The organism is Hymenobacter latericoloratus, from assembly GCF_014199535.1.
In the GTDB taxonomy this organism is placed as follows: Bacteria; Bacteroidota; Bacteroidia; order Cytophagales; family Hymenobacteraceae; genus Hymenobacter; species Hymenobacter latericoloratus.
Genome location: NZ_JACHNV010000002.1, coordinates 1 through 57,011, shown reverse-complemented (window position 1 = coordinate 57,011; position 57,011 = coordinate 1). Strand labels below are relative to the sequence as shown.

Annotated in this window: 48 protein-coding genes and 1 tRNA gene; 24 read left to right on the top strand and 25 right to left on the bottom strand. The window is 60.8% G+C overall.

The genetic code is table 11. The features are described 5' to 3' along the window. Window positions 1–36: 36 nt before the first annotated feature. The 3 genes from GGU46_RS05900 to GGU46_RS05890 all read left to right on the top strand — a co-directional run bounded on the left by GGU46_RS05900 (window position 37) and on the right by GGU46_RS05890 (window position 7,893). Entirely contained in the window at window positions 37–2,082 is a 2,046-nt protein-coding gene (locus tag GGU46_RS05900; protein WP_183402644.1) for a DUF3857 domain-containing protein, read from the top strand. Next, window positions 2,082–4,046, top strand: a complete 1,965-nt coding sequence (locus GGU46_RS05895) for a DUF3857 domain-containing protein (RefSeq protein ID WP_183402643.1) — start codon at window positions 2,082–2,084, stop codon at window positions 4,044–4,046. Before GGU46_RS05900 ends, GGU46_RS05895 begins: the two co-directional genes overlap by 1 nt. A gap of 274 nt (window positions 4,047–4,320) precedes the next feature. Continuing rightward, the gene (locus GGU46_RS05890) at window positions 4,321–7,893 is read left to right on the top strand and encodes a reprolysin-like metallopeptidase (protein WP_183402642.1); all 3,573 of its coding nucleotides are present in this window, start codon (window positions 4,321–4,323) and stop codon (window positions 7,891–7,893) included. 96 nt (window positions 7,894–7,989) lie between these two features. Here GGU46_RS05890 and GGU46_RS05885 read toward each other — a convergent pair whose 3' ends face one another. From GGU46_RS05885 to GGU46_RS05870, 4 genes are all read right to left on the bottom strand, one after another. Then, window positions 7,990–10,098: a helix-hairpin-helix domain-containing protein gene (locus GGU46_RS05885; RefSeq protein ID WP_183402641.1), complete on the bottom strand. Its 2,109-nt coding sequence runs from the start codon at window positions 10,096–10,098 to the stop codon at window positions 7,990–7,992. After that, window positions 10,095–10,994, bottom strand: a complete 900-nt coding sequence (locus GGU46_RS05880; RefSeq protein ID WP_183402640.1) for a hypothetical protein — start codon at window positions 10,992–10,994, stop codon at window positions 10,095–10,097. The genes GGU46_RS05885 and GGU46_RS05880 overlap by 4 nt, the downstream gene beginning before the upstream one ends. A 133-nt stretch (window positions 10,995–11,127) precedes the next feature. Beyond that, window positions 11,128–12,156, bottom strand: coding sequence for an EthD domain-containing protein (locus tag GGU46_RS05875; protein WP_183402639.1), 1,029 nt, complete (start codon window positions 12,154–12,156; stop codon window positions 11,128–11,130). A 327-nt stretch (window positions 12,157–12,483) separates the two neighbouring features. After that, window positions 12,484–14,775 carry a S46 family peptidase gene (locus tag GGU46_RS05870; RefSeq protein ID WP_183402638.1) on the bottom strand — a complete coding sequence of 764 codons (2,292 nt, stop codon included), beginning with the start codon at window positions 14,773–14,775 and terminating at the stop codon, window positions 12,484–12,486. 145 nt (window positions 14,776–14,920) lie between these two features. Between GGU46_RS05870 and yidD the strand changes: the two genes are divergently transcribed. From yidD to fbaA, 3 genes are all read left to right on the top strand, one after another. Further along, a complete protein-coding gene (gene yidD, locus GGU46_RS05865) occupies window positions 14,921–15,142 on the top strand; it encodes a membrane protein insertion efficiency factor YidD (protein WP_183402637.1) in 222 nt (73 codons plus the stop codon). A gap of 281 nt (window positions 15,143–15,423) precedes the next feature. Next, window positions 15,424–16,317: an SdiA-regulated/phytase-like domain-containing protein gene (locus tag GGU46_RS05860; RefSeq protein ID WP_183402636.1), complete on the top strand. Its 894-nt coding sequence runs from the start codon at window positions 15,424–15,426 to the stop codon at window positions 16,315–16,317. 170 nt (window positions 16,318–16,487) lie between these two features. Beyond that, a complete protein-coding gene (fbaA, locus tag GGU46_RS05855) occupies window positions 16,488–17,576 on the top strand; it encodes a class II fructose-bisphosphate aldolase (protein ID WP_183402635.1) in 1,089 nt (362 codons plus the stop codon). Window positions 17,577–17,720: 144 nt separating this feature from the next. Here fbaA and lgt read toward each other — a convergent pair whose 3' ends face one another. The 6 genes from lgt to GGU46_RS05825 form a co-directional block, all read right to left on the bottom strand. Continuing rightward, a complete protein-coding gene (gene lgt, locus GGU46_RS05850) occupies window positions 17,721–18,716 on the bottom strand; it encodes a prolipoprotein diacylglyceryl transferase (RefSeq protein WP_183402634.1) in 996 nt (331 codons plus the stop codon). 67 nt (window positions 18,717–18,783) lie between these two features. Further along, window positions 18,784–20,025: a hypothetical protein gene (locus tag GGU46_RS05845; RefSeq protein WP_183402633.1), complete on the bottom strand. Its 1,242-nt coding sequence runs from the start codon at window positions 20,023–20,025 to the stop codon at window positions 18,784–18,786. 321 nt (window positions 20,026–20,346) lie between these two features. Further along, window positions 20,347–22,281, bottom strand: a complete 1,935-nt coding sequence (nadE, locus tag GGU46_RS05840; RefSeq protein WP_183402632.1) for an NAD(+) synthase — start codon at window positions 22,279–22,281, stop codon at window positions 20,347–20,349. A gap of 159 nt (window positions 22,282–22,440) precedes the next feature. Beyond that, window positions 22,441–23,190 carry a ribonuclease III gene (gene rnc, locus GGU46_RS05835; protein ID WP_183402631.1) on the bottom strand — a complete coding sequence of 250 codons (750 nt, stop codon included), beginning with the start codon at window positions 23,188–23,190 and terminating at the stop codon, window positions 22,441–22,443. Beyond that, a complete protein-coding gene (fabF, locus tag GGU46_RS05830; protein WP_183402630.1) occupies window positions 23,190–24,443 on the bottom strand; it encodes a beta-ketoacyl-ACP synthase II in 1,254 nt (417 codons plus the stop codon). The genes rnc and fabF overlap by 1 nt, the downstream gene beginning before the upstream one ends. A 149-nt stretch (window positions 24,444–24,592) precedes the next feature. After that, window positions 24,593–24,829, bottom strand: a complete 237-nt coding sequence (locus GGU46_RS05825; protein WP_019948606.1) for an acyl carrier protein — start codon at window positions 24,827–24,829, stop codon at window positions 24,593–24,595. A gap of 162 nt (window positions 24,830–24,991) precedes the next feature. Between GGU46_RS05825 and GGU46_RS05820 the strand changes: the two genes are divergently transcribed. Together GGU46_RS05820 and pyk are read left to right on the top strand one after the other, a co-directional pair. Further along, window positions 24,992–25,420, top strand: coding sequence for an IPExxxVDY family protein (locus GGU46_RS05820; protein ID WP_183402629.1), 429 nt, complete (start codon window positions 24,992–24,994; stop codon window positions 25,418–25,420). Window positions 25,421–25,569: 149 nt separating this feature from the next. Beyond that, window positions 25,570–27,009, top strand: coding sequence for a pyruvate kinase (gene pyk / locus GGU46_RS05815; RefSeq protein ID WP_183402628.1), 1,440 nt, complete (start codon window positions 25,570–25,572; stop codon window positions 27,007–27,009). Between the two features lie 320 nt (window positions 27,010–27,329). On the opposite strand, the gene rpsT is transcribed toward pyk, so the two are convergent. Then, window positions 27,330–27,587 carry a 30S ribosomal protein S20 gene (gene rpsT, locus GGU46_RS05810; protein WP_073287339.1) on the bottom strand — a complete coding sequence of 86 codons (258 nt, stop codon included), beginning with the start codon at window positions 27,585–27,587 and terminating at the stop codon, window positions 27,330–27,332. Between the two features lie 240 nt (window positions 27,588–27,827). Next, window positions 27,828–28,544 (bottom strand): DUF4142 domain-containing protein, encoded by a 717-nt coding sequence (locus GGU46_RS05805; protein ID WP_183402627.1) that lies wholly within the window; start codon window positions 28,542–28,544, stop codon window positions 27,828–27,830. 254 nt (window positions 28,545–28,798) lie between these two features. On the opposite strand from GGU46_RS05805, the gene GGU46_RS05800 reads away from it, so the two are divergent. Further along, the gene (locus GGU46_RS05800) at window positions 28,799–29,785 is read left to right on the top strand and encodes a YheT family hydrolase (RefSeq protein WP_183402626.1); all 987 of its coding nucleotides are present in this window, start codon (window positions 28,799–28,801) and stop codon (window positions 29,783–29,785) included. A gap of 139 nt (window positions 29,786–29,924) precedes the next feature. Here the strand turns inward: GGU46_RS05800 and rsmG are convergent, their stop codons facing one another. From rsmG to GGU46_RS05785, 3 genes are all read right to left on the bottom strand, one after another. Beyond that, complete coding sequence (rsmG, locus tag GGU46_RS05795) at window positions 29,925–30,548, bottom strand: 16S rRNA (guanine(527)-N(7))-methyltransferase RsmG (protein WP_183402625.1); 624 nt, start codon at window positions 30,546–30,548, stop codon at window positions 29,925–29,927. A 178-nt stretch (window positions 30,549–30,726) separates the two neighbouring features. Next, a complete protein-coding gene (locus tag GGU46_RS05790; protein WP_139924372.1) occupies window positions 30,727–31,344 on the bottom strand; it encodes an RNA polymerase sigma factor in 618 nt (205 codons plus the stop codon). Further along, a complete protein-coding gene (locus tag GGU46_RS05785) occupies window positions 31,335–32,456 on the bottom strand; it encodes a glycosyltransferase (RefSeq protein WP_183402624.1) in 1,122 nt (373 codons plus the stop codon). The genes GGU46_RS05790 and GGU46_RS05785 overlap by 10 nt, the downstream gene beginning before the upstream one ends. Window positions 32,457–32,627: 171 nt before the next feature. On the opposite strand from GGU46_RS05785, the gene tgt reads away from it, so the two are divergent. The 3 genes from tgt (at window position 32,628) to GGU46_RS05770 (ending at window position 36,110) form a co-directional block, all read left to right on the top strand. Then, a complete protein-coding gene (tgt, locus tag GGU46_RS05780) occupies window positions 32,628–33,758 on the top strand; it encodes a tRNA guanosine(34) transglycosylase Tgt (protein ID WP_183402623.1) in 1,131 nt (376 codons plus the stop codon). Window positions 33,759–33,895: 137 nt separating this feature from the next. Then, window positions 33,896–34,975, top strand: coding sequence for an LptF/LptG family permease (locus GGU46_RS05775; RefSeq protein ID WP_183402622.1), 1,080 nt, complete (start codon window positions 33,896–33,898; stop codon window positions 34,973–34,975). Between the two features lie 199 nt (window positions 34,976–35,174). Continuing rightward, a complete protein-coding gene (locus GGU46_RS05770; RefSeq protein WP_139924380.1) occupies window positions 35,175–36,110 on the top strand; it encodes a DMT family transporter in 936 nt (311 codons plus the stop codon). Window positions 36,111–36,290: 180 nt separating this feature from the next. Here the strand turns inward: GGU46_RS05770 and ispE are convergent, their stop codons facing one another. Next, window positions 36,291–37,103: a 4-(cytidine 5'-diphospho)-2-C-methyl-D-erythritol kinase gene (gene ispE, locus GGU46_RS05765; RefSeq protein WP_139924381.1), complete on the bottom strand. Its 813-nt coding sequence runs from the start codon at window positions 37,101–37,103 to the stop codon at window positions 36,291–36,293. Between the two features lie 82 nt (window positions 37,104–37,185). Here ispE and GGU46_RS05760 point away from each other — a divergent pair, with 82 nt between their 5' ends. The 3 genes from GGU46_RS05760 (at window position 37,186) to GGU46_RS05750 (ending at window position 39,777) form a co-directional block, all read left to right on the top strand. Then, a complete protein-coding gene (locus GGU46_RS05760) occupies window positions 37,186–37,848 on the top strand; it encodes a sugar transferase (protein ID WP_183402621.1) in 663 nt (220 codons plus the stop codon). Continuing rightward, window positions 37,845–38,540 carry an acetyltransferase gene (locus GGU46_RS05755; protein WP_183402620.1) on the top strand — a complete coding sequence of 232 codons (696 nt, stop codon included), beginning with the start codon at window positions 37,845–37,847 and terminating at the stop codon, window positions 38,538–38,540. Before GGU46_RS05760 ends, GGU46_RS05755 begins: the two co-directional genes overlap by 4 nt. 97 nt (window positions 38,541–38,637) lie before the next feature. Then, the gene (locus GGU46_RS05750) at window positions 38,638–39,777 is read left to right on the top strand and encodes a DegT/DnrJ/EryC1/StrS family aminotransferase (protein ID WP_183402619.1); all 1,140 of its coding nucleotides are present in this window, start codon (window positions 38,638–38,640) and stop codon (window positions 39,775–39,777) included. A 153-nt stretch (window positions 39,778–39,930) separates the two neighbouring features. Here GGU46_RS05750 and GGU46_RS05745 read toward each other — a convergent pair whose 3' ends face one another. From GGU46_RS05745 to atpD, 4 genes are all read right to left on the bottom strand, one after another. Next, window positions 39,931–41,052, bottom strand: coding sequence for a trans-sulfuration enzyme family protein (locus tag GGU46_RS05745; protein WP_183402618.1), 1,122 nt, complete (start codon window positions 41,050–41,052; stop codon window positions 39,931–39,933). Between the two features lie 63 nt (window positions 41,053–41,115). Continuing rightward, complete coding sequence (locus GGU46_RS05740; RefSeq protein ID WP_183402617.1) at window positions 41,116–42,000, bottom strand: tetratricopeptide repeat protein; 885 nt, start codon at window positions 41,998–42,000, stop codon at window positions 41,116–41,118. A gap of 189 nt (window positions 42,001–42,189) precedes the next feature. Further along, a complete protein-coding gene (locus GGU46_RS05735; protein ID WP_110978462.1) occupies window positions 42,190–42,429 on the bottom strand; it encodes a FoF1 ATP synthase subunit delta/epsilon in 240 nt (79 codons plus the stop codon). Window positions 42,430–42,522: 93 nt separating this feature from the next. Further along, the gene (gene atpD / locus GGU46_RS05730) at window positions 42,523–44,028 is read right to left on the bottom strand and encodes a F0F1 ATP synthase subunit beta (RefSeq protein WP_110978463.1); all 1,506 of its coding nucleotides are present in this window, start codon (window positions 44,026–44,028) and stop codon (window positions 42,523–42,525) included. Window positions 44,029–44,294: 266 nt separating this feature from the next. Here atpD and GGU46_RS05725 point away from each other — a divergent pair. From GGU46_RS05725 to pth, 4 genes are all read left to right on the top strand, one after another. After that, window positions 44,295–44,367 (top strand) — tRNA-Gln (locus GGU46_RS05725). A gap of 91 nt (window positions 44,368–44,458) precedes the next feature. Beyond that, a complete protein-coding gene (locus GGU46_RS05720; protein ID WP_183402616.1) occupies window positions 44,459–45,388 on the top strand; it encodes a ribose-phosphate pyrophosphokinase in 930 nt (309 codons plus the stop codon). A 297-nt stretch (window positions 45,389–45,685) separates the two neighbouring features. After that, on the top strand, window positions 45,686–46,258 hold the full coding sequence (locus GGU46_RS05715; RefSeq protein ID WP_183402615.1) for a 50S ribosomal protein L25/general stress protein Ctc: 573 nt from the start codon (window positions 45,686–45,688) through the stop codon (window positions 46,256–46,258). Window positions 46,259–46,504: 246 nt separating this feature from the next. Further along, window positions 46,505–47,071, top strand: a complete 567-nt coding sequence (pth, locus tag GGU46_RS05710) for an aminoacyl-tRNA hydrolase (protein ID WP_183402614.1) — start codon at window positions 46,505–46,507, stop codon at window positions 47,069–47,071. Window positions 47,072–47,199: 128 nt separating this feature from the next. Here the strand turns inward: pth and metG are convergent, their stop codons facing one another. Continuing rightward, window positions 47,200–49,245 (bottom strand): methionine--tRNA ligase, encoded by a 2,046-nt coding sequence (gene metG, locus GGU46_RS05705; RefSeq protein WP_183402613.1) that lies wholly within the window; start codon window positions 49,243–49,245, stop codon window positions 47,200–47,202. A gap of 295 nt (window positions 49,246–49,540) precedes the next feature. Between metG and GGU46_RS05700 the strand changes: the two genes are divergently transcribed. Then, the gene (locus tag GGU46_RS05700) at window positions 49,541–50,149 is read left to right on the top strand and encodes a hypothetical protein (protein ID WP_183402612.1); all 609 of its coding nucleotides are present in this window, start codon (window positions 49,541–49,543) and stop codon (window positions 50,147–50,149) included. A 113-nt stretch (window positions 50,150–50,262) separates the two neighbouring features. Here the strand turns inward: GGU46_RS05700 and GGU46_RS05695 are convergent, their stop codons facing one another. Together GGU46_RS05695 and GGU46_RS05690 are read right to left on the bottom strand one after the other, a co-directional pair. Next, entirely contained in the window at window positions 50,263–50,616 is a 354-nt protein-coding gene (locus tag GGU46_RS05695; RefSeq protein WP_183402611.1) for a hypothetical protein, read from the bottom strand. Between the two features lie 72 nt (window positions 50,617–50,688). Further along, on the bottom strand, window positions 50,689–51,483 hold the full coding sequence (locus tag GGU46_RS05690) for a DUF3050 domain-containing protein (RefSeq protein WP_183402610.1): 795 nt from the start codon (window positions 51,481–51,483) through the stop codon (window positions 50,689–50,691). A 413-nt stretch (window positions 51,484–51,896) separates the two neighbouring features. Here GGU46_RS05690 and typA point away from each other — a divergent pair, with 413 nt between their 5' ends. Further along, a complete protein-coding gene (gene typA, locus GGU46_RS05685) occupies window positions 51,897–53,705 on the top strand; it encodes a translational GTPase TypA (protein WP_183402609.1) in 1,809 nt (602 codons plus the stop codon). Between the two features lie 166 nt (window positions 53,706–53,871). Further along, complete coding sequence (locus GGU46_RS05680; protein ID WP_183402607.1) at window positions 53,872–54,231, top strand: hypothetical protein; 360 nt, start codon at window positions 53,872–53,874, stop codon at window positions 54,229–54,231. Between the two features lie 83 nt (window positions 54,232–54,314). Here the strand turns inward: GGU46_RS05680 and GGU46_RS05675 are convergent, their stop codons facing one another. Next, complete coding sequence (locus tag GGU46_RS05675) at window positions 54,315–54,647, bottom strand: DMT family transporter (protein ID WP_183402606.1); 333 nt, start codon at window positions 54,645–54,647, stop codon at window positions 54,315–54,317. A 4-nt stretch (window positions 54,648–54,651) separates the two neighbouring features. Beyond that, a complete protein-coding gene (locus GGU46_RS05670) occupies window positions 54,652–54,933 on the bottom strand; it encodes an acylphosphatase (RefSeq protein ID WP_183402604.1) in 282 nt (93 codons plus the stop codon). Window positions 54,934–55,138: 205 nt separating this feature from the next. Between GGU46_RS05670 and nagA the strand changes: the two genes are divergently transcribed. Then, complete coding sequence (gene nagA / locus GGU46_RS05665) at window positions 55,139–56,269, top strand: N-acetylglucosamine-6-phosphate deacetylase (protein ID WP_183402602.1); 1,131 nt, start codon at window positions 55,139–55,141, stop codon at window positions 56,267–56,269. 178 nt (window positions 56,270–56,447) lie between these two features. After that, window positions 56,448–56,987 (top strand): hypothetical protein, encoded by a 540-nt coding sequence (locus tag GGU46_RS05660; protein ID WP_183402601.1) that lies wholly within the window; start codon window positions 56,448–56,450, stop codon window positions 56,985–56,987. Window positions 56,988–57,011 lie beyond the last annotated feature (24 nt).

Here is a 57,011-nt window from a genome sequence, read left to right as displayed (position 1 = left end):
TCCTTTGATTTTCACAATTACCCTACCCCCGTTGGTATGATGCAACCTTTACTCCGCCGGCTGTTTCTGGCCGGCCTCTGCAGCGTCGCGGCCGTGTCGCTGGCCCAGGCCCAGGCCGAGCCCATTAAGTTTGGTAAAATTGATGAGCGCGACCTAACGGGGCAGAACTTCGTGGCCGACAGCGCCGCTCCGGCCGTGGTGCTCTGCGACTTTGGCCGCTCCATCTTCGACTACAACGAAGGACAGTTCCGGGTGATTTTTGAGCGGGTAGCGCGCATCAAAATCCTGAAAAAAGCCGGTTACGAATACGCCACGGTAAAAGTACCCCTCTACCACCGCGGCACTACCGAGGAAAAGATGAGCGGCTTGCGGGGCTTCACTTATAACCTGGTAAACGGGCAGGTAGTCAAGGAAAAGCTTAATTCTGAGTCTATGTTCCGGGAGGTAAGCACCCCCAACGTGAACATCCGCAAGTTCACGATGCCGAATGTGCGCGAGGGCTCTATCATTGAGTTTACCTACACCGTGGCCTCGGAGTTCACCTTCAACTTCCAGGACTGGTCGTTTCAGTCAGATATTCCGGTGCGCTGGAGCGAATACCGCGCCGCCATTCCGGAATACTTCGACTACAAGATGCTGATGCAGGGCTACGAGCCCCTGGAGGTGCAGGAGCGCAACGAAGGCGTGACCCAGTACTCCATCCGGTGGTCGTCGAGCATGGATATGCGCACGGGCGAGCGGGAATCGGGCGGGGCTACGGTGGTTACCCCGCGCGTAACCAACTACCGCTGGGCCATGAAAAACGTGCCGGCCATGCGCGAGGAGCCCTACATGACCACCACCGACGACTACGTTTCGAAGATTGACTTCGAGCTGGCTGGCATCAAGTGGCCCGACGAACCCTACAAGCCCGTAGCCAACTCCTGGGAAAAGATTGACCGGGAGCTGCTCAACGAAGATAACTTCGGGGCCCAGTTAAGCCGCGGCGGTTTCCTGAAGGAGCAGGTGGCGGCTCTGGCAGCCCAGCACGCCGATCCGGCCCTGCGGGCCGCCGCCGTGCACGATTTGGTGCGCCGCGCCGTGAAGTACAACGGCAACAACGGCCTGCTGTCCTCGGGCACCCTGCGCCGCATTTACGACCAGAAATCCGGGTCGTCGGCCGACGTAAACCTGCTGCTGATTGCGGCCCTGCGCGAAGCCGGCCTGAAGGCCAACCCCGTGGTGCTCAGCACTCGCAGCCATGGCCGCATGGAAACCAACGTGCCCCTGCTCAGCCGCTTCAATTACGTAATTGCCCACGTAGCCCTGCCCGAAGGCAAGGAGCTGCTGGTGGATGCTACCGAGGAGCTGGCCCCCTGCGGCATGCTGCCCTACCGCTGCCTCAATGGGGTAGGCCGCTTGGTGATGAGCAAAACCGAAGAATCGCGCTGGGTGGAGCTGAAGCCCGCCGACCGCCTGCTCACCTACCGCCAGATCAACCTGACCGTGGATGAGAAGGGCGGTATGACCGGCAAGGTGCACCAGGAGCACGGCGGCTATCTGGCCCTGGATCAGCGCGAAAAGCTGCGCAAGCTGGGCGAGAAAAAGTACGTGGAAGAAATAACCACCGGCTACGAAGGCTGGAGCATTCCGAAGTACGCCTTCAAGGAGCGGGACGCCTTCCATAAGCCCCTGACGCTGGAATACGACTTCGCAGCTACTGGCAGCGACACCCCGGTGGGCACCATTTACCTGAACCCGCTGCGCTATTTCGGCACCAACAAAAACCCCTTCCTGCACGAAGGCCGACGCTTCCCCGTGGACTTCGGCACGGCCCTCGATGAAACCATCATGATGAACATCACGCTGCCGGCAGGCTACGAGCTGGAAGAGACTCCGAAGGGCATGGCCGTGGAGCTCCCGGAGGGCGGTGGCCGCTTTATCTACAACGTGCAGCCCGGCCAGGGCATCCTCCAGATTGTGAGCCGCATGAGCCTGGTGCGGCCCGTGTACTCGGCCGAAGAATACGCTTACCTGCGGGAGTTCTTTACCCACGTCATCACCAAGCAGGGCGAGAAGCTGGTCCTGAAGAAGAAAGCCTGATGCGCACTTGTTTGCTACCCCTGGCCGCCGGCTGCACTACGGCCCTGGCGCTGCTGCTCGGCGGCCCGGCCCATGCCGCCTACGGCCCCGCGCCCAAATACGCGGTGGCTACCCTGCCCGCCCCGCTCCGGGAAAATGCCCACGCCGTGGTGCGCCGCCACGAGGAAACCCTCACGGTAAAATCGGTGGGGCGCACGGTGGAAACGGTGCGCCGGGCCGTAACGGTGCTGGATGAAGCCGGCGCCCGTTGGGCTCAGGAGCTGGTGTACTACAGCTCCCTGAACAGCATCAGCTACTTCCGGGGCAGCGTGTACGACGCCGACGGCCGCCTGCTGCGCCAGCTGCGCGCCGCCGACATCCACGACATCAGCCTCTCCGACGGTTTCAGTCTGGCCACCGATGCCCGGGGCCGGGTAGCTGACCTCAGCCAGCCCTCCTACCCCTACACGGTGGAGTTTGAGTACGAAGTGGTGTCGGACAACCCGCTGTTTTACTCCACCTGGCGCCCCCAGCCCGTGGAGCAGCTCAGCGTAGAGCAGGCCTCGTTTAAGGTGTTGATGCCCGCGGGCCTGCCGCTGCGCTACCAGGAGTTCCGCCTACCCCCCGGCGCGGCCCAAACCCGCCGGACCCAGGGTAGTCAGGAGCTCTACGAGTGGCAGGTGCACGACCTGACTGCCCGCGAGGAGGAGCCCGATGCGCCCTCAGTAGCCGATGTGACGCCCGTTGTGCTGACTGCCCCTACCGAGTTTGAGGTGGAAGGCCACGCCGGCCGCCTGAATTCCTGGGCCGACCTGAGCCGCTGGACCTACGAGCTGAACGCCGGCCGCGACGTGCTGCCGCCCGCCCTGCAGGCCCGCATTGCCGCCCTGGTGCAGGGCGAAACCGACGAGCGGGCCCGCATCCGGAAGGTGTATGAGTTTCTGCAGGCCAACACCCGCTACGTATCCATTCAGTTGGGGCTGGGCGGCTGGCAGACGTTTCCGGCCGCTTCGGTAGCGGCCAACGGCTACGGCGACTGCAAGGCCCTGACCAACTACTGCAAGGCCCTGCTGGGTGCGGCGGGCATCACGGCGCACGCGGCCCTGGTACGCGCCGGCTCCGACGAGCAGGACATCCGGACGGATTTTCCCAGCTCCCAGTTCAACCACGTGGTGCTGTGCGTGCCTCTGGCCAAAAGCGCCCGCCCCGATACCGTGTGGCTGGAATGCACCAGCCAGAGCAACCCGTTCGGGTACATGGGCGGCTTTACGGGCAACCGCCACGCCCTGCTGCTACTGCCCGAGGGCGGCCGCCTGGTAGCCACGCCCCGCTACGGTGCTGCTGAAAACCGGCGCGAGCGGCGGGCCGAGGTGTACCTCGATGCCCAGGGCAACGCCACGGCTACCCTGCGCACGTTGCGCACGGGGCTGGAGTACGATGCCGTCTCGGAGCTGCCGGGCCTGGACCTGGCCGAACAGAAAAAGCACATCAGCAACCGCCTGCCGCTGGCCAATTTCACGCTCACGAAAGTAACCTTGCGGCCTACCCCACCCGGCGCGGCCGTACCCGGCCTGACGGAAAACCTAGCCCTGACCTTGCCGGCTCTGGCTCCGCCCAGTGGCCGGCGCGTGTTCCTGACGCCCAACCTGCTCAGCCGGTGGTCGGCGCCGGCGGGTACGGTGGGCGAGCGGCAGACGGATTTATGGCTGGATCATGCCCTGACCCAGACGGATACCGTGCGCCTGCACCTGCCCGCCAGCCTGCGGCCCGAGCAGCTACCGGCCCCGGTGCAGCTCAGCACCCCGTTCGGCACCTACTCCAGCCAGCTCCAGACCCTGCCCGATGGCACCCTGCAGTACATCCGGCGCCTGCAGCTGCCCCGCACCCGCTTCGCTCGCACGGAGTACCCGGCTTACCTGGAATTCCGCCGCAAAATCAGCGCCGCCGACAAGGCCCAGCTGGTGCTGCTGAAAACCGATGCGTGAGTAAGTTTTCGTTGTGATTTCTGCAAAGCGCCTACCCTGCTACCGGGTAGGCGCTTTTCTGTGGCTATTAGTTGGTATCGGCCGCCCGGCAGCACCCTGGCCACAGTGGCTGCCACCACTGTCGGTGGGCTGGTGAAGTGGGTACAACTCGCTGTGATTTTCAGCAAGCCAGAGTCCGAATTATGTGTTCTGCCAGCCTAAGGCTCCGGGCGCAAAACGCCTACATTAGAGCCTTGGAATTGTTTACGGCTCTGTTGCCTCCTACCCCCTTGTTATGTCTGAAACACCTACTTCGCGCCCAGGGCCCTCGGCTTACCTGAGAAGAGCCGCTTTAACGGCTCTCCTGGCCGTTTCCGGCTCTGCTGCCGTGGCGCAGCAGGTGCTTTGGGCCGATGCTCCCACGCTACCGGCGGCAGCCCGGAAATCGGCGCCGCCGCTGACGTACTTCCGGTCCGTTACGTTCCGGCTGCCGGCCCTGCGGAGCGCGTTGAGGAGTGCCCCGGTGGCGCGCGGCACCAGCGCGGCCGGCTCGGCCACCGTGGTGTCGTTGCCCTTGCCCGATGGCACTTCCCAGCGGTTTCGGGTGGCCAGGGCGCCCGTCATGGCGCCCGAGCTGGCCGCCCGCTTCCCCGATATCCAGACCTACGCGGCCCAGGGCATCGACGACCCTACCGCCACCGCCCGCCTCGATGTGAGCCCTTCTGGGTTTCATGCCCTGATTCTGGCCGCCGACAAAACGGTGTACATCGATCCGGCCGAGCAGGGCACGGATACCCACCTGGTTTTCGACCGGCGGGCCATGAACCGCGCCGCGTTTCCGTTTGTGTGCGCCACTGCTTCGGCGGCGGAAGACGTAGCGCCGGTGTCTCTTCGCCAGGCCGCCCGCGCCGCCGTACCCAACGGTACTACCCTGCGCACCTACCGCCTGGCCCTGGCCTGCACCGGCGAGTATGCTGCCTTTCACGGGGGTACCAAAGCCGGAGCCCTGGCCGCCATGGTCACTTCGCTCAGCCGCGTGAATGGCATTTATGAGAAAGAGCTGGCCGTGCGGATGCTGTTGGTGGAGAATACTGACCGGCTGATCTTTTTGGATGCGGCCAAGGACCCCTATTCTAATGACAACGGCGAGGCCATGCTGGAGGAAAATCAGCAGGCCGCCGATTCGCTGATCGGGCCCGCCAACTACGACATCGGACACGTGTTCAGCACGGGCGGCGGGGGCATTGCCCTGAAGGCCTCGGTGTGCCAGCCGGAAAAGGCCATGGGCGTTACCGGCTCCACGGCGCCCCGCAACGATGCCTTCGACGTGGATTACGTAGCCCACGAAATGGGGCACCAGTTCGGGGCCGACCATACCTTTAACAGCACCACCGAGTTTTGCAGCGACAACCGGGTTTCGGCGTCGGCCTTTGAGCCGGGCTCGGGCTCTACCATTATGGCCTACGCCGGCATCTGCGGCGCCGACAACCTGCAGCCCAACTCCGACGCCTATTTTCACTCCCGCAGCTTCGACCAGATTGTGGCCCACATTACCGGCCGCGGCAACTGCTCCGTGAATACTCCCTCCGGCAACAACCCGCCCCAGGTAGATGCGGGCGCCAACTACGCTATTCCCATCCGGACGCCCTTCGTACTGACGGGCTCGGCCACCGATGGCAACGGCGACGCCCTGACCTACGCCTGGGAGCAGTACAACCTGGGCCCCGAGGGCAGCCCGAACGCGCCCGCCGCCGATGCCCCGATCTTTCGCTCGTTCCGGCCCACTGCCAGCCCCTCCCGCACGTTTCCGCGCCTGACGGATATTCTCAGCAACACCCAGACCATTGGGGAATTGCTGCCGACTTATGGGCGGCGGCTGATCTTCCGGCTGGTGGCCCGCGACAACCGCTCCGTGGGCGGGGGGGTAAACTACGATTCCATGCACGTAGTGGTAGTACCCACGGCCGGGCCGTTTGTGGTGCGGGCCCCCAACACGGCTACCGCCTGGCTGGCGGGCGCGCAGCAGCAGGTTATCTGGGACGTAGCCAACACCACCCAGGCTCCCATCAATGCCACCACCGTCAATATCTTGCTTTCCACCGATGGGGGCCAGACCTATCCTACCGTGCTGCTGGCAAATACGCCCAATGATGGTTTTGAGAACGTAGCTATACCGGCCGGCACCACCGCCAGCACCGCCGTTCGGGTGCGCGTGCAGGCCAGTACCGGCATCTTCTTCGATATTTCCGACCAGAATCTGACCCTGGCGGCGCCCACCGGCCCCACCTTTTTTCTGCAGAGCGGCACGGCCGCTACGCTGGCACTTTGTCCGGGCAGCGCCGCTACCCTCCCCATCGGCGTGGGGCAGCTGCTGGGCTTTGCCGGCGAGGTTGCGCTGTCGGCCACCAACGTACCGGCCGGCGTAACCATCAGCTACGGGGCCCCTACCCTGGCGGCGGGCGGCAGCACTACGGCCACCATTGCCACGGCTTCCACGGCGGCGGCCGGCACCTACACCATTCGGCTGACGGGCACGAGCGGGGGCGTGACGCGGGGGCTGGACCTGCTGCTGACCCTGCAGCCCTCGGCCACGCAGGCCGCCACCGTAACCACCCCGGCCGCCAATGAGGTGGCCACCCTGCGGCCGCGCATTACCTGGACGGCCGTACCCAACGCCACCGCTTACGAGGTGCAGGTAGCTACCGATGCCGCCTTCGCCAACCTGGTTATCAACCAGGCCGGCCTGACGGGCACCAGCTTTACAACGCCGCTGCTGCAGCCCACTACCTCCTACTACGTGCGCGTGCGCGGCCTCAGCAACTGCGCTACGGCCCTGTATTCGGCTACCCAGCCGTTCCGGACGGGTACGCACACGCTGCGCGCCATTACGGCCCCCCAGGTTCCGCGCTCCATTGGCGCGGGCGCCGGGTCCGTACTTACCTCCAGCATTTTCATAGGTAATACCGAGCGGGTTTCGGACGTGCGCGTGCGCGACCTGACGCTTACCCACCCCGATATCAGTGAGTTGGAAATCACCCTCACCAACCCGGCCGGCAGCCGGGCCGTGCTGCTGGCCCAGGCCTGCCCCGGCACGGCCAACCTAAACCTGAGCTTTGCCGATGAGGCCGCCGCCCCGACCTGTCCTATTCCGGCGGGCATCAGCGTGCGGCCGGCTACTTCTCTCGGGGAGCTGCTTAACAGCCCGGCCTTTGGCAGCTGGACGCTGACCATCCGGGATGCCAGGGCGGGCAACGGCGGCACCCTCACCGGCTGGAAGCTGGATATCTATACGTTGAACGAGCCCCCGGCCGCCCCTTCCGGCCTGAGCGTGCAGGCCCCGGTTGCGGCCAGCAACACGGTTAGCCTCAGCCTGCAGTGGTCAGACAACTCGGGCAACGAAACCGGCTTCGAGATTGAGCGGGCCCAGTTGAATACCACGGCTTTCAGCCGGATTGCTACCGTAGGAGCTAACATTACTGATTACACCGACCAGCTCCGGACCAACGGCACGTTCTGCTACCGGGTGCGGGCCCTCAACGCCAACGGCGCCTCGGGCTACTCCAACGAAGGCTGCCAGACGGTTGCCACCATCACAACTACTACCAGCGCGGTTCTGCTGCCGGGCATTGAAGTGTACCCCAACCCCAGCCCGGCCCTGTTCACGGTAAAGGTAGATAACGCCCACCGCGGCCCACTTACTCTGCGCCTGACCGATGGCCTGGGCCGCAGCCTTTTCACCCAGACGCTGCCCAAAGCTGCCGCAGCCTTCCACTACCCGCTTGATCTGCGCCACTTGGCCCCAGGGGTGTACCTGCTGCACCTGGATATGGCCGACGGCTCGGCCGTAGTGCGGCTGCTGAAGCGATAGCCTCCGTCTTCTGATTCTATAAAAAGGCCGCTTCCTGAACCGGAGGCGGCCTTTTTTTTGCGTTCATCAACCTGTTATGCTACCCTCCTGCCCCGCTTAAAACCGATACCGCAGCTGGGCTTTTACCTCGGAGCGGGTAGCGCCTTCAATTTCTTCGAGGCCGGAGCCGATGGTGTTTTGGTGCCGGTAGTGCGTGGTGGCGTAGCGCGCCCACAAGGTCAGGTGGCGGTTGAGGTCGTACTGAGCCAGCAGGTATGCCCGCGTGCCCTGCCCCGAGAGGGCCGGCACCGAAAAGGCATACAGCACGTCCTGCTCAAACACATACTGGCGGGTGTCGTAGTCGTCGGTGTCGAAGAGGGCGTAGCGGGCCGAGAGGCGCAGGCGGCGCAGGGGCTGCACGGTTACGTCCTGGGCCAGCACGTAGCCGCGGCGGGCGGGGCGGCCCTCCTCCTGGTATTCGGTGCCCTGCACGCGGGTACGCAGGCTGAGCGCGGGGGTAGGGCTGGCATCATACAACACCAGTACGCTTCGGCGGCGGGTAGGCACGGGCAGCGGCACGGGGCGCAGGGTATCGGCGTCGTAGGCCTTGATGCGCTGGCGCAGCTGGGCGTACAGCAGGCTGGTTTTGGTAGGGCTGAAGGTGAGGCGCAGCAGCCAGTCGTGGCCGGCGCTGGGGGCGCCCACCTGGTAGCGCAGCCACGGAAACCGGAACCGGTCGTAGTACGCCGACACCTCCCAGCGGGCCGCCGGCCGCACCTTCAGGCCCAGATACAGGCCGTTTTCGTTGATGTTGCGGGAGTTTTCGCTGAGGGCGTTGCCGTAGAGGGTGTGAAAATTCCGGTCGTAGCGGCGGTAGAGCACGGCCGCATCCACGGTGGGCGCCAGGCTGGCCAGCAGCCCATTTACGGTGCCCAAGCCCCCGCTGCTGCTGCGGGCCGTTTCGCCGAACAGCAGCAGGTTGCGCCATACGTAGCTGTAGTGCGCCCCCAGGGCCAGGTTGCGGCGCCCCCGCAGCTCGAAGGCATTGTAGGGCTCGTCGCGGCGGAGCAGGGGCTTGTCGAACTGGGTATTGACGGCGGTGAGGCCCACTTGCAGGTCGCCGCGGCGGCTGCCGTAGCTTAGGTTGCCACCCAGCACGGTTTCGCCCAGCACCTGGCGGTTGGCCAATTCCGTGGGGGTGCGGTGAAAGCCCGTCAGCAGCAGGCCGGAGGAAAACTCGCTGAAATCAGCCAGTGAATCCTGCGCCGGCTGCACGGAGGCATCAATGCGCTTGCGCGAGGCAAAGGCCGTGGCCCGCACCGTGGAAGTAACAGCCACCGTAGCCGCCGCCCCGCGGAAAAACGTGTTTTCCAGCACCGAAGAGTAGGGCCGCACCCCAATGGAGCTGCGGCGCAGGGTGGTAATGGTTTCGGCTCCCTTCCCCACCGACAGCCCCGAGGACAGCAGCAAGCCCTGCCCGAACTGCAGCTGGTAGTCGCCGAGGGCCAGGGTTTTCAGCCGGCCGCGCTCCTGCAGTACTAAGTGGGCCGAGTAGAAATCGGCGCCGTAGCGGCGGGTAGCGGGGTCCCAGCGAAACGCCTCGCCCGCGTCTTTTTCGGCCGTGAAACCCAGGCTGAAGTCCTTGCTGTGGCTGACGCGGTAACGTACCAGCAGCTTGTCGGGCGAGCCGAGGTAGCGGGTGGCGGGCGTGCCGGTGCGGGTGGTATCGGGCGGGGCATAGCCGGGCCGGTCCTGGAGCACCCGCTCGTAGCGCAGAAACAACGCGTTGTTTTCTTCGTGGGCAATCCGCTGCCAGAGCGGCCCGCGGCTGGCGTTGGGGCTGGGGGTAGCGGCCGTTACGAAGGGTGCGGCCCGGTAAATGGTGCGCAAATCAAAGGCCTCGATGGTTTGCAGCTCGTACAGGCTCAGCAGCGCCCCTTGGCGCTGCCGGTGGTCCAGCAGGCTGGTAATCTGTTTTTCCGACAGCAGCAGCAGGCCGCGCAGCTCCTCGCGGCTGGCGGTGTTGAGGTTAAGGGGTGTTTGGTAGTACTGCAGCAGGGTTTCGTAGAGGTCCTCGTAGGGCACCTGGTCGCTCTGGATTTCGGCAAACAGCTCCTGGGTCAGCCGGTCGAGGTCGGGCACGGCGGGGCGCGGGTAGTCCTGGGCCCACGCGGGCAGGGCGGCCAGCAGCGCGGCCCCTACCCCCACCACAACGCGCACCCTCATGGCTGCTTGGCGGGCCGGTGCCAGGCCACGCTTACTTGCTGACTCAGGCCCAGGGCCTCGTGCCAGCCGGCGGCATAGTCAATCTGAAACTGCCCGGCCCGCAGCCCGGCCCCGCCCGTGAGCTGGCTGGTCAGGGAAGAAAGTCCGGCCCGCAAGGCCAGCACCGGCAGCGGCTGGTACTCCAGGCCCGCCTTGAAGTCGGCGTCCTGCTCCACGTCTTTTTCGGTTTCGGCTAGCAGCAGCACTTTTTCGGAGGGCCGCCACGCCAGCCCGGCCCGCAGTACCGTGGGCACCCGCTCGTTTTGGTAAGCGGCCAGGCGGGCCTGGTTAAGGTTGTAGAGGGTAGCCCCGAAGGTGAGCTTGCGCGGAATAATGTCGGCTTGCCCGCCCAGCGAGGCCGCTACCACCCGCCGGCTGCCCAACGCTTCCAGGCTGACTTGCAGCACCTCCACCCGCGCCCCGAGCTGCACCGTGCCCAGGCGGTAGCCGTAGCCCAGCCCTACCCGCTGCTCGGAGTAGAGCTTGCCCCCGAACCGCTGGGCCGTGATGCCCAGCACGCCGTAGCGCGGGGCCTCGGGGGCCGCTACGGCGGCGGGCAGGCCGGCCACCGGCGCGGCGGGCGCCGGGTAGCCCAGCGGCACCGCGGCCGCCACCGCTACGGTATTCAGCGAAGGAAGCAGGTAGCGGTTTTCGGCCCCGAATCCAACCGCCAGCTGCCGGAGGCTACCCAGCGCGGCCACGTTGTTGGCGCCGCTCCACACGTCACCATCGAGCACGACGCCAATCTGGCCGAGGCCGGCACTGCGGGCGCCCCACAGGCCGGGGCCGTTGCCCTGGCCGCGGGCCTCCTGAAACACAGCCATAAGAATAGCTACGCCGAGGTAGAATTTTAGCATATAGCGGATAGTAATAGACTTTGCAGCTGGAAGATAGGCAGGCTACCTCATCCGGGCAAGCCAGCTGCTGAAAGCCCACCAAAAAGCCCCAACACACCGGAGTATTGGGGCTTTTTGGTGGGGTAGGAAGGCGCTAAATGGTGGGGCGCTTGGTGGCCAGCTCCGGCAGCAGCCGGTTGATGACGCTGTAGTTAAGGCCGGTCCAGTATTCTGAGCGGGCCGCGTCGGTGAAGGTGGCCTCATCGGCCTCAATGGTGCGGTAGTCGTCCGTAGCCAGGTAGTCCTCCACATCGTTCATGGAAGCAAACGACAGCACCGAAATGGCATCCATCAGGCTGCCTTCCGGGTCAAACTGCGTGGAGCCGATGTTGTGCAGCTGGGCGTAGCGCCGCACGTAGGTGTGCGTAGCGGCCTGGGCCAGCACCAGGTTGGCGTGCTCGTGCAGCAGCCGGGCCTGGAAGGCCTCACGGGAAAGCTCGGGCCGCCGATAGTGAATTTTGACCAGGCTGATGGGGTCGCGGTGCTGGGGGCTGGGCAGCAGAATGTATTCGCGGGTGATGGAGCGCGTCACCATGCGGAAAGCCGTTTGCTCGTCGGCCACCACGCGCTTGTCGTACTGGGGCTGCTTGAGCACGCGGTTAATGTCGGCCTCCGTGGCATAGGCAATGTAGGCGAAGCCGTCCCACCGCGGGCGACGGTAGGCCGGTACGCGCGCGTGCGGGTCGGCTACCAGCTTCCCATCGTCGGTGGTCATGGCGTGGTAGGGCGGCCGGAAGCTTGAGGATGGGCCGGCGGCCACGCGGTGTACCTGGTCGTAGCGCAGCACCGGCTCGGAGGTGCTACCGGGCTCTTCGTAGGCAAACTTCGGCCCGTGGACTTTGCGCCAGTACTCGTCCCAGTGCTCGAAAGCCAGATTAGGATTGGCTTCCAGGGCTATTTCGGCCGGCTCCGCGTCGGGGTTTGCCAACGCGTCGCCGTGGCGGCTGCGGGTGGCGCCTTCGTCCATCGGGCGCTCCGGGCGCGGGGTGGCGTCGGCGCGCGTCAGGAAGGTAGGCGTTACAATGAGCGGCTCAGTGGTGCTGCGGTAGCCGGAGCGGTAGGGCGGGCGGTGGCGGTTATCGGCCGAAGCATCATTGGCGGCAGTAGTGATTAGGTCAGACATACGGGTGGAAATCAAGTAAACCACAAACCCGGGCGGGCAACACCCAGGCTAGGCCTACCTACGGAGTTTGCCGGTTCGGGTGCTGACAGGCCACCCTTTGGCCGGCCAGCGCCCGGCCTTGTCGCGGAGTCCGGCAGTGGTTGTCGGCTCCCCAAACACACAGCTGCTTTAGCGGGGTGCCTAGCCGGGAAAGGCAATAGTATGGCGGCCCCGGCCACCGATTTGCCTCGCGCAGCTTCCATCCTGGGGCCGGCTTTCGTCCACAAAAAAGCCCCGGCACCATCTGGCGCCGGGGCTTTTCAATGCGGGGGGGGTAGGCACTACGTGCTAAAGCGCGGCGGCTTCTTTCTTGCGCTTGATTTTGGTTTTGCCGCCGTTTTCGGTTTTTACCTTCATCTTTTCCACGTCGCTCATGTCAGCGCTGGAGGCCGAAGCGGCGGGACCCACGCCGGGGTTGGGGCCGTTGTTGACGATGGTCATTTCATCGACGAGGTGCTTGGCGCCGCCCAGCTTCTCCACGCACCAGAGCACGTAGCGAATATCGGCGTTGATGCAGCGCTTCAGCTCCGGGTCGTAGGCCAGGTCGCCGGTCATGGCTTCCCAGTTGCCGTCGAAGGCCAGGCCAATCAGCTCGCCGCGGCCGTTGATAACCGGCGAGCCGGAGTTGCCACCGGTAATGTCGTTGTCGGTGATAAAGGCCACGGGCAGGTTGCCGGCTTTATCGGCGAAGCGGCCGTAGTCTTTCATCTTCAGCAGCTCCAGCTCTTTCTGGGGCACCACAAACTCGGGGTTGGTGGGGTCCTCTTTTTCCAGAATGCCCTGGGCTGTGGTTTTGTAGTCGTACTGCACGGCGTCGCGGCCTTTATAAGGGCGCACCGTACCGTAGCTCAGCCGGATAGTGGAGTTGGCATCGGGCGAGTACACCTTCTGGGCATTTTTCTCGCGCAGGGCGGCTACGTAGAGGCGGTTAGCGCGGCCCAGGCCGGCCTGCAGGCCCTGCAGCTTGGGCACAATATTCTGCACGTAGTTCTGGTACACCGACTGGTAGGTTTTGTAGCCGGGGTCGGCTTCCAGCTTGGCCAGCGTGGGCGCGGCCAGGAAGGCGTTCAGTTTGGCTTCCGAGGTCAGGAAAGAGTTGCTGAATACGTAGTCGGCGTACTTGGGCAGGGAGCCGCCGTACTGCTTCTGCACGGTCTGGAACACGTCGGGCTGCTGGTCTTTGGGCACGTCCTGCATGTAGAGCGCCATGAGGGCGGCAAATACCTTTTTGTCGGTGGGGGCGCTGTAGTCTTTGAAGTGCTCGGCGGCGGGCTCCTTCAGGTCGGCCACGGCTTTGTCCGTGGCGGCTTTGTCGTTGGCTTTCAGGGCCGTAGCCAGGGGCATCAGGCGGGCGGCCAGCGTCACGATTTCGGTACCGAAGGCGGCTTCGTTTACGTACTGGGTGCTCAGGTTGTACTCCCGAATGCCGGCGTAGGCCTGGTTAATGGTAGTGAGGGCCTCGCCGTACTGCTGCTGGCGGGCGGGGTCCTGGGCAATCCACTGGGCCAGGGCGGCTTCTTCGGCTTTCTTGGCATCCACGGTTTTCAGGCGCTTCATGCCCTCATTCTGTCCGATGAAGTACTTCCAGTAGTTGGCAATGCTGGCGTACTTCGAGGCGTACTTCAGGCGCAGGGCCGGGTCCTGGTCCATGTCTTCCTTCCACAGCTTCAGGCGGGTATCGCGCAGCTTGATGCGGGCGGGGTTGGTTTGGTCGAGGGTGAGCTGGAGGCCGGCGGCGGGCAAGAAGCGCTGGGTGCGGCCCGGGAAGCCGAATACCATGGCAAAGTCGCCCTCACTAACGCCCTGCAGGCTTACGGGCAGGTGCTTTTTGGGCACGTAGGGTACGTTGCCGGGCTGGGGGGTAGCGGTGGGCTGGTTGTTTTTGTCGGCGTACACCCGGAACATGCTAAAGTCGCCGGTGTGGCGGGGCCACATCCAGTTGTCGGTGTCGCCGCCAAACTTGCCCACGGCTTCGGGCGGCGCACCTACCAGGCGCACGTCGCCGAAGCGCTGGTAGATGAAGAGGTAGTATTCGTTGCCCCCGAACATGTCGCGCACGTAGGCCACGTACTTGCCGTTTTCCTTGGCGTTGTCGGCCAGCTCGCGCTGGCGCTTCTGCACGGTGGCTACGCGCTCCTGCTCGGGCGTGGCGGGCGTGATGCCCTCCAGCACTTTGCCGGTTACGTCTTCCATGCGCACCAGAATATCCACGAACAAGCCCGGGTTCTGCTTTTCCTCCCGGCGGGTGGCGGCAAAGAAGCCGTTCTGCAGAATGTTGTTCTGGGGCGTGCTGTGGCTCTGGATGGCGTCGTAGCCGCAGTGGTGGTTGGTCAGCAGCAGGCCCTGGCTGCTCACGAACTCGCCGGTGCAAAAGCCGCCCAGCTGCACCACGGCGTCTTTCAGGGAGGCGTTGTTGATGTCGTAAATTTCCTCGGCCGTGAGTTTGAGGCCTTTCTTCTGCATGTCGGCGTGGTTGAGCCGCTTCACGAAGAGGGGCAGCCACATGCCCTCATCGGCGTGAGCCGCCAGGGGTAGCAGCAGCGTCAGGAGCAGGGCTTTGGCCCAGTGGGTGGTACGCATACGTTGGGGTGGTTTTTAAGAAAACAATTCGGTGCTGCGAAGGTACAAATCCGGTTGTTCTGGTGTTGATTCTTGCCGAGGAGCGTGGAGGGTTGCACTGCGGGGCGCAGCGCTGTTCCCTATTTCCCCGACCTTTAGTGCCACCATGTCCTACCTGTTTCGCCAGCTGCTGCTGGGCTTGCTCTGGGTGTACCGCCACCTGATTTCGCCGCTCACGCCGGCCAGCTGCCGCTACACGCCTACCTGCTCGGCCTACGCCGTGGAAGCCGTTACCAAGTACGGCCCCTGGCGCGGCGGCCGGCTGGCTCTGCGTCGCATCGGCCGCTGCCACCCCTGGGGCGGCCACGGCTACGACCCGGTGCCCTGAGGTGAAGTGGTGAAATAGTGAGTTGGCCGTTTGGCCGGCTCCAGCGGAGCGGCACCGGCCGTTGACCGATTGGGTGCCGCCCCGCCGGGGGGGGGGGGTGAACAAACAGCGGGGGTAAGCCTGCTACCTCTGCGCCGCCGCGCCAGGGCTACCCCTCCTGGCTGACCCCAACAGCTAACCCACCATTTCACCACTTCACCGTCCTTCTCTGCGTATAAGGTGGGCTACTGCTGCGGTGGCCGCTGGCCGCGGCAGCTTTTTTTCAACTTCACGCTACCTCTATGCGCATTGTCTTCTTCACCGCCGCACTGGCGGGTTTGCTGTTCAGCGGCTGTTCCGAAGCCCAAACCCAGGAAGCCAGTGCCGGGGAAAAGCAGGAAAAATCAGGTAAATCAGGCAAGAAAAAAGGCAAGAAGGGCAAAGGAGCCGCCGACATTGCCAACCTGGTGGAAACAGGCAAAATGAACGGCGTACCGGAAAGCTCCGGCCTGGCCCTGACCGGCGAGGCCGGCACCTTCTACACCCACGGCGACGAAGGAGCCCGCCCCATCCTGTTTAAGGTGGATGCCTCCGGCCGTACCCTGGCCGAGCTGGAAGTGCCCGTGCAGGGCGACGACTGGGAAAGCATCACCCGCGACCCGCGGGGCAACCTCTACATCGGCGACGTAGGCAACAACAACAACAACCGCCGCGACCTGGTCATCTACCGCGTGAACCCGCAGAACATTCAGCAGGTGCAGGAAATCAAGCTGAAATATCCCGATCAGCAGGATTTTCCGCCGGCCAGGTCGGAGCAGAATTTCGACTGCGAAGCTACCCTCTGGCACGGCGGCAACGTGTACCTGTTCACTAAGGACCGGGGCCAGCAGCAGACCAGCAAGGTGTACGCCGTACCCGATCAGCCCGGTTCCTACACCGCCCGCCTGATTACCAAGCTGGCTATTCCGGGCGAAGTGACGGATGCCGCCCTCAGCCCCGATGGCCGCCGGCTGGTGCTGCTGGCCCGGCAGGAAATGTTTGTGCTGGAAGGCAGTAACTTCGAGCAGGCCCTAAAAGCTACGCCCCGGCAAATCTCGCTGAAAGGCGCGGGCCAGACGGAAGGCGCGGTTTTCACGGATAACAACACGCTCTACATCAGCTCGGAGCAAGGCGCGCTCTACAAGTATGCGTTCTGACCCCTGGCAGCCAGGAGGCACACGGGCGGCCTGCTACCGAAAGCTAGGGTAGCGAATTTTCGCCAGAATGGAGGTTACAGTGGGTAGGCCCTGTTCTTTTCCTTAAGTTTGGCCTACGATTCTGAAACCCGGCGCGGCCTTTCCCCAACCACGTCATCACTACCCAGCAAATGGCTGAACAAACCACTCTCACCGGCCTGCGCGCCGGCGTGCTGCACGGCGACGAAGTGCAGCAGCTCTTCGAACACGCCAAAGCCAACGGCTACGCCCTGCCCGCCGTGAACGTAACGGGCACCGACACGGTAAACGCCGTGCTGGAAGCCGCCCGCGACCTGAACTCGCCGGTGATTATTCAGTTCTCGAACGGCGGCGCCCAGTTCTTCGCCGGTAAGGGTTTGCCCAACGACAAGCAGCAGGCCAGCATTGCCGGCGGCATTTCGGGGGCCCAGCACGTGCACCTGATGGCCCAGGCCTACGGCGTACCCGTGATTCTGCACACCGACCACGCCGCCAAAAAGCTCCTGCCCTGGATTGACGGGCTGCTGGAAGCCGGCGAAAAGCACTTCGCCCAGTACGGCCAGCCCCTGTACTCTTCGCACATGCTGGACCTCTCGGAAGAGCCCATCGAGGAGAACATCGAAATCTGCAAAGAGTACCTGAAGCGCATGGCCAACATGGGCATGACGCTGGAAATTGAGCTGGGCGTAACCGGCGGCGAGGAAGACGGCGTAGACAACTCCGACGTAGATTCCAGCAAGCTCTACACCCAGCCTTCGGAGGTGGCCTACGCCTACGAGGAGCTCAGCAAAATCAGCCCGCGCTTTACCATTGCCGCTGCCTTTGGCAACGTGCACGGGGTGTACAAGCCCGGCAACGTGAAGCTGCAGCCCGTTATCCTGAAAAACTCCCAGGATTTCGTGAAGGAGAAGTACAGTCTGGAGGCGGAGCGCCCCATCAACTTCGTGTTCCACGGCGGCTCAGGCTCCTCGCAGGAGGAAATCCGCGAGGCCATCAGCTACGGCGCCATCAAGATGAACATCGACACCGACCTGCAGTGGGCATTCTGGGATGGTATCCGGGGCTACTACCAGAAAAACGAAGGCTTCCTGCAAAGCCAGATCGGCAACCCCACCGGCGAGGACTCGCCCAACAAGAAGTACTACGACCCGCGCGTGTGGCTGCGCAAAGGCGAAGAGAGCTTCATTGCCCGCCTGAAATCGGCCTTTGAAGACCTCAACGCCACCAACCGCCGCTACTAGCCGCCGTCCTGTTTCGGCACAGAAAAGCCCCGCGCTCAGTTGAACGCGGGGCTTTTCTGTGTCATTCCGAGCGGAGCAAGGAATCTGGGTCAAGTCGTTGAATGAGTAACGCAGATTCCTCGCTCCGCTCGGAATGACAAATACTTATTTGCGGCTGGCAGCCGCCTCCAGGGCGGCCTGCTCTTCCAGGTCGCGGGGGGCGTAGCCGTAGGGGTTCTGGGGGTCTTTGCCAGCCCGCCACACAACCCATAGTCCGATAAAAATCAGCGGTACGCTCAGCCACTGGCCCATGTTCAGGCTCATGTTCTGCTCAAAGGCTACCTGGTCCTCTTTCAGAAACTCGATTAGAAAGCGGAAGGAAAACAGCAGCACCACAAACAGCCCAAACAGCTGGCCGCGGGGCGTACGCTCCCGGGTCCGGTTCCACATGCCGTACAGCAGCACAAACAGGAACACGCAGAACAACGACTCGTAGATCTGGGTGGGATGACGGGGCACGGCCACTTCCGTATTTGCGGCTACCGCCCCCGCTACGGGTTGGGTTTCTACCTTAATCTTGCCGTCGGCGTCGCGGAAGCGTTGCACGGCCACGGAGCCAGCCGGCACGGGCTGGTCGGGGCGGGGCTGCTGCAGGTGCTCCACGTCGCGCGGGAAAACGAAGGCCCAGGGCACCTCCGTGGGCCGGCCCACAATTTCGGAGTTCATCAGGTTGCCCAGCCGAATCAGGGCCCCGCCCACGGCTACTACCAGCACAATCCGGTCGAGGGTCCAGAGCCAGTCGAACTTATTGTTGCGGCTGAATAGCCACACGGCGAAGATAATCCCGAGGGTGGCGCCGTGCGAAGCCAGGCCGCCTTCCCATATTTTGAAGATGCTCAGCAGGTTGTCTTTGTACTGGTCCCAATCGTAAAAAAATACGTGGCCCAGGCGGGCCCCCAGCACGGTGCCCAGCAGCATATAGATGGTAATCACATCGACCCAGCGCGGCGACACCTTCTCGGACCGGTACACGTGGGACAGAATAAACGAACCCACCACGAAGCCGGACATGAACAGCAGCCCGTACCAGCGCAGGGTCAGCGGCCCGATTTCCGCGAGAATAGGGTTGGGGCTCCACAAAATGGCGCTCAGGAAACTCATAAGCAGAAAGAAAGGATTAGGAGCCCGAAAGTACGGAAAGCTACGGGTACTACCCCACCACGGTAGCCTAGTTCAGCAGCAGCGTGCGGTAAGCGGGCCAGTCCCACTCGTGCGTGCCGTAAAAGCAGCCATCAAAGCGCACCGACGCGCGCATGTTGTACGCCAGCACCAGCACCAGCAAGGCCCCGGTGCTCCAGCGCAGCCACTGCGGGCGTTGCAGCAGGTAGGCCACGGCCGCCGCCAGAGGCCAGGCCAGCACCGGATACAGCTCCACGAAGCCCCGGCCCGCGTAGCTACAGCCCAGCCCGTAGTCCCACCACGCCGCGTAGAGGTAGGAGGCGCCCGCCCACACGCCCAGAGCCAATACGGCCTGGCGCGAAGACGCACGGGCCAGCAGCACGCTACCGGGCAGCACTAGCAGCAACACCGGATTGTAGAGGAAGCTGCCGTTGCGGGGGGCCAGCCACAGCTCGGCCAGTTTGGGTGTGAGCAGGTTAGGAAATCCCTCCTGCCCGTAGCTGTACGCCAGCCAGCTCCCGTGCAGATACCGGTAGTAGGCCAGCTGCGGCAGCCACAGCACTACCGCCGCCGCCAGAAACAGCACACCCAAACGCCATTGGAACAATGCCCGCAGCTGCCCTCCCCACGTCCGCGGTTCGCCGGCTGGCCAAAGCAGCAGCGCCAGCACCAGGTTCAGGGGCCGCAGCACCGATATAAGGGCTACCGTAGCCGCAATGGCCGCTACCTGTCCCAGCGGAGCGTCCGGCTCGTACCAGGTGGGCCGGCGGGCGTTGCTCAGTAAGTAAAGCAGCAGGGCAAAGGCCCAGAACGAGTAAACGTGCGACATACCCGTTTCCCGGAGCCCGTAGTACCACAAGTTGGTGCCGCTAACCAGCACGGCTACCGTCAGGGCCGTCACCAACCCTGAAAAACGCCGCCGCAAAGTGGCCGTCAGCAGCCAGAGGCCCAGCACGAAATACGTGGCCGCGGCTACATCAATGGCCTTGTGCTCGGCCTTGGAAAAGCCGGTTTTGTCTTGGGCAAACGCCTGGGCTGCCGCCCAGAAAGGAGCTTCCAGCAGGGCTACGCCGTAGGGGTATTTGGTTTCTACTTTGCCGGTGGTCCGCTGAAGCCGGAACCCGTTGCCGGTGGCCGTATCCAGCGAGTCGGGGAAGGCGCGGGCATCGAAGTGGTAGGTGAAAGCCGCGGGCAGGTAAACGTAATACCCGGCCTTATCGCCCCATATTTCGCTGTGGTAGGTAAACGGCCGGGCTTTGGAATGCCGGTTCAGGGCTAAAAACACTAACAATCCATAAAATAATACCCACCCCCAATATTTCATGTGCTACTCTACCTATTATTCTGGCGGGCAAAGGTAGACGCTGGCTTTGGAATACGAGGCTATGTCCGGCCTTATCAGCGCTAAATCCGCTAAGAAGGCATTTGGCTTAGCAGATTATGTTCTGTTCCCGGCTCGCCTGCCTGCATGAATTGGGCATCGTAGTAAACTGCTGCGTAAAGCAAAACCCGAAGCTGGTGGCCGCTACTGCGCCATCAGCTTCGGGTTTTGCTTTACGCACGCCGCATGCTCTGCTAGCGGCGCTCCGAAGAAGCCGTCTGCTCAGCAAGCTTACAGCTGATTCAGCTCCTGAGTGAAGCCGCCGCTCAGGATGGGGAAACGCAGCCAGGAGCGCGGATCCACGTTGTAGTCGTCGAGGTGGAAGGCCGGGGCATACCGCTCCCGCTTCCACTGGTTGCGGCTCCAGAGGCTGTAGAAACGTTTGACGTAGGTTTTTAGCTGCTCCGCATCCGCATCAGGCTGCTCTTCAATGAGCGTGGCCAGTACCTGTTGGGGGCTCAGGCGATTATAGAAAGCCAGCCGCTCAATGCGGTTGAGCAGCACGTAGGGCATCAGGTCCCGCTCGTCGGTTTGCTTGTCTTCCAGGGGGCGCAGCTCGGCGGTGGGCTGCAGGCCGTTCACGTGGCGCAGGGCGGGGTAGTTCAACTCCTTTTCGGCCCAGCGCAGCCATTGCTTCACAAAGTCCTTGTCAACGCCGGCAATGGGCGAGATGGAGCCGGCCGTGTCCCCATCCATGGTGCAGTAGCCCACGCTGGCTTCCGAGCGGTTAGAGGTGGTTATCAGCAGGCAGTTCTGCACGTTGGCCAGCAGCCAGATGGCCGGGGCCCGCACCCGGGCCTGAATGTTCTGGAGGGCCAGATCGTCGGTTTGCCAGGTTAGGTTCCGCGCCAAGGCGTGCTCAATCTTGCCCACGTAGCCGGTTACTTCCTCATCAATGGTCCAGTTGTAGAACACGGCCCCGAGGGAATCGGCCAGCTCTTTCGCCGAGTTATAGGTATCGTCGGAGGAGTTGACGGTGCCCTGGTAGGCGCAGGTGAGCAGGCGGCTGGTAAGCTGCTGGTTGATGCTTGCCTGCTGAGCGCTGGGCTCGGTCAGGGAGGCATCCTTAGGGCCAGGCGTATTCTGGTCGGGGGTAGGCGCGGCGGGACCGGCCAGCCGCTCCATCTCTTCGGTGGTAAAGCAACCCGACCGGCGCATAAACTCGGCCGTACCAATTTCGGCGCAGCCCAGGCGCACCATTTCGGCCACGGCCACGGCGCACATGCAGGAGTCGGCGCCCCCGCTCAGGCTCAGCACGTAGCCCCGGCTGCGGGCCTTGCGCAGGTAGTCGAACAGCCCCAGGCTCAGGGCTTGGTTTAGTTCCCGGTACTCATCGGGGGTAGGCAGGGGCTGAATCTCGTCGGCGCGCACCTGCTCGGCGGTGAAATCCACGTCCACGCACTCCATGTCCACTTCCTTGAAGCTCATGAGCTGGTTGCGCAGCAGCAGGTGCCCGTTACGGGCCACCAGAATCTCGCCGTCGTAGATAATGCGGCCGGCTTCGTTGCCCAGCAGGTTGGCGTAGAGGTAGGTGCAGTTGAAGTTGCGCGAGGCGTTCAGCACCAGCTTGTAGCGCACGTCCGTCTTGCTCATGGCAAAATGGCTGGCCGAGGGGTTCACAATCAAATCTACCCGGCTGGCCAGGCGCGCAGCCGGGCGCACGTCGTCGGGCCGCCAGGCATCCTCGCAGATTTCAAACCCAAACTTTACGCCCTTGTGCTCGAAAATCATATCGCCCAGGGGCCACTCCTCTCCTTCCCACTGCACAGTGGTGGTTTTGCCAGCGGGCCAGGGCACAAAGAAGCGGGGCTCGTAGTGTACGCCATCATTAGCCAGGAACTGCTTGGCCGCGAAACCCAGAATCTGCCCGTCGCGAAGCACGGCGGCCGTGTTGTAGGTGCTGTTGTTCAGGCGCACCGGCAGGCCCACGGCCACGCAGATACCTTCGGTCCAGGGCCGGATCTGCTGCAGGTGTGCCAGCGCCGATTCGGGCATCCAGTCGCTCAGAAACAAGTCTTCGCAGCCGTAGCCCGTCAGGCAGAGCTCGGGCAGGCAAAGCAGCTCTACCCCGGCCGCTTTGGCCTGCTCAATGGCTTCGCGGATGGTCCGTAGGTTATGGGTCCAGTCAAGGGGTATCTGGTTGAGGGCGGCGCCGGCTATTCGCATAGGTCAGAAAGGAAGTTCGTTTCACAAATCAACTCCATTTCTGCCGTTCAGGTTGCCCTCTGCGCCTTCCGCGAAAACACAGCGTCCTCTGCGGGCTAAGTCGTGGTTACGATTTTAGCCCGCAGAGGACGCTGTGTTTTCGCGGAAGGCGCAGTGTTCTTACACCCCTAAAACCTCTAAAGCTCGCTCAGCAGCCAGCTGCTCGGCCTGCTTTTTACTGAGTCCCATGCCGGTGGCCACTGGGTTTTCGTCTAGTAGCACGGTAGCGGAAAACTCCATCACGCCGCCGGGCCGGGCTTCGCCGGTCAGGTCGTAGCGCAGATTTTTTCCCTGGCGCTGGGCCCATTCAATAAGCTTGCTCTTGAAGTTGGTGGTCGTCTGGGTCATGGCCTTCACGTCCACGTAGGGCTTAATGAGGCGGCCGAGCACAAACTTGCGGGCGGTTTTGTAGCCTTGGTCGAGGTACACGGCCCCTACCAGGGCTTCCAGGGCGTTGCCGTTCACGGAGCGCGAACGGGCGGCCCGGCCCTGGCCGGCATCCAGCTGTACCAGTTTATCCAGCCCAATTTTGAGGGCAATACCGTTAAGGCTTTCCCGGTTCACAATGCGGCTGCGCATCTCGGTCAGGAAGCCTTCCTGCTCGTACGGAAATTTGCGGAACAGGTACTCGGCTACCACCGTGCCCAGCACGGCATCGCCCAGAAACTCCAGCCGCTCGTTGCTTTGGTGGCGGGCCTGCTCGCCCTGCTGCCGCACCACGGAGGAGTGCGTAAAGGCCAGCTGGTACAGCCGAATATTATCGGGGGTGTGGCCCGTGAGCGTGGCAATGGCCTGCCGAAAGGCCCGGTCACGACCCAGCAGTCGGCGGAAAAAGCCAAACAACGGCAGGGGCTGACCGGGCCTGGGCATTAGTCGCGGAGTTTACGGAAGATGACCGACGTGTTGTGGCCGCCAAATCCGAAGGTGTTGCTCATGGCCACGTTTACCTCGCGGGCCTGGGCCTTGTTGAACGTGAAGTTCAGCTTAGGGTCCAGCTCCGGGTCGTCGGTGAAGTGGTTGATGGTGGGGGGCACCACGTTGTGCTGCATGGCCAGAATGCAGGCCACCGCTTCAATAGCGCCGGCCCCGCCCAGCAGGTGCCCCGTCATGCTCTTGGTGGAGCTGATGTTCAGGTTGTAGGCGTGCTCGCCAAACACTTTCTGAATGGCTTTCACCTCGGCCCCGTCGCCCAGTGGGGTGCTGGTGCCGTGGGTATTGATGTAGTCCACCTCGGCGGGCGAAATACCAGCGTCGCGCAGGGCGTTTTGCATCACCAGCACCACGCCGTTGCCCTCGGGGTCCGGAGCCGTAATGTGGTAGGCATCCGCCGACATGCCGCCGCCGATCAGCTCGGCGTAGATTTTGGCACCGCGGGCTTTGGCGTGCTCGTACTCTTCCAGCACCAGCGAAGCGGCGCCTTCACCCAGCACAAAACCGTCGCGCTCCTTGTCGTAGGGACGCGAGGCCAGCTCGGGTGCGTCGTTCCGCTCGCTCATAGCTTTGAGGGCATTGAAGCCGCCTACCCCGGATTCGGTGATGGCCGCCTCTGAGCCACCCGTCACCACCACATCGGCCATGTTCAGGCGGATGTAGTTGAAGGCCGAGATAATGGAGTCAGAAGAGGAGGCGCAGGCCGAGGTAGTCACGAAGTTAGGCCCCCGGAACTTGTGGCGGATGGAGATGTTGCCCGACGCGCTATCGGCAATCATCTTCGGGATAAAGAAGGGGTTGAAGCGGGGCGTACCGTCGCCATTGGCGAAGGCAATGCACTCGGCTTGCAGGGAAGTCAGGCCCCCGATACCGGAGCCCCAGATTACGCCTACCCGGTCTTTGTCAACGCCTTCCTCATTCAGCCGGGCATCCTTGATGGCCTCATCGGCGGCAATCAGGGCAAACTGGGTGAAGATGTCCATTTTCCGGCCTTCCTTGGTGGGGAAATAGGTATCCGGATTATAGTTCTTCACTTCGCAGGCGAAGCGGGTCTTGAACTTGCTGGCATCGAAGCGGGTGATGGGGGCGGCCCCACTCACGCCGGCTTGCAGGCCTTCCCAATAGGTAGGGGCGGTGTTGCCCAGCGGGGTGATGGCACCCAGGCCGGTCACGACAACTCTCCGAAGAGACATAGGCTGGCTCAGAGAAGCGAAAGAAAGGAATCAGTAGAAAAGCAAAACGGCCGGCGGCAGGCCGGCCGGTAAGCACTTACAGGTGGCAGGAAGTGAGTAGCTGGTAGTACGTACGCCTAGTCCAACTACTTACTACCAAGTACCCGTTACTATTTAGCGTGCTCTTCGAGGTAGCTGATAGCCTGACCCACGGTACCGATATTCTCGGCTTGATCGTCCGGGATAGACACGTTGAATTCTTTTTCGAACTCCATGATGAGCTCAACAGTATCCAGCGAGTCAGCGCCCAGATCGTTCGTGAAGCTAGCCTCCGGCGTTACTTCCGAAGCTTCTACGCCAAGTTTATCAATGATGATGGCCTTTACTTTTTCTGCAATTTCAGACATTTCCGTGGGGGTTTAAGGAAAACTCGGCACAAATAACACCATCTTCGCTAACATTGTCAAACTTCCTCCCCCGTTTCTTCCCGGTGTAAGATTATGACCCCGGAAGTTCCGTGCGGGTACTGCGGTGCCTACTTTTGCGTTTCCTTTCCTTTGCCACCGCTCATGAAAACTCTGACGCTCGATGTGGACTATGACTGCGAATTCGACCTGTTTGGGCTCGTTTCCTCTACCCGAGAGCACACGCTGGCCTGGATTCTGAACCGGGCGCTGAAGCTGCGGCTGGTAAAACAGCAGGATCTGATTTATGATCTGTTCAACAAAGGCCGGCTGGTTATCAGCAACTACCTCTACGCTACGGAGCACCACACCCTGCGCCTGCTGCGCAACCGCTCCGTGGACCCCTCGGCCCTGAAAACACCCTTTTTGGCCCCCGACATCAAGGAATACGACTATTTGCTGCAAGTCAGTAACGGCTCGGGGGCGCTGGCCGCCGAGGAACTGCTGGCCCACCTGACGGCCCTGCCCGAGGTGCAGTTGGTCAGCCAATTCAATCCCAATGACCTTAAATTCAAAGAAAATCTGCTTTTTTGAATTTCATCTACCAGCTTCGCTCTTGAGCAGCCCGAAGGACTTTAGCACGCGGAAAAGGCTTTTTCTTTGAGCCACAGCCGCCTACTAAAGTCCTTTGCGCTGCCGGGCCCCAACTCCGCATTCACGAACTTTTGAACCTACTACTGCTCATGGAATCTCGACCGCATTTCAATAAAACCAAGATAATTGCCACCGTTGGCCCGGCCTCCAACACCTATGAGAAACTTGGTATGCTGATGCGGGAAGGCGTGGACGTGTTCCGCCTGAACTTCTCGCACGGCAGCCACGAAGACCACCTGGCCGTGGTAAATACTGTACGCCGCCTCAACAAGGATATGCGCATGAACGTAGGGCTGCTACAGGATTTGCAGGGGCCCAAAATCCGGCTGGGGGAAGTGGAAGGCGGCGGCGTAGAAATTAAGCCCGGCGACAAAATCAAGCTGGTGTGCGGCGAAAAGGAAATCAGCACGGCTACCCGCCTGAGCACGATTTACCTGGGCCTGGCGCGCGACGTAAAGCCCGGCGACATGATTCTCATCGACGACGGCAAGATTGAGCTGCGCGTGCTGGCCACGGACCGCGACAAGGAAGTAGATGTTGAGGTTATCTACGGGGGCCTGGTGAAGCCGCGCAAAGGCATCAACCTGCCCGACTCGGAGGTTTCGGCCCCGTCGATGACGGAGAAAGATATTGAGGACCTGAAATTCGGGCTGGAAAATGAGGTAGACTGGATTGCCCTTTCCTTTGCCCGCCGGGCCGAGGACATCCGCTTCATCAAGAACCTGATTGCGGAAAGCGGCAAAACGGCCCGCGTTATCGCCAAAATCGAAACGCCCGAAGGCCTGCGCAACCTCGACGAAATCATTGCCCTTACCGATGCCGTCATGGTAGCCCGCGGCGACCTGGGCGTGGAGGTGAAGATGGAGGAGGTACCGATGGCCCAGAAGCTGATTGTGGAGAAGTGCAACAAGGCCGGCAAACCCGTAATTGTGGCTACCCAGATGATGGAGAGCATGATTACGGCCCCCCGCCCTACCCGTGCCGAAACCAGTGACGTAGCCAACGCCGTTATCGACGGGGCCGATGCCGTGATGCTGTCCGCGGAAACGGCCGTGGGCGCCTACCCCGCTGAGGTAATCCGCTCCATGGTGGGTACCATTACCAGCGTAGAGAGCCGCATGCCCAGCCTCTACCACCACTGGTATCCCATCACGCCCGACTCGCCGACCTTCATGGTGGATAGCGTACTGTCGGCGGCCTGCCACCTGGCCAAAAACACCGGGGCCAAAGCCATTACCGGCATGACCCACCGCGGTTACACGGCCTTCCAGATTGCCAAGTACCGGCCCAAAGCCAACATCTTTATTTTCACCGATAACCGCCCGCTGCTAACCACCCTGAGCCTGATCTGGGGCGTGCGGGGTTTCTATTACGACCGCATGGTGAGCACCGACAGTACTGTATCGGACATTAAGTATGCCCTAACCACCACCGGCCACTTGCAAAAGGGCGACGTGTTCATCAACACGGCCTCCATGCCCATCAATGAGAAAGGCAAAACCAATATGGTAAAGGTGAGCGTAGCGTAAGCAGCTTACCCTTGGTTAAAAAGCCCGCGTTGCTTCTGTGGCGCGGGCTTTTTTGTGGGCGGGTCTCCCGGCTCACAAACTTCTTTCCCGGCCGGCAATCAGCTTTTCATTTGTTAGGCATGAGCAGCCACCTTTCTATAAGGGTTCAGAGAAGTACCAGGGGTAGGGCGTGCGCTTGCTCGCGTCGGTTCGGCTCTTCGGAAGGGCCCGGGAGTTGTTTCCTTCCCCAACGGCCTAGCCCAGCCAGGGGTTGAACGCAGTAAGGCCCTGTGCTTGCGCACAGGGCCTTACGTATATAGAGCAGAGCGCCGGTTTACTGCTTAGGCAGCCAGCGACTTCACGAACTTAGCCAGCTTCGACTTGTTGTTGGCGGCTTTGTTCTTGTGAATGATGTTTTTCTTGGCCAGACGGTCCAGCATCGACGATACTTTCTTCAGCAGCTCCTGAGCCGCAGTAGCGTCGGTGGTACCACGCAGCTTCTTGATGGCCGTGCGGGTAGATTTAGCCTGGTAACGGTTCAGCACGCGCTTAGCTTCGTTGGAACGGATGCGCTTGAGGGCCGACTTATGATTTGCCATGGGGTATGAAAATGGTCTTCTGCTCGAATTCAGTTCAATTGGGGAGTGCAAAGGTAAAGCTTTGCTTTGAAATAGCAAATCAGAGTGCAAGGGAATAAGGCGGAGCTCCTTTTTAGGCTTACGGCTTCTACCCTACGCCTTTACGCAACGAGGGCGCGCCTGCAAGCAGACGCGCCCCCGGTACATGGAGCCGATATGTTCCTTACGCAGCAACTGCCGAAGCAGCAAAGCTGTCTTCGTTTAATCAACCTTCTTCTCAATTTCGTTGGCCATTTTCTCGTGGGAACGAAGCATAGGCAATGTTTTGGTGGCAAAGGCCTTCACGGTTGGGGTTTCAGCCGCCTTGCTCTTCACCTCGAACATGGCAATATCCATCTGGTGAGCCGTCTCCATGGCATCCATATAGTCTTCATCGAAGGCCTTCCCGGATTTGTTCATCAGCTTATCGGCCATGGCCTGGTGCACGGGCATCATGGTTTGGGGCAGCGTTACCCCCAGCGGGGTAGCTAGTGTCTGGAGCTCCTGGGTGGCTTTGGTGTGGTGGTCCACCATCATCTGCCCGAAGCGCTTCACGTCCGCATTAGTTGATTTCTGAGTGGCTAGTTGGCCCATCTGAATTTCCAGCAGGTTGCTGCTGGCGGCTGTCATCAGGAATACGGGGTCCTGCATAGTGGCGAAAGAGGCCATAAAGGCATTCATATCCGTTGCCCCCCCAGTGGCAGTAGTGCTATTAGCGCCGCCCGTGCCACTAATAGCCGCCGTGCTGCTGGTGCCCGCCGAGCCGGAGTTGGCGGTGCCGGCGGGAGCTGTACTCATGTCGGTTCCCATGCTGGAATCCATGGACCCACTGCCGGAGGTAGTGCCGGCCGTGGTACCGGTATTTGTGCTGCTGCAGGCGGTGCTGAAGGCCAGGGCACCAACCACAAAAAGCTGGGGAATCAGGTTCGTTGTTTTCATTGGAGTAGGCATTAAGTTCAGAGCTACCTTCTACGGCATTTCCCAGAATAAGTATATATTTTATAAGTATTGACAAGACACTAAGGCTATTCAGCGTCACCAGACAAACTATTTCAGCTTCTTATCCAATTTGCTGTTGAGCTCACAAAACCTTGGCGCGGTTAGAGTGGCTTACACCGCAGTTGTATGCATGCATACGGTTTCCTGCGTATCTTTCTGTACCGGCTCAGGCCTCTGACTTTCCGATTACTGCCATGCCCCTCGTACCGTACTCCCCTTACCAGCCCCCGTTTTACCTCTTCAACGGCCACTTGCAAACCATCGTGCCCAGCCTGTGGCGTACGGTGCCGGAAGTGCGCTACCAGCGCGAGCGGGTCGAAACCGAGGACGGCGACTTTCTGGACCTGGACTGGTCGCGGCTGCCCGGGCAGCCGCCAACCGATGCGCTGGGCATCGTGTCGCATGGGCTGGAGGGCGACGCCGGCCGGCCCTACGTGCGCGGCATGGTGCGGGCGCTTAACCAAGCCGGCCTGGACGCCCTGGCCTGGAACTACCGCAGCTGCAGCGGCGAAATGAACCGCCTGCTCCGCTCCTACCACCTCGGCGACACCGACGACCTGGATTTTGTAGTGCGCTACGCCCTGGGCACCGGCCGCTACCGTCGGGTGTACCTCACAGGCTTTTCAGCCGGCGGCAACGTCACACTGAAGTACCTGGGCGAAAATCCGGCGCGGGTTCCCCAGGAAGTGCAGCGCGCCGCAGTTTTCTCGGTGCCCACCGATTTGAAGGCCAGTTCCCACCACATTGCCCGGCTGGAAAACCGCATCTACCTCAACCGCTTTATGAAAACCCTTCGGGCCAAGATGCGGGCGAAAGCTGAATTGCTACCCGGTCAGGTTGATTTAACTGACATTGACTTGCTGCAGGATTTTCCGCAGTTTGATAACCGGTTTACGGCGCCTATGCACGGCTTCAAGTCGGCTGATGAGTACTATGAGCACGCCAGCTCGGGCCGCTACCTTGGCAACATTCAGGTGCCGACCCTGCTGGTAAACGCCCAGAACGACCCGTTCCTGCCTCCCTCCTGCTTTCCGCGCGAGGTAGCCGCCCGCAGCCCCTATGTGTACCTGGAAACGCCTTCCGATGGCGGCCACGTCGGCTTCGGCGAAGGCAGCCCCGACGGTCAGTATTATTCCGAGCGGCGCGCCGTAGAGTTTCTGACCGCCGAGGTGCCCGCGTGAGGCATAACCCAGAATTTTCCCTACCCCCTCTAAACCGCCAAACCCTTGCTTCTGACAAAGAGGCAAGGGTTTAGCAGTGTAGAGAGTGTAGCACATACGTTGGAGGCAGAGTACCCTACCCCCTCATCAGGCACCAAACCTAAGCGTTAAGCACGACTACCACTTTTTTGGTGTCGAAGAACTCCTCGGCGTAGAAATCATTCAGGTCCACTACGTTGGCCGTCAGGCCTGACTCCTCGATTTCTTCGGTCAGGTCGCCGCCTTTGAGGTAGTAGAGGCCACTGCCGGGGGCGGCTGTGGCAGCGGGCTTGTAGCGGTGCTCAATCCAGGTGTAGAAGGTGGCCAGGCGGGCTACGGCGCGACTCACCACGTAGTCGTAGTGCGGGCGTAGCTGCTCGGCGCGGGTCTGTTCGGCCGTGACGTTGGGAAGCTGCAGGGCGTGAGCCATGTCCTGCACCGCCCTGATTTTCTTACCGATGCTATCCACGAGGTGAAACTTCACTTCCGGGAACAGAATGGCCAGCGGCAGACCCGGCAAACCACCACCCGTGCCCACATCCAGCACCGAGGAGCCGGGCGCAAACTCTACCACCTTGGCAATACCCAGGGAGTGCAGGAAGTGGCGCTCGGCGAGGTTATCCACATCGGTGCGGGCTACCAGATTCAGGCGCTCATTCCAGCCCCGAAATTCGCTTTCGAGCTGTTGAAACTGTTGACGCTGCTGGTTGGTGAGGTGTGGGAAATAGTGGTTGATGATGCTCATGGTGGCGCAAAGGTAAAAACGTCTGTCATCCTGAGCCTACGGAGGACCTTGTCAGGTTTGCTCAGCCCCGTACCATACCATCTACTCAGACGTGGCAAGGTCCTTCGCAGGCTCAGGATGACAGATAAGAAATGACAAGCACAAAAAAGCCCCGACCTGCGCCGGGGCTTTTTTGTGCTTAGATGATTTCCTTTTTGTTCTTCACCATGTCATAGAGCAACTCACGGGCGCGGTGCAGCTGGGCTTTCACGGTGCCGAGGGGGGCTTTCAGCTCCTGGGCAATTTCCTCGTAGCTCAGCTCATCAAAGTAGCGCAAAGTCACGAGGCGCTGGTATTTATCGGGCAGCCGGGATACCACGTGCTGCATGATTTCGATTTTCTGGTTTTTGATGGCCGACTCCTGCGGGTTCAGGTTCTGGTCGCGGAAGTCGATGGTGATTTCGTCGCCATTGTCAATCTTGATGGCCGAGTCAATGGACATCGTCTTGATTTTATTCTTGCGAATAAAGTCGATGCAGTTGTTGGTGGCAATGCGGAACAGCCACGTGCTGAAGGCAAACTCCGGGTTGAACTTGTGCAGGTTTTTGAAGGCCTTGGCGAAGGCTTCGATGGTTAGGTCCTCGGCGTCGTCGGGGTTGCGCACCATCTTCAGCACTACGTGGTACACCGGCTTCTTGTAGATCTGCATCAGCTCGGCGTAGGCTTTTTCGTCGCTCTGCTCAACGGCGGCCCGAATCAGCTTGAAGTCGTGCTTGGCTTTGGCAGAGAACTGTTTTTCCTGATTGTTTACTTCCATCGGAGGGTGCGGTAGAGGAACAGTGACATTCCCAGAGCGAGATAATAAAAAAAATACACGGCGTCGAGGACTGGCAGCCACGCGGGGGGTAGCCGGTCCTCGAGCCGACGGCCGAGCTGGTGGTACACGGCCGTCATGGCCAGGGTGCGCACGAGCCACACCGCAGCCAAAGGTACCCAATCGGGGCGGGAAAACAGCAGACCGATTGTCGTGCCGTAGAATAGCAAATTTACGCCAATAAATGTTCCAATCCGAAGACGATCAGACCATCGATACCGACTGCCTGCGGAGAGGTGCCGCCGCTTCTGGCGCCACCACTGGCCCCACGTCTGGGCTGGCTCGCTCAGGGTATGGGCCCCGGCATCGGCTACTACCGCTACCCGGGCGCCCCGGGCCACGGCATCCTGCACCAGCAGGTCGTCGTCGCCGGAAAGGCTGCGGATGTGCGAGGCGAAACCTTTGGTTAGCTGAAAGACCTGCCGGGTGTACCCAAGGTTGCGCCCCACTCCCATGTAAGGGTAGCCGCGCCACGCGAACGACAAATACTGTGCTCCCGTCAGGAAGGTTTCAAAACGAATCAGCTTATTTAGAAAGCCGCTTTCCGCCGCGTACGCCGAATAACCCAGCACCACATCGGCCGGCTTATGGAAGCCCCGCTGCATGTACCTGAGCCACTGATTGGTGGCCGGAATACAGTCGGCATCGGTGAACAGCAGCCGCTCGTGCCGGGCCGTTTTGATGCCCAGTGTCAGGGCGTATTTTTTAGGTGACAGCCCATCAGGCGTGCTCGTGATGGTTACCAGCCGCACGTGGGGGTAGTACTGGGTGAGCTGCTGCACATACAGGTAGGTATCGTCGGTGGAGCGGTCATCGATGATAATCAGCTCGAAGCCGGCGGGGTAGTCTTGCTGCAGCAGCAGGGGTAGCAACCGGCGCAGGTTTTCCAGCTCGTTGCGGGCGCACACGAGAATAGATACCGGCTCGGTATCGGGTCCGTCGGCGGCCTCGGAGGGGCGGCGGGCGAAGGGCAGAAAGTAGTAGGCGGCGTAGAAAAGCTGCACCAGCACGCAGGCCAGCAGCAGCCACAGGGCCGGGGACAGATGGAAAGGCAAGGCAGAACAGATGATTCGGAGTGCAAAAGTAGGCATTCGGGGTAGGGCGAGTACCTTTGCAGGTGTATCAGTTGCCAGTTGTGGGTTGCCGGTTGCCAGTTCGTTCTATCTGAAAAGAAATACTGGCCCACTGGCAACCGGCAACCCGCAACTGGCAACTGACTTCTCTAGATGACCTTCGACCTCGTAGCCAACGACCCGCGTACCAAAGCCCGCGCCGGCGTAGTTCACACCGACCACGGCCCGATTGAAACGCCCATTTTCATGCCCGTGGGCACGGCCGGCACCGTGAAAGCCGTGCAGCAGCGCGACCTGAAAGACGACATTCAGGCCCAGATTATCCTTGGCAATACCTACCACCTCTACCTGCGCCCCGGGCTGGAAGTGCTCAGCAAAGCCGGTGGCCTGCACCAGTTCAACGGCTGGGACCGGCCCATCCTCACCGACTCGGGCGGATACCAGGTGTACTCGTTGTCGGGTACGCGCAAAATCAAGGAAGAGGGTGTGAAGTTTCGCTCCCACATTGATGGCTCGCAGCACCTGTTCTCGCCCGAGGGCGTCATGGACATTCAGCGCACCATCGGGGCCGACATCATCATGGCCTTTGACGAGTGCACGCCCTGGCCCTGCGAGTACAGCTACGCCGCCCGCTCGCTCGACATGACCCACCGCTGGCTCAAGCGCTGCATTCAGCGCTTCGACAGCACCGAGGGTCACTACGGCTACTCCCAGACGCTTTTCCCGATTGTGCAGGGTAGTACCTTCAAGGATTTGCGGGTAAAATCGGCGGAGTTTATTGCCGAGCAGGGCCGCGAAGGCAACGCCATTGGCGGCCTGAGCGTGGGCGAGCCGGCCGAGCTGATGTACGAAATGACCGAGCTGGTCTGCGACATTCTGCCTAAGGACAAGCCGCGTTACCTCATGGGGGTCGGCACGCCGGCCAACATCCTGGAAAACATTGCCCTGGGCGTAGATATGTTCGACTGCGTGATGCCCACCCGCAACGCCCGCAACGGCATGCTGTTCACCACCCAGGGCATCATGAACATCGCCAACAAGAAGTGGGCCGACGACTTCACGCCCATTGACGAGGAGCTGGGCGGCTACGTCAGCACGTTTTACTCCCGCTCCTACGTGCGCCACCTTTTCCACAGCAAGGAAATGCTGGGTCCCCAGATTGCCTCCATCCACAACCTGACCTTCTACCTCTGGCTGGTGAAGCAGGCCCGGGAGCAAATTCTGGCCGGCACCTTCCGGGAGTGGAAGGAGAAGATGGTCAAGCAGGTGATGACCCGTCTGTAATGCAAGTGATGCGCTTATCGTTGTCATCCTGAGCGGAGCGAAGGACCTTCTCACGGCAGCACGATAATCGTAATAACGACTCGTCTCAATGTGATAAGGTCCTTCGCTCCGCTCAGGATGACAAAACTACTTTACTCATGCTTCGCCTCCTCGATAAATACATTCTCCAGAAGTTTCTCACCGCGTTTTTCTTCACGGTGGTGCTGCTCGTGTCGGTTATCTGCGTGATTGATTTCACGGAGAAGAACGACGACTTTCTGAAGCACGACCTGGGCGCCTGGCAGATTGTGTCGGAGTACTACGTGAACCTGTTTCCGTACTTCGCCAACCTGCTCTCCCCCATCACGGTGTTTATTGCGGTGGTGTTCGTGACGGCCCAGCTGGCCTCGCGTACGGAGGTAGTGGCTATGCTGGCCTCAGGCATCAGCTTCAAGCGGTTTTTGCTGCCCTACATTATGGGCAGCGCCATTCTGGGGGCCCTGACCATGGCCATGACGGGCTGGCTGATTCCGATTGCCAACAAAACGCGGGTGCAGTTCGAGAAGGCCTACATCAAGAACCCCTACCGCTTCGATGCGCGCAACGTGCACATCAAAATCGGGCCGGAGAGCTATGCTTTCATGGAAAGCTACGACAACGTGAACAACGTGGGCTACAAGTTCGCGCTGGAAACCATCGACGGGCAGCTGCTCAAGCGCCGTATGACAGCCGAGGCCATTACCTGGGACTCCACCAAGCGGGCCTGGCGCCTTACGCCCCAGGTGGTGCGCACTTTCAATGGCGAAAAGGAAACCCTGCTGAGCCTGCCCGCCCGCGACACGACCCTGAACCTCTACCCCAAGGACTTCGCCAGCACCTACCGCTTGGCCGAAACCCTGACCCTGCCGGAGCTCAACCGCTACATCAACCAGAAAATAGCCCGCGGCGCCGACGATACGCAGGTGTACCTGAGCGAAAAGTACGAGCGGTTTGCCTACCCCTACGCCATGTTTATCCTGACGGTGATTGGGGTAATTATGAGCGCGCGCAAGAGCCGGGCCGGGGTAGGCGGCCAGATTGCCCTGGGCTTTGTGCTGGCCTTCGTGTTCATCATCTTCGTGATTCTGAGCCGCAACCTGGCGGCCGTAGGCACCCTCTCGCCCCTGCTGGCCGCCTGGGTGCCCAGCATTGTCTTCACTATTATTGGCCTGTTCCTCTACCGCGTGGTACCCCGGTAAGAGGGTGTGGGGGTAGGAGGGCGTGAACTATAAAAGCCCTGTCATCCTGAGCGGAGCGAAGGACCTTGTCACGCCGAAACGAGTTGTTGTTACGATTATCGTGCTACAGTGAGAAGGTCCTTCGCAAGCTCAGGATGACAATACCTCTGCCTCCCTACCCCACACCTTCCTACCCTCACCCCCTCTTACCCTCCTACCCTTGCTCAAAGACTACCTCCGCCTGCATTTTATTGTGTTGCTCTGGGGCTTTACGGCCATTCTGGGCAAGCTGATTTCGTTGCCGCCGGTGGAGTTGGTGTTCTGGCGGACGCTGCTGGCCGCTACGGGCCTGGCCGGGCTGCTGCTGGTGCGGCGGCAGCCCTGGCAGATTCCGGCCGGCGAGGCGCTGCGCCTGCTGGGCATTGGGGCCCTGGTGGCGACTCACTGGATTACCTTTTTTCTGTCGGCCCGACTTTCCTCGGTGAGTGTGAGCCTGGCCGGCATGGCTACCCTGGCCCTCTGGACCTCCCTGCTGGAGCCCTTACTGCTGTGGCGGCGGGTGCGGCCCTACGAGGTAGGATTGGGCCTGCTGACGATGGTAGGGCTTTACCTGGTGTCGCAGGCCGAGCTGGACCAGCTGCCGGGCTTGCTGGTGGCCGTGGTATCGGCCGGGCTTTCGGCCTTGTTCAGTGTGTTCAACTCCAAACTGGTGCAGCGCCACCCGCCCCTGCGCCTGACGCTGTACGAAATGGCCGGTGCCTGCCTGAGCATCGCGCTGTTTCTGCCCATTTACGGCCGCTATTTCACCGAGGGCCGGGGCGTGCAGCTGGCGCTGTCCGGTTTCGATTGGCTGTGGCTGCTGGTGCTGGCCGGCGTATGCACGGTGTACGCCTTCTCTACCTCGGTGGAGCTGATGAAGCGCATTTCGGCCTTCGTGGTCAACCTCACCATCAACCTGGAGCCGGTGTACGGCATCATCTTGGCGGTGCTGATGTACACGTTTCATATCCCCGGCTTCGGGCAGGAGAAGCTGTCCACGAAGTTTTACATGGGCACGGTCCTGATTCTGCTCAGCGTGCTCATTCACCCCGTTATCGACCAATGGAACCGCCGCCGCATCCGCAAAAAAGAAGCGGCTGATGTGCTGGTAGGGTAAGAGGTGAATTATTGTCATGGCAAGCAGCGCGAAGCCATCCGTCCTGACCCGCGTGCTACCCCCCCCCTGCAATGTGACAAGCCCTTAACGACTGTGCCAGCGTCAAGGGCTTGTCTGTTTATCAGGCTGGTCACGGAGGAGAGGAAAGATGGCGTCGTCCTGCGTCCTCGCCATGACACGTCACAGCCGTCCGTTCCAGACTTGGTACGCCGCCGGAAGCTCCAGCGCTGGGGGCTGCTCCAGACCCGGAAACAACCCGTATACCGCCGAGCCGGAGCCCGACAGACTGGCGTACGTGGCGCCGGCGGCGTAGAGCTGCTCCTTAATTTCGCCGAGCACCGGGTAGTAAGGCGTCAGCGCGTCCTCAAAGTCGTTGCTGACAGTATCACGCCATGTTTCCAGGGGCCGGGCCAGGGCCGCGCGTAAGTCGTGGCGCGGAGCACGGGGGCTGACGCACGAATAGGCCTCGGCCGTGCTGATGTGCAGGCCCGGGTAGATGACTTTGCAGGCGGTGCCCGTTAGGTTGAGGGGGATGTCTTCGAACACGTCGCCCTTCTCGTAGGCAAAAACCGGCTTGTTCCGAATGAAGAAGGCACAGTCGGAGCCCAGGCGGCGGGCATAGGTTTCGAGCGTTTCGGGGGGTAGGCCCAGGCCAAACAAGTCGTTGAGAGCCCGCAAGGCAAAAGCTGCGTCGCCGGAGCCCCCGCCCAACCCGGCCCCGATGGGCACTACTTTGTGCAGGTGCAGCTGCACCGGCGGCAGGTTGAAATCGGCCTTCAGCAGCTCGTAGGCCCGCAGACAGAGGTTGGTAGTCGGCTCGCCCGGAATCGGGATACCGGTGAGGCTTAGCGTTGTCTCGGTGGCAGGCAGCACCTCCAGCGCGTCGGTCCAGGGCAGCGGCAAAAACACCGATTCGAGGTTGCGGAAGCCGTCGGGGCGCTGGCCCGTGATGTAGAGCCCGAGGTTGAGCTTGGCGTTGGGGAAAACAAGCATACGTTGCGCGGAATGAAGCGCAAGCTAAGCCGCCGGCCGCCGAAGTCAAACCGGCCGGGTATTTCCGCCTATTTTTGGGGCCATGAGCGCCCCCGCATCTTCCTCCTGGTACGTCCGTCGCGGAAAGCGGCTGCTGGATGTTGCGCTGGCGGCTCCGGCGCTGCTGCTGGCCGTGCCCCTGCTCCTACCCCTGGCGCTGGCCTTAAGCCTTCAGAACCGCGGGGCCTGGCTGTTTCGGCAGCGGCGGCCGGGTTTGCACGGGCGGCTGTTCACGTTCTACAAGCTTCAAACCATGACCTCCCGGCGCGACGCCCACGGCCACCTCTTGCCCGATGCCGACCGCCTACCCCCCCTGGGCCGCTGGATCCGGGCCACCTCCCTCGACGAGCTGCCCCAGCTCTGGAACGTGCTGCGCGGCGACCTCAGTCTGGTGGGCCCTCGGCCGCTGCTGGAGCAATACCTGCCGCTGTACTCACCGGAGCAGGCCCGTCGCCATGAGGTGCGGCCCGGCATCACCGGCTGGGCCCAGGTAAATGGCCGCAACGCCATCAGCTGGGAGCAGAAGTTTGCGCTGGATGTGTGGTACGTGGATCATCTGTCGTTTGGGCTGGATCTGCGCATTCTGGCGCTAACTGTTGGGCGGGTGCTGGGCTCTCACGATATTTCCGCCCCCGGCCAGGCCACCACCACTGCCTTTACCGGCTCGCCCCCCGCCTCTTCCGATCAACTGCCACCCCTTGCATGAGTTACGCCCCCGTCCTGCCCAATTCCGCCCTGGCTCCACTTCCTACCCTGGTTATTGTGGGCGCCGGGGGCCTGGGCCGCGAGGTACTAATGCTGGCCCGCCAGATCAACGAAGCCGCGCCCACCTGGGAAATAGCCGGTTTTTACGATGACCGGACCCCGGCCGCTGCTACCCTTCATGGCCTGCCTTACCTGGGCACTATTGAAGATCTGAAGGCTCAGGCCGAGCCCCGGCACGTAGCCGTAGCGGTAGGCAACAGCCGCAGCCGGGCCGCCATTGCAGAGCGTCTGGCAGCGCCGCACCTTACTTTTGCTACGCTGGTGCACCCGGGGATTGCATTAGCTCCTTACCAGCAAATTCAGGTTGGCGAAGGCAGCATTATCTGTCAGGGCTGCATTCTGACTTGTGATATTACCCTGGGCCGCCACGTTCTGCTGAACCTGAGCTGCACCATCGGGCACGATGCCGTGCTGGAAGATTTCTGCTCCCTGATGCCCCACGCCAATGTGGGCGGCGAGGCCCACCTCGAAGCCGGCGTGTATCTCGGCACAAATGCTACCGTCATCAACCAGGTGCGGGTGGGTGCTTATGCTATTCTCGGGGCTGGGGCCGTGGCGGTTCGCTCCTTACCCGCCCACTGCACGGCCGTAGGGGTACCGGCCCAGGTGCTCAAAATCAGAAACGGGCAATAAGCCCAGGTCCCGCAAATTTTTCCCTTCTTTCCTGCCGCTACCTGCCAGTTGGTCGCTTTAGCCTCCACCCGTTTTCGCTTTCATCTCTGCTTCCTCCATGCGCAGCCAGGATTACGACCGACTGTACCTCTCCCCACCTCACCTCGGCCGCCACGAGCTTAACTACCTGCACAAAGCTATTGAAGACAACTGGGTGGCCCCGGCCGGCCCCAACCTGGATGGTTTTGAGCGCGACATTTGCGAGTTTACCGGCGCCCGGCACTGCGTAGCCCTCACGTCGGGCACGGCCGCTATTCACCTGGGTCTGCGGCTGCTGGACGTAGGTCCCGGCGACGAAGTACTCTGCCCCTCGTTCACGTTTGTAGCTACGGCCAATCCCATTCTGTACCTGGGGGCTACCCCGGTTTTTATCGACAGCGAGGCTGAAACCTGGAACATCTGCCCCGAGCGGCTGCGCGAGGCCCTGGAGGAACGGCAGCGCCAGGGCCGCCGGCCCAAAGCCCTGATTCTGGTACACCTGTATGGTATGCCCGCCAGGCTACGCGAAATCCGGGCCGTGGCGGCCGAGTTCGGGGTACCCCTTCTGGAGGATGCCGCTGAGGCCCTGGGCGCCCGCTACGAAGGTCAGCCGCTGGGCACCTTCGGCGACGTCGGCGTTTTCTCCTTCAACGGCAACAAAATCCTGACGACCAGTGGCGGTGGTGCCTTGGTTACGAATAACCCCGACTGGGCCCGGAAAGCTCGCTTCTGGGCCACCCAGGCCAAGGACGATGCCCCGTACTATCAGCACTCGGAGCTGGGCTACAATTACCGCCTGAGCAACCTGCTGGCTGGCATTGGTCGGGGGCAGATGGAACTGCTGGAGGACCGGGTAAAGAAGCGCCGCGAGATTTTCGCGTGGTATCAGAAACACCTGGCTGGTGTCCCGGGCTTACGCTTCGGCCCGACGGAACCCACTGGAGGCCGCTCTAATCGGTGGCTGACCACTATCCTGCTCAACCCCACCGAAACGACAGTCACGCCGGAGCAACTCCGGCGGCATCTGGAAACGCACAACATCGAGAGCCGTCCGCTTTGGAAGCCTTTGCATCTGCAGCCACTCTTCGCCGCTACCCCCTGCTTTGGTGGCAAGGTGTGCGAGCGTTTATTTACCCACGGCCTGTGCCTGCCTTCGGGCTCAGCCATGACGGAGGCGGATTTGCGGCGCGTAGCAGAGGCCATTCGGGAGCTATTTTAAGCCTTCCAATCGGCACATAGGCGCGTCTTGCAGTACATAAAGTTCATTCTGTAGTATAAAACGCACAAGCCACGGCAGGGTCAGTACAACGGCAGAGCAGATAGTACATTCCCATTAGCTACTGCCTGCCCTGCCGTTGCTGCCCATGCATATTTATTTTAGTGCCTGCTTTAAGTCCTGCAGCAGTTCCTCCACCGGCTCAATACCCACCGACAGCCGGACCAGCCCCGTGCTGATACCAAGCTCCGCCTGCTGCTCCACAGTGAGGTAGCGGTGCGATGTTGCCAGCGGATAAGACAAGGACGAATCGACGCCGGCCAGAGAAGGCGCGAACGGAAACCGTTGACTGCGCCGCATAAACTGGTTTACTACCTCCTCGTCGTCGGCCAACAGCACCGACATCATGCCGCCGAACAGGCCGCCGCCCTGCTCCCGGGCCAGCATATGCTGCGGATGATCGGGCAGGCCGGGGTAGTACACGGCCCGCACGGAGGGCTGGGTGCTCAGGAATTGGGCTACTGCCAAGGCGTTGTGGCTGTGCTCCCGCACCCGCAGTCGCAAGGTTTTCAGCCCGCGCACGGCCAGCCAGCTTTCCATGGGGCTCAGGGTCAGGCCATAGAGCACCCCAATCTGCTTGAGGCGGGCGGCCGTTTCCTCACCCTTGGCTACCACTACCCCCGCCGTTACGTCCGAGTGGCCGGCAATGTACTTCGTCACGCTGTGCAGCACTATGTCGGCGCCCAGCTCCAGGGGGCGCGTCAGGAGGGGGGTAGCAAACGTGTTATCAACTACCAGTTTCAGCCCGTACTGGCGACACTCCGTGGCCAGGCGCCGCAAGTCGGCTACGCGCAGCAGCGGGTTGCTCATGGTTTCGGCCAGCAGCAGCCGGGTGGTGGGCTGCACAAGCTGCCCCAGGGAGTACAGCTGCTCAAACGGCACATAGGTCACGGTAATGCCCAGCCGACTCAGCTCTTGGTCCAGCAACGACGAGGAGCCGCCGTAAATATCGGCCGCACACAGCACATGGTCGCCGGCCTGGCAGCAGGCCAGCAGGGCCGCAAAAATGGCGGCCATGCCCGAGCCCGTTGCTACCGCTCCGGCCCCGCCTTCCAGCCGGTTCACGGCCGCGGCCAGCTCATCGGAGTTGGGGTTGCCGTTGCGCGAATAGAGGTAGCGGCTGCCCGGCTCCCCGAAATACTGCTCTACTTCGTTCAGATCTTCAAACTTGAAAACCGAAGTTTGATAAATCGGGGTGATTTTGGGGTGGATGTGCATGGGTGGGAAGTCAGGGAAAGCGGCAAAACAAGGGCAAATTACGGCGTGCGTCGCAACCGGACACTATTTCATTTTGCGCACTTCCTTGCCCAGGTCGGCCGCCGCCGGGCGCCCGGCGGGCAGCTTCTGCAACGAAGCCAGGTACTGCTGCGCTTCGGCTTTGCGGTTCATGTTAATGGCCAGACGGGTGAGGTTGGCCAGTGTCTGCCAGTCGTTGGGGCGGCGGCTGTGGGCCTGCTGAAACAGAGGGTAAGCTTTGTCGGGCTGCTGTTGCAGGCTGTAATACATGCCCAGGTTAAAGGGCCCGAGCGAACTTTCCGGGTAGTACTGGTTGATCAGCTCGGCCAGCCGGCGGGCTACTTCCGCATCCGCAGGCGTATTTGCCTGCCAGTAAGGCAGCATATACTCTTCCAGACTTTCGGGCAGGAAAACGGTTTCCGGGGCTGGCAAAGCCTTGCCTTCGCTCCAGCGCCAAGGCTTACCGCTGGCCTTATGGTCGGCTAGGGCAGTTGCCAGCACGGCTACTTCGTGGTCAGGCTCGTGGGTCAGTTCGTAGGTCCTAGCCAAGCCAAACCGCATATCCAGCCGCTCTGACGCCAGCTTTATTCCCTCGCGCAGGGTAGCGCGGGCGGCTTCGAGCAGCTGCGGTTCGTAGCCTTCATTGATAGAGCCAGCCGGTTTGCCGTCTTTCTGCTGAATGGCGAGCCCCCGTCCGGTGGCTTGGCTCGTGCTTACCTCCACCCGGTACGCCTTTCGCAGCAAGTAATTGAACCGGGCTACAAAAAGGTCGGGGTTCTGGGGCTCCTTTCGCTGCCAGGCGGCCAGCACTTTGCGCACCTTGGCTGTGTCCTGGGTCTGCATGGCCCGCCGGTAATCAATCTGAAACGTCTGGGCAAAGCCTGAACCGGCCGCCAGCAGCAGGCCAATCACAATAAAAGGAATACGCATAGCAACCGGACGGACAATAAATCAGCAGAAGATGCCGCAAGCTACACCGGTTGCTGGGTTTTTCATTGGCTCCGGCTACTCTCGGCAAACCGTCTGGGCCCAAGCGGCTTCGCTTTGCCTATTACACGCGAAAAGCCCCGTGCCTGCGAGAGCGGACACGGGGCTTAGCAAGCCAGATTTGCGGAAGAGTTATGCCGAAGCGCCTTCTGCCAGTACGATAACGTTGTTACGAAGCACTTCTACTACCCCACCTTCAATGCGGAAGCTGGTAGCGCCACCGTTCAGCACGATGTCGCCGGCCTGCAGCGCCGAAATCAGCGGAGCGTGATTGTTGAGAACCTCAAACAGGCCATCGGCACCCGGAAACCGGGCCGACGTAACCTCCCCTTCGAACACCTTGCGGTCGGGCGTGATGATTTCCAGATGCATAGTCTTTTCAGTTGCCAGTTGTCAGTTGCCAGTTGTCAGCAAATGGTTCAGGAAAGAACCGGCAACTGACAACTGGCAACTGGTAACTGATAATTACTTGGCTTCCGCCATCAGCTTCTCGCCTTTCACCACGGCATCCTCAATGGTGCCTACCAGGTTGAAAGCCGCCTCGGGCAGGTGGTCGTACTTGCCGTCGATGATTTCGTTGAAGCCTTTGATGGTGTCTTTGATATCAACCAGCACGCCTTTCAGACCGGTGAACTGCTCCGCTACGTGGAAGGGCTGCGACAGGAAACGCTGCACGCGGCGGGCGCGGGTTACCGTCAGCTTGTCTTCCTCCGAGAGTTCGTCCATACCCAGGATGGCGATGATGTCCTGCAGTTCTTTGTAGCGCTGCAGAATCTCTTTCACGCGCTGGGCGGTGCCGTAGTGCTCCTGACCGATAACGGCAGGGTCCAGAATGCGCGAGGTGGAGTCCAGCGGATCCACGGCGGGGTAGATACCCAGCTCGGCAATCTTGCGGCTCAGTACGGTGGTAGCATCCAAGTGGGCGAAGGTCGTCGCCGGCGCCGGGTCAGTCAAGTCGTCGGCAGGTACATATACGGCCTGTACCGACGTGATGGAACCACGCTTGGTAGAGGTGATACGCTCCTGCATGGCACCCATTTCGGTAGCCAGCGTGGGCTGATACCCTACGGCCGAAGGCATACGGCCCAGCAGAGCCGATACTTCCGAGCCCGCCTGGGTGAAGCGGAAGATGTTGTCGATGAAGAACAGGATGTCACGACCAGCACCGGTGCCGTCGCCGTCGCGGAAGCTTTCGGCAACCGTCAGGCCCGACAGGGCTACGCGGGCACGGGCTCCGGGGGGCTCGTTCATCTGACCGAACACGAGGGTAGCCTTCGAGTCTTTCAGGGCTTCGGCATCCACTTTCGTGAGGTCCCAGCCGCCTTCTTCCATCGAGTGCTTAAAGCCTTCGCCGTACTTAATTACGTCCGACTCCAGGAATTCGCGCAGCAGGTCATTGCCTTCGCGGGTACGCTCACCCACGCCGGCAAATACCGACAGACCACCGTAGGCCTTGGCAATGTTGTTTACCAGCTCCATGATGAGTACGGTTTTGCCTACCCCGGCACCACCGAACAAACCAATTTTACCACCCTTTACATAGGGCTCGAGCAGGTCAATTACTTTGATACCCGTGAACAGCACTTCCGACGACGTAGCGAGGTCTTCGAAAGCCGGGGCGCCGCGGTGAATGGGCAGGCCGCCGTCGCTCTGGGGCTGGGCAATGCCGTCGATGGCATGGCCAATAACGTTAAACAGACGACCGCGCACACCTTCGCCGGTGGGCATGGTAATGGGCGAGCCCAGGTCACGAACTTCAGCGCCGCGGGTCAGGCCCTCGGTCGAGTCCATGGCGATGGTGCGCACACGGTCTTCGCCCAGGTGCTGCTGGCACTCCAGCAGAACTTTTTGGCCGTTGTCTTTCGTGACTTCGAGGGCGTCGAGAATGTTGGGAAGCTTAGAGCTTTCACCCGCGAAGCTCACGTCCACGACGGGACCGATAACCTGGGTGATTTTGCCGGTATTCGCCATTGCTTTTTATATAAGGGGATGGGTGCAACGTTTCAGGACGCAAAAGTACGGCTTAATCCCGGCATTGCCAAGGCCCCTCCAAAGCCAGCTTCGTCAACTTTTTTTTCAACCTCTGAAGACCTGAAAATCAGCTCAAAAAGACACGTTGCCGGGCTTTTGAGGGGTAGCCAGATGAAAAATTTTTACCCGGAAATTTGCCTTGAATAAAAGCTACCGTACATTTGCACAACCAAACGGCATACTTACACCGGTAGCCGCCTGGAAATTGTCCGATGGTGTAACTGGCAACACGCTTGATTTTGATTCAAGAAAGTCCAGGTTCGAGCCCTGGTCGGACAACCGACAACCCAACGCGAAAGGCGCTGATTCTTCCTACTTCGGAAGAGTCAGCGCCTTTCGCTTTTTATTTCCCCCTCCACCTACCCCTTTCATGTCACAGCAGGTAAAAATTTTCGCTGGTAATGCCTCCCGCGAGTTGGGTGAACAGATTGCCGCCGCCTACGGCACCCAACTCGGCGACCTGAGCATTCAGCGCTTTGCCGATACTGAGCTCGGCCCCTCGTTCAACGAAAGCATCCGGGGATGCGCCGTGTTTCTGATTCAGAGCACCAACCCGCCCGCCGAAAACCTGATGGAGCTGGCCCTGATGGTGGATGCCGCCAAGCGTGCCTCGGCCTACAAGGTGAACATTGTGATGCCTTACATGGGCTACGCCCGCCAGGACCGCAAGGACAAGCCACGGGTGAGCATCGGAGCCAAGGTAGTGGCCAACATGATTCAGAGTGTGGGCGCCGACCGCATGATGACCTGTGACCTGCACGCCGGCCAGATTCAGGGTTTCTTTGATATTCCGGTAGATCATCTGGACGGGGCCACCGTGACGGCGCCTTATATTCAGTCGCTGAACCTGGATAACCTGATTTTTGCTTCGCCTGACGTAGGGGGGGTAGTACGCACCCGGGCCTTCGCCAAGAAGTTTGGGGCCGAAATTGTGGTTTGCGACAAGATGCGCCTGCGAGCCAATGAGATTGCCTCCATGCAGGTAATCGGCGACGTGACGGGCATGAACGTGGTACTCGTGGATGATATTGTGGATACGGCCGGCACCATCTGCAAAGCCGCCGAGCTGCTGATAGAACGCGGGGCCAAATCGGTGCGGGCCGTTATCACCCACGGCGTGCTCAGCGGCCCGGCCCACGAGCGAATTCGTAATTCGGCCCTGGAGGAGCTGGTGATTACAGACACGCTGCCGCTGAAGGAGGAAAACCATAAAATCAAGGTTATTTCCGTGGCTAGCCTGTTCGCGCAGGCCATCCGCAACGTGGTAACCCACGAGTCCATCAGCTCGCTGTTTATATAGAGCCCTTGGGTCATGGCGAGGACGCAGGACGAAGCCATCCGTCCTGCCCAACGTGCTACCCCTTTGACTGCGACGAGCCCTTACCTCCGTGCTGGAAGTAAGGGCTTGTCAGGTTATCAGGCTGGTCACAGAAGAGGGGACGGACGGCGTCGTCCTGCGTCCTCGCCATGACACCATTCATCGCAATCCTCTTCACCTGACTGCGCAATCAGTTTCCTTTTATAAAGGAATCCGCCTATCTTTGCGGCCCGTTTGCCTGCTGTGGGTAAGCGTTTTTCTCTTTCAAGAACACGTTTTATGAAAAGCCTCGAGATTGTAGGGTTTAAAAGAGCGAATCTCGGTAAGAAGGATGCCAAGGCCCTGCGCCTGGACTCCTACGTACCGTGCGTACTGTACGGCGGTGCCGACCAAGTACATTTCTCGGCTCCGGCCATTCTGTTCCGCGAGCTGCTGTACACCCCCGAGGTGCACATCGTGGAGTTGAACATTGAAGGCGACATCCGTCGCGCTATCGTGCAGGACGCTCAGTTTCACCCCGTGAACGAAATGCTGCTGCACGTTGACTTCCTGGAGCTGCAGGAAGGCAAAGAAGTGAAAATGGACGTGCCCGTGAAATACGTAGGCACTTCGCCCGGCGTTCAGCAAGGTGGCAAGCTGGTAAGCAAGCTGCGCAAGCTGAAAGTAAAGGCTACCCCCGAAAACCTCCCCGACTTCGTGGAGGTAAACATTTCGGACCTGGGCCTGGGCAAGTCGATCAAAGTAAACAAAGTGGAAGCCCAAGGCTACACCATCCTGACCAACCCGCTGGCTCCTATTGCTACCGTGACCATTCCGCGTGGTCTGCGTGGCACGCTGCAGGCAGAGAAATAAATCACGGATTAAGGACGGATTTGTCGGATTACACGGATATCGTGCCCGATCTGCTCCGTCTGCCGAAAAAAGCCGTTCTGCTTGCAGAGCGGCTTTTTTATTGTCAGCTGCTAACTGGTAGTTAGCTTCCTACCCCCTACCGGCAGCCTAACCTCTGGTAATCTGCAGGGCCAGCAAGGGCTATTATAATACCAGCTGGCAACCGAATCTGTGAAATCCGTTCAATCCGTCTAAATCCGTGATTTTATGAAGTTCCTTGTTCTGTGCCTGGGCAACATCGGGCCGGAGTACGCCGACACGCGGCACAACGTAGGGTTTATGGTGGGCGACTACCTGGCTAAAAAGTTTGAGGCCGCGCCGTTTGAGTTGGGGCGGCACGCCTTTACTACCGAAATCAGGCACAAGGGCCACACATTTATGCTGGTGAAGCCCACTACCTACATGAACCTGAGCGGCAAAGCGGCGGCACACTGGCTGAGCGCGCTGAAAATTCCGAAAGAGCAGATGCTGGTCATCACCGACGACCTGGCCTTACCCTTCGGCAAGTTGCGCATGAAGGGCAAAGGCTCGGCGGGCGGCCAGAACGGCCTGAAGCACATTCAGGAAACCCTGGGCACGGACGAATACGCCCGCCTGCGCTTCGGCATCGACTCCAGCTTCTCGAAGGGCCGGCAGGTAGATTACGTCCTCAGCCCCTTCTCCGCCGACGAGAAAATTGATTTAGAAACTCGGCTGGAAAAAGCCGCCGAAGCCGTGCTGCTATTCGGTAGTGTAGGTTTGGAGCGGGCTATGAACGTGGTAAACGTGAAGTAGATGCGTATGTCATTTCCTCTCTTTAGTGACAAGCCCTTGACGTATGGTAGCGTCAGGGGCTTGTCACGTTTCAAAGGGGTAGGACGTTGGTTAGGACGGATAGCTTCGCTCCGCTCGCCATGACAACGTTACGCCACGCCGGAGCCCGGCCGCACGGGGCTGCTGGGCTGCATGAGGCTCAGGGAGCCGTCGGCGTTTTCGGCCATCAGCAGCATGCCCTGGCTTTGGATGCCTTTGATTTCGCGGGGAGCGAGGTTGAGCAGCACTTGTACCTGCTGACCGATAAGAGCTTCGGGCAGAAAGTGCTCGGCAATGCCCGACACAATGGTGCGGGGCTCCGCAAAGCCGAGGTCAACGCTTAGCTTCAGGAGCTTTTTGGTTTTGGCAACCTTCTCGGCGGCTACGATAGTGCCAATGCGCAAATCCATCTGCTGGAACTGCTCGAAGCTGACGTCGTCCTTGGCCGGAGCGGAAACGGCGGCGGCCAGTTCGTTAGCTTTCTTGGTGTCGAGGAGCTTCTGGACCTGGGCCTCTACCGTGGCGTCCTCGATTTTGGTGAACAGCAGCGCGGCCTCAGCCAATTGGTGGCCGGCGGCCAACAGATCGGGGCGGCCAGCTTGCGGCCAGGTGCCTTTCTCGGTGTTGAGCATGGCGCCGAGGCGGGCGGCGGCAGTAGGCATAAACGGCTCCAGCAGGGTAACCAGACTGGCGGCCAGCTGCAGAGATACGTGCAGCACGGTACCAGTGCGCGCCGCATCCGTCTTGATGAGCTTCCAGGGCTCCATGTCGGCCAGGTACTTGTTGCCCAGGCGCGAGAGGTTCATGAGCTCGTTCAGGGCGTCGCGGAAGCGGTAGTTGTCAATCAGCTCCCCAATGCGGGCCGGGAACTCCTGCAGCAGGCGCAGCACGTCCTCGTCCTCGGTGGTAAAGCCCACGGCGGCGGGCACTTTGCCCTCGAAAAACTTGTGGGTGAGCACCACGGCCCGGTTCACAAAGTTGCCCAGGTTAGCTACCAGCTCGTTGTTGTTGCGGGCCTGAAAATCCTTCCAGGTGAAGTCGTTGTCTTTATTCTCGGGGGCGTTGGCGCAGAGCACATAGCGCAGCACATCGGCCTGGCCGGGGAAATCCTGCAGGTACTCGTGCAGCCACACGGCCCAGTTGCGGGAGGTCGAAATCTTGTCGCCTTCCAGGTTTAGGAACTCATTGGCGGGTACATTGTCGGGCAGGATGTAGTCGCCGTGGGCCTTAAGCATCGCCGGGAAGATGATGCAGTGGAACACGATGTTGTCCTTGCCAATGAAGTGCACCAGCTTGGTGCCCTGGTCTTTCCAGTAGGTTTCCCAGGTGTCAGGCAGCAGATCTTTGGTGGCCGAGATGTAGCCGATGGGGGCATCGAACCATACGTAGAGCACTTTGCCCTCGGCGCCTTCCACTGGCACAGGCACACCCCAGTCCAGGTCGCGGGTTACGGCGCGAGGCTGCAGGCCCTGGTCGATCCAGGATTTGCACTGCCCGTACACGTTGGCTTTCCAGTCCTGCTTGTGGCCTTCCACAATCCACTCGCGCAGCCAGGGCTCGTACTGGTCCAGGGGCAGGTACCAGTGCTTGGTTTCGCGCAGTACGGGCTGGTTGCCCGAGAGCATGGAGCGCGGATTGATCAGTTCCGTGGGCGACAGGGAAGTGCCGCACTTCTCGCACTGGTCGCCGTAGGCATTTTCGTTGCCGCAGTTGGGGCAGGTGCCCACGATGTAGCGGTCGGCCAGAAACTGGTCGGCTTTCTCGTCATAGTACTGCTGCGAAGTCTGCTCGATGAACTTGCCTTCCTCATAGAGCTTACGAAAAAAGCCGCTGGCTACCTCGGCGTGCGTTTTAGAGGAGGTACGCGAGTAGATATCGAAGGAGATGCCAAAATCCTGGAAAGAGTCGCGGATGATGGCGTTGTACTTGTCCACCACCTGCTGGGGCGTCACGCCTTCCTTCTGGGCCCGAATAGTAATGGGCACGCCGTGCTCATCGGAGCCGCACACAAATTTCACGTCGCGCTGCTGGGCGCGCAGGTAGCGGGCGTAGATATCGGCAGGAATGTACACGCCGGCCAAATGGCCGATGTGCACCGGACCATTGGCGTAGGGCAGGGCCGCCGTAACGGTATAGCGTTGGGGAGCAGAAGACATATAGAAAGCGAAATCGAATTTTCAGGACGAACCCCAACCGGACCGTTAGGGCAATGGGAGTGCAAAGGAACAAGTAAAATGAGGAATCCGGCCTATCCGTTCTTACGGCCGAGTGCCTACCCCTGGCTGGGGCGCAAACCTAACCGGCCACCAAGCAGGCAGCCGGCTGCCAGGGTTAATCAGGATGATACTCTTACCATAAAACAACCCAGCCTGAAAATCCGTCCTTTCCTTAGTCACTTATAGTGGAGTTATGCCGTATTTGAAGGCGCACTTCCTCACCAACGCTTGCCCTATGAAAAATCAGAAAAAGGAAAAACCTACCAACGAAAAACCAGTGAAAGACCCCGCCGAAAAAGCACAGCGCAAGGCCGCTAAAGCGGCCGAATCGGCTTCTTCCACCATCACGGAGGCGCGGGCTAACAAGAAAGTAAGCCAGAAAAAAGCTCTCAAAACGGCCGCTAAGCATCTGCAGAAGCAGCTCGACGACCGCATTGATGAGGTGGTAAAGCGTATTCGGAAGGAAACCAAAGCCAAGCTGAAAGAGGTAGTGAAGGATGCTACCCGCCGCCTCGACGTGGACATTGAGCACTTGTTTGAGGAAGCGCTGCACACTATTGTGCGCCACCACGAAACAGGTACTCCTGGCGCCTCCGACAGTATTTCTACGCTGTCGGAAACATCCACAGCCACCACTAACCTGCCCGAAGCTCCCCCGGTGGCAGCTCCGGCTCCGCGTGCCAGCCGCCCGGCTGCGCCCAAACCAGCCGCCAAAGTTTCGCCCACGGCCGCACGCCCGCAACCCAGCCGCTCGCGTCCTCCGGTGAAAAAGCCGGCTCCCTCTGCCAACACGCCCTCCCCTACCCCCGATAATGACTCCATCGTTAATGAAGTAGGGTTGTAACGTTGGCTTGCGCTACGCACTAAAAACAACAAACAGGCCCGCTGCACTGGCAGCGGGCCTGTTTGTTGAAAAGAGCTTTCTATCCTGGCTGGGAGACCCAGGCCCTTAACGGCTTACTGCCGGGGTAGGCGCAGGGTATCGGCGGGGGCTCCGTTGAGGCGGCGCAGGCGGGTTTCGGGTGAGGTGGTGTTGTTGTCATTGGTGTTGAGGCTTTCGGGGCGCTTGCGGGAGTTAATGCCGCTGGCCTGCTCGCCTAAGGGCACGCGGCCGGGGGTGGCGTCGGGCACGGAGCCGCCGTAGCCGGCATTGCTGTTATAGGCAGCCTGCCGGTCGGCATCGGTCAGAATGCGGGTGGGCGGACGCCGCACGGCGCTTTCCTCGCCGGTGGTTTCCTGGGAGGTGGTGCAGGCTGCCAGCAAGGCTAGTGCGGGTAGGGTAAGTCGGCAGATATAAGAAGGCAGGTTCATGGCGGTAACAGAAGAAGCCGGCCCACGCGGGCCGGCTTCCTTGCTAACGAGCTGTAGGTCGGGAGGTTGACCCTACCCCTGCGTTTGGGCTAAATCGGTCCGGATACCATCCCAGAGTGCCACGCGAGCCTGCATGCAGCGGGCGGCCACCTCGCGGCTTTCCTGCCAGCGCTGGGCATTGGTACCGCACAGCTCACGCACCATCTGCTGGGCCAGGGGCGTGTGCACCTCTTCATCCAGCTGAATATGGCGGTCGAGGTAGTACGTGAAGGTATCGAGCTGACCAGGGAAACGCTGGCGCAGATCGTGCACTAGGTGGCGGAACATATCTGGAATAACATCTTCCCGGCCAAAAGTAAAGGCGGCGGCCACCGCGTGCGGCTTGCCCGATTCAATGATGCGGAAGGTATCCAGCACGAACTCCTGCACGGAGGCCGGGGCCTGCGCTTTCACCAGGGCCTCTCCTACCGGGTCGCCCGCTGCCAAAGCTGCCAGTAGCCGCTCAATGGGCGCGGTATCGGCGCCGCACTCGCGCATAGAGCGCAGATACAGCTCAAAATGACTGGCGGGGTTGCCTTCGGGGTCCACATCGGTTTCCTCTTCCAGCACGATATCATTGATGAGGCGGCGCGTGGCCGGGTTGCCGCGCGGCACCCACGGCACCTCCACGCAGGTAAGCTCCCGCTGCAGGGCCTTTAGCAAGGACATAAAATCCCACACGGCAAATACGTGGTGCTGCATGAACACGCGCAGATCGGCGAGGGAGTGCAGCGACTGATATACACCGTGGGCTACCAGTTGCCGGCGGGCCGGGGCCAGTGCTTCCTGCAGTTCGGCAATGGAGTCAGAATAAACCTGAGTTGACATAGAGAAACAGAAACGAGACTGCGGAGCACATGCCCCAGAGTACGAACAAACGAAACAAGCCGCCTAGTCGGATTTGACAACGCAGCGGTTCGCAAAGGTAGAAGCACCGGATAAGTTGATGAAGGTTTCCGGCTCACAGGTTACGGAAGCTGGAGGGGGTAGGACCCCGTACCGGGTGGAATGGCCCCCTACCCCCTTACTCGAGAAACAGGCCTCCTGAGGGCAACGCTTGCGGCAGGCAAACACCCCAGAAACCACTCTGCATAGTGCTTTGGCTATACTACCGGGAACCACAGCTACCCAACGAGTTGTCTGTCTTCTCACTCGCAGTTTCTTCCTCTCTCATTAACAATTAATTACTGCGAGTTATTGCGCTAAACATTCCGTACCTTTGCGCCCGGAAAACCCTTTGTATGCAGAACATCCGGAATATCGCCATTATTGCGCACGTTGACCACGGCAAGACCACGCTCGTGGACAAGATCATTCACGCCTCGAAGATTTTCGGCGAACACCAGCAGTTCGACGACCTCATCCTCGACAACAATGACCTGGAACGTGAGCGGGGCATTACTATCGTCTCCAAAAACGTATCGGTGCGTTACAAAGACGTAAAAATCAACATCATCGACACCCCTGGTCACGCCGACTTTGGCGGCGAGGTGGAGCGCGTACTGAAGATGGCCGACGGCGTGCTGCTGCTCGTGGACGCCTTTGAAGGCGCCATGCCCCAGACCCGCTTCGTGCTCAGCAAAGCCATTGATTTGGGCCTGAAGCCCATTGTGGTGGTAAACAAGGTGGACAAGGAAAACTGCCGCCCCGACGAGGTGCACGAGCAGGTATTTGACCTGATGTTTAACCTGGGCGCCACCGAAGATCAGCTGGACTTCGTGACCCTGTACGGCTCCTCGAAGCAAGGCTGGATGTCGCGCGACTGGAAGCAGAAGACGGAGGACATCACCCCCCTGCTCGACGCCATTATTGAGGTGATTCCGGCGGCTCCCTTCATTGAGGGTACCCCGCAGATGCAGGTTACCTCGCTCGACTACTCGGCTTTCGTGGGCCGGATTGCCATCGGGCGCGTGCACCGCGGCATTCTGAAGGAAGGCTCGAACATGAGCCTGATGAAGGCCGATGGCTCCGTTAAGAAGGTAAAAATCAAGGAGCTGCAGGTGTTTGAAGGCCTGGGCAAAAACAAGGTAGCGGAAGTGCAGGCCGGCGAAATCTGCGCCGTAACCGGCATCGAAGGCTTCGACATTGGTGATACCCTGGCCGACGCCGATAACCCCGAGGCCCTGACCCGCATTGCCATCGACGAGCCGACGATGAACATGCTGTTCACTATCAACAACTCCCCCTTCTTCGGCAAGGAAGGTAAGTTTGTAACCTCGCGTCACCTGCGCGACCGTCTGTACAAGGAAACCGAGAAAAACCTGGCCCTGCGCGTAAAGGAAACCGACCGCGAGGACACTTTCCTGGTGTACGGCCGCGGCATTCTGCACTTGTCGGTACTGATTGAAACTATGCGCCGCGAGGGCTACGAGCTGCAGGTAGGCCAGCCTCAGGTACTGTTCCAAGAAGATGAGAACGGCAACCGTCTGGAGCCCATTGAGCACTTGGTAGTGGACGTACCGGAGGAAACTGCCGGCAAGGTGATTGAGCTGGTAACCCAGCGCAAAGGCGAGCTGACCATCATGGAGCCCAAGGGCGACCTGCAGCACCTGGAATTCAACATTCCGTCGCGGGGCCTGATTGGCCTGCGCAACAACGTGCTGACCGCCACGGCCGGTGAGGCCATCATGAACCACCGCTTCACCAGCTACGAGCCCTACAAAGGCACCATTCCTGGCCGGATCAGCGGTTCGCTCATTTCCATGGAGAGCGGCCCCGGCACGGCGTACACCATCGACAAGATGCAGGACCGCGGCGAGTTCTTCGTGGACCCGGGCGAGGAGGTGTACGGCGGCCAGGTTATCGGGGAGCATACCCGTCCCAACGACCTGACCATCAACATCCAAAAAGGCAAGAAGTTGACCAACATGCGCGCCTCGGGCTCGGATGAAAACGTGAAGATTCAGCCTAAGCGCCAGTTTTCGCTGGAAGACGCCATGGAATACATCCAGAAGGATGAATACCTGGAAGTAACGCCGAAATCGGTGCGGATGCGCAAAATTCTGCTCGACGAAAACGAGCGTCTGCGCTCAGCCAAGAAGGAAGACTAATCTGGCAAACCCTGCGGTTGGTTTGCCGGCTAGCCGGAGGCTAAACCCCGGAACTTGTGCAAGCAAAAAGGCGCGGCCCCAGGGTCGTGCCTTTTTGCTTTTACTTCTTATCGAATACTAGGCAGGCTGCGTATCTTCGTTACCGACCTAGCTCTATCCTACCCCTATGGATTCCGAAAACCGCAACAAGCGCGACCTACCCGAAGTAGTAGCTGACATCCTGATTACGCTGGACAAGATTGAGCAGCGCCAGGACCGCATGGAGCAGCATATGGACCGCATGGAGCAGCATATGGACCACATGGAACAGCGCCAGGACCGTATGGAGCAGACCATGCGCAATGGCTTTGACCGGCTGGAAAACGCCTTTAACAACATGACGACGGCCGTGCTGGATGCTATGAATCGGCAGACGGAACGCTACGATAAGGTACAAACGGCCCAAAACAGCCAGGAGGCAGAGGTGCGGGAGTTGCGGCAGCGGCTGGAAAACCTGGAGAAAGTGGTGTACAATAAAGCCAGCTAAGCATATTGCTACCACTAGATAGCATTAAAGGTGCGGCCTGGGCCACACCTTTGGGCTGTAAGAGGAGGTAGGAAGATAGGCGCTTAATGCCCGGCGGTTTTAGAGAAGACGTTGATAATGACGACGCCAGCCAGAATTAGCCCCAGGCCAATAAAAGCGGGCGTGTCCGGGGTTTGCCGGTAGAATACTATCCCCGCCAGCGTAATCAACACAATGCCAATGCCCGACCACACCGCGTAGGCAATGCCCACGGGAATGGTTTTCAGGGTTAGGCTTAGCAGGTAGAATGCTAGTCCGTAGCCTACCACCACTACAACGCTTGGCCAGAAGCGGGTAAACTGCCCGGAGGCTTTGAGGGCGGTGGTGCCGGCCGTTTCGGCCAGAATGGCCAGCAGCAGATAGAGCCAGTATTTCATCGTCTTACTTACTGGGGATGACCTCAAACTCGCGGTAGCCCTGTACCGGGCCAGACTGGACCTCTACTGACGCCACTTGCGCGGCGGGCGGCCCCTGCCGGCACCAGCTTTCCAGTGCGTGCAGCGCTTCCGGAAGCCCCTCAGCTTCCACGGTTACGGAGCCGTCGGGGTTGTTGCGGACGGTGCCGGCCAGGCCCAGCCGGCGGGCTTCGGTGCGGGTGCTCTGGCGGTAGAAAACGCCTTGCACATGGCCCTGTACATGAAAAGTGCGGTGTTCAGTCTGCATAAATGACAGGTATAGTGGGTAGGCGGCAAGCGCAGAGCTGGGCAAAAAACCACAACGCCGATAGCAGCGCCCTAGGTTGTGGTACGCAGCTGGGGTAGGCGCGTTGGAGTGAGGCTTACTGGCAGGCGTTTCTTCCGGAGCAGAAGTGCAGCATCTTCCGGAGTTTTGCCGTATGCCTACTTCCAGTACTCCCCTTCCCAAACCTGTGCGCTATCTTCTTCGCCACTGTACCCTCTACACCGGTACCACGGTGCTCCACCACCATGCCCTGCTTGTGCACGAGGGCCGCATTGAAGCCATCCTGCCCGAGTTAGTAGCCCCCGACGACGTGCCCGTAGTAGATGGCCGCGGCCTGAATGTGGCGCCCGGTCTGCTCGATGCTCAGATGTACGGAGCTGAGGGCCAGCTTTTTTCTGTGGTTCCCGGACCGGAGGCCCTGCGGGCTCTGACCCAACACGCCTTCCGGCACGGAACCACGGGTGTGCTGGCCACCATGCCTACTAACTCGCTCAGCATGCTGCACGCAGCCCTGGAGGCCGGGCAGGAGTTCCGGCGCGAGCAAGCAGGGCTGTTGGGCATTCATTTGGAAGGCCCCTACATCAACCCCGCGAAAAAGGGCGCTCACCAGCAGAAGTTTATTCAGGCCCCAACGGTAGCAGAAATTGACGAGCTGCTGAAGCGGGCCAATGGGGTGCTGAAAATGATGACTTTAGCACCCGAAGTTGCCACCCCTGCCGTTGTGGCCCGGTTACGCGAGGCGGGTGTGGTATTGTCGGCGGGGCACTCCAACGCCACCTACGCCCAGGCCACACAGGGTTTCCGCACGGGTTTTGGGGCGGCTACCCACCTGTTCAACGCCATGTCGGGGTTGCAGGGGCGCGAGCCGGGCCTGGTCGGGGCCGTGTACGACGACGCGGCGGCCCAGGCCAGCATCATTGCCGATGGGGTGCATTGCGACTTTGCCGCCGTGCGCATCAGCAAGAAGCTGTTAGGGGAGCGGCTGTTTTTAATTACCGATGCCGTTACCGAAAGCCAGCAGGGCGCCTACCGCTTCCGGCGCCAGGGTAACCATTTCGTGGATGAGCAAGGCACGCTGGCCGGCTCAGCGCTGACCCTGCCCCTGGCCGTGCGTAACTGCGTGGAGCACGTAGGCCTGCCCCTGGCCGAAGCCCTGCGTATGGCTTCTCTGTACCCCGCCCGCCTACTCGGCCTCAGCGACCAGCTGGGCTACCTGGAAACCGGCTACGCCGCCGACTTCTGGCTGTTTGATGATGAGTTGAATGCGGTAGCTACGGCCTGCGCCGGCGAGCTGACGTGGCACCCGCCGCAAGCGTAAGCGCTGCACCAGGCGGGCCGGACAGCAGTTTCTGAGCCAAGGCCCAGCAGTAAGCGCAACAACATCTGTATTGCACAGAAGCAGGGCTTCTGGTACTTTTGAGAGGTAAGCCCGTTTCAGCAACCCGTACGGAAGCTGAGCGGGCTTTTCGACTTCTTCTACCTTGAATCCGGTGCCTGTGCTCAAACGTGTACTTATTGCTACCCTTCTGGTTTTTACCCGCTTCACTGCTGCGCACGCCCAAGATGCGGCCACCACTGCCGCGGCCATGACCCCAACGGCTGCCCCCTACGAGTACCGCCTCACGGTGCGGGGCTTTGAGGAAACCTATGGCTTCAACGACACGGCTCGGGCCGTTATCCGGCTGTACTTCGCCAAGTGGAAAACCGGCCTCCGGATTATGCAGTTTGCCGGGGCGCCGGTGCCGGTTGTAAGCGCGCTGGGCAAGCACTACAACCCCGATCCGCGCACGGGCGGCGTGGCCCCTAACTACAGCTCCTACTACTACGACCCCTGGGTGGCGCCCGTGGCCTTTAGCCTGCTGGGGGTGTCGGCGTTTGGCTTTGGCAAGACTACCGTCTGGAACCGCAAGCAGCTTTACCACACCATCCGGCAGTACCGGACCAGCCGCCAGCTACCCCGGCAGGTAAGAGGGTGTTGGGGAATCGGGTTTTGTATAAAGCCAAACGAGCCAGTAAGTTGCGTCGGGCGTTCCTAGGCGCCCGGGCATTATGGTTGACAG

Coding starts and splice junctions, on each gene's coding strand:
- GGU46_RS05900 (WP_183402644.1), top strand. CDS start 37: ATGATGCAACCTTTACTCCGCCGGCTGTTTCTGGCCGGCCTCTGCAGC.
- GGU46_RS05895 (WP_183402643.1), top strand. CDS start 2,082: ATGCGCACTTGTTTGCTACCCCTGGCCGCCGGCTGCACTACGGCCCTG.
- GGU46_RS05890 (WP_183402642.1), top strand. CDS start 4,321: ATGTCTGAAACACCTACTTCGCGCCCAGGGCCCTCGGCTTACCTGAGA.
- GGU46_RS05885 (WP_183402641.1), bottom strand. CDS start 10,098: ATGAGGGTGCGCGTTGTGGTGGGGGTAGGGGCCGCGCTGCTGGCCGCC.
- GGU46_RS05880 (WP_183402640.1), bottom strand. CDS start 10,994: ATGCTAAAATTCTACCTCGGCGTAGCTATTCTTATGGCTGTGTTTCAG.
- GGU46_RS05875 (WP_183402639.1), bottom strand. CDS start 12,156: ATGTCTGACCTAATCACTACTGCCGCCAATGATGCTTCGGCCGATAAC.
- GGU46_RS05870 (WP_183402638.1), bottom strand. CDS start 14,775: ATGCGTACCACCCACTGGGCCAAAGCCCTGCTCCTGACGCTGCTGCTA.
- yidD (WP_183402637.1), top strand. CDS start 14,921: ATGTCCTACCTGTTTCGCCAGCTGCTGCTGGGCTTGCTCTGGGTGTAC.
- GGU46_RS05860 (WP_183402636.1), top strand. CDS start 15,424: ATGCGCATTGTCTTCTTCACCGCCGCACTGGCGGGTTTGCTGTTCAGC.
- fbaA (WP_183402635.1), top strand. CDS start 16,488: ATGGCTGAACAAACCACTCTCACCGGCCTGCGCGCCGGCGTGCTGCAC.
- lgt (WP_183402634.1), bottom strand. CDS start 18,716: ATGAGTTTCCTGAGCGCCATTTTGTGGAGCCCCAACCCTATTCTCGCG.
- nadE (WP_183402632.1), bottom strand. CDS start 22,281: ATGCGAATAGCCGGCGCCGCCCTCAACCAGATACCCCTTGACTGGACC.
- rnc (WP_183402631.1), bottom strand. CDS start 23,190: ATGCCCAGGCCCGGTCAGCCCCTGCCGTTGTTTGGCTTTTTCCGCCGA.
- fabF (WP_183402630.1), bottom strand. CDS start 24,443: ATGTCTCTTCGGAGAGTTGTCGTGACCGGCCTGGGTGCCATCACCCCG.
- GGU46_RS05825 (WP_019948606.1), bottom strand. CDS start 24,829: ATGTCTGAAATTGCAGAAAAAGTAAAGGCCATCATCATTGATAAACTT.
- GGU46_RS05820 (WP_183402629.1), top strand. CDS start 24,992: ATGAAAACTCTGACGCTCGATGTGGACTATGACTGCGAATTCGACCTG.
- pyk (WP_183402628.1), top strand. CDS start 25,570: ATGGAATCTCGACCGCATTTCAATAAAACCAAGATAATTGCCACCGTT.
- rpsT (WP_073287339.1), bottom strand. CDS start 27,587: ATGGCAAATCATAAGTCGGCCCTCAAGCGCATCCGTTCCAACGAAGCT.
- GGU46_RS05805 (WP_183402627.1), bottom strand. CDS start 28,544: ATGAAAACAACGAACCTGATTCCCCAGCTTTTTGTGGTTGGTGCCCTG.
- GGU46_RS05800 (WP_183402626.1), top strand. CDS start 28,799: ATGCCCCTCGTACCGTACTCCCCTTACCAGCCCCCGTTTTACCTCTTC.
- rsmG (WP_183402625.1), bottom strand. CDS start 30,548: ATGAGCATCATCAACCACTATTTCCCACACCTCACCAACCAGCAGCGT.
- GGU46_RS05790 (WP_139924372.1), bottom strand. CDS start 31,344: ATGGAAGTAAACAATCAGGAAAAACAGTTCTCTGCCAAAGCCAAGCAC.
- tgt (WP_183402623.1), top strand. CDS start 32,628: ATGACCTTCGACCTCGTAGCCAACGACCCGCGTACCAAAGCCCGCGCC.
- GGU46_RS05775 (WP_183402622.1), top strand. CDS start 33,896: ATGCTTCGCCTCCTCGATAAATACATTCTCCAGAAGTTTCTCACCGCG.
- ispE (WP_139924381.1), bottom strand. CDS start 37,103: ATGCTTGTTTTCCCCAACGCCAAGCTCAACCTCGGGCTCTACATCACG.
- GGU46_RS05760 (WP_183402621.1), top strand. CDS start 37,186: ATGAGCGCCCCCGCATCTTCCTCCTGGTACGTCCGTCGCGGAAAGCGG.
- GGU46_RS05755 (WP_183402620.1), top strand. CDS start 37,845: ATGAGTTACGCCCCCGTCCTGCCCAATTCCGCCCTGGCTCCACTTCCT.
- GGU46_RS05750 (WP_183402619.1), top strand. CDS start 38,638: ATGCGCAGCCAGGATTACGACCGACTGTACCTCTCCCCACCTCACCTC.
- GGU46_RS05745 (WP_183402618.1), bottom strand. CDS start 41,052: ATGCACATCCACCCCAAAATCACCCCGATTTATCAAACTTCGGTTTTC.
- GGU46_RS05740 (WP_183402617.1), bottom strand. CDS start 42,000: ATGCGTATTCCTTTTATTGTGATTGGCCTGCTGCTGGCGGCCGGTTCA.
- GGU46_RS05735 (WP_110978462.1), bottom strand. CDS start 42,429: ATGCATCTGGAAATCATCACGCCCGACCGCAAGGTGTTCGAAGGGGAG.
- atpD (WP_110978463.1), bottom strand. CDS start 44,028: ATGGCGAATACCGGCAAAATCACCCAGGTTATCGGTCCCGTCGTGGAC.
- GGU46_RS05720 (WP_183402616.1), top strand. CDS start 44,459: ATGTCACAGCAGGTAAAAATTTTCGCTGGTAATGCCTCCCGCGAGTTG.
- GGU46_RS05715 (WP_183402615.1), top strand. CDS start 45,686: ATGAAAAGCCTCGAGATTGTAGGGTTTAAAAGAGCGAATCTCGGTAAG.
- pth (WP_183402614.1), top strand. CDS start 46,505: ATGAAGTTCCTTGTTCTGTGCCTGGGCAACATCGGGCCGGAGTACGCC.
- metG (WP_183402613.1), bottom strand. CDS start 49,245: ATGTCTTCTGCTCCCCAACGCTATACCGTTACGGCGGCCCTGCCCTAC.
- GGU46_RS05700 (WP_183402612.1), top strand. CDS start 49,541: ATGAAAAATCAGAAAAAGGAAAAACCTACCAACGAAAAACCAGTGAAA.
- GGU46_RS05695 (WP_183402611.1), bottom strand. CDS start 50,616: ATGAACCTGCCTTCTTATATCTGCCGACTTACCCTACCCGCACTAGCC.
- GGU46_RS05690 (WP_183402610.1), bottom strand. CDS start 51,483: ATGTCAACTCAGGTTTATTCTGACTCCATTGCCGAACTGCAGGAAGCA.
- typA (WP_183402609.1), top strand. CDS start 51,897: ATGCAGAACATCCGGAATATCGCCATTATTGCGCACGTTGACCACGGC.
- GGU46_RS05680 (WP_183402607.1), top strand. CDS start 53,872: ATGGATTCCGAAAACCGCAACAAGCGCGACCTACCCGAAGTAGTAGCT.
- GGU46_RS05675 (WP_183402606.1), bottom strand. CDS start 54,647: ATGAAATACTGGCTCTATCTGCTGCTGGCCATTCTGGCCGAAACGGCC.
- GGU46_RS05670 (WP_183402604.1), bottom strand. CDS start 54,933: ATGCAGACTGAACACCGCACTTTTCATGTACAGGGCCATGTGCAAGGC.